The sequence below is a fragment of the Kitasatospora atroaurantiaca genome, assembly GCF_007828955.1.
Taxonomy (GTDB): domain Bacteria; phylum Actinomycetota; class Actinomycetes; order Streptomycetales; family Streptomycetaceae; genus Kitasatospora; species Kitasatospora atroaurantiaca.
This window is the reverse complement of sequence record NZ_VIVR01000001.1, coordinates 111,321-168,991: the sequence shown is the minus strand read 5'-3', so window position 1 is coordinate 168,991 and position 57,671 is coordinate 111,321. Positions and strand designations below refer to the sequence as shown.

Here is a 57,671-nt window from a genome sequence, read left to right as displayed (position 1 = left end):
GTCGGCGTGGAGACCACCCGGGGCCGGATCGGCGCCGGACAGGTTGCGCTCGCCGCCGCCGGGCACACCAGCACCCTGGCGGACCTGCTCGGCCTGCGACTGCCCCTGCAGAGCCACCCGCTCCAGGCCCTGGTCTCCGAGCTGCTCCAGCCCGTGCACCCCACCGTCGTCATGTCCAATCACGTGCACGTCTACGTCAGCCAGGCGCACAAGGGCGAACTGGTCATGGGCGCGGGCATCGACTCGTACAACGGCTACGGGCAGCGCGGCTCCTTCCACCAGATCGAGCACCAGATGGCAGCGGCCCTCGAACTGTTCCCGATCTTCGCCCGCGCTCACGTCCTCCGCACCTGGGGCGGGATCGTCGACGTCACCCCGGACGCCTCTCCGATCATCGGCACCACGCCGATCGACGGCCTCTACCTCAACTGCGGTTGGGGGACGGGCGGTTTCAAGGCCACCCCGGCCTCCGGCTGGGTGTACGCCCACACCATCGCCACCGGCACGCCGCACCCACTGAACGAGCCCTTCGCCCTGGAGCGGTTCACCACCGGAGCCCTCATCGACGAACACGGCGCCGCCGCCGTAGCGCACTGAAGCTGGAGGACGCATGCTGCTCATCGCCTGCCCGTGGTGCGGCGAGCGCGACGAGACCGAGTTCCACTACGGCGGTCAGGCCCATGTCGCCTACCCGGCCGACCCCGAGGCGCTGACCGACGCCGAGTGGGCCGAGTACGTCTTCGTCCGCGAGAACCCCAAGGGCCCGTTCGCCGAGCGCTGGTCGCACGCGGCCGGGTGCCGCCGCTGGTTCAACGTGATCCGCCACACCGTCACCCACGAGATCCTGGCCGTCTATCCGGCCGGCCGGCCCGAGCCGGTGATCGCATGACCCAGTCCCACCGCCTCGCCGCCGGCGGGCGCATCGACCGCACCGCCCCGCTCGGCTTCACCTTCGACGGCACCGCGTACACCGGCTACCGGGGCGACACCCTCGCCTCGGCGCTGCTCGCCAACGGCGTGATCGAGGTCGCGCCGAGCCTCTACCGCAAGCGCCCGCGCGGCATCGCCACCGCCGGTGTCGAGGAGCCGCACGCGCTGGTCCAGGTCGACGAGCCCATGCTGCTCGCCACCACCGTCGAGCTGTACGACGGCCTGTCGGCCACAGCCCTGCCCGGCCTCGGCCGGCTCGACGACACGCCCGACGAGGCCGTCCACGACAAGATGCACACCCACGCCGACGTGGTGGTCATCGGTGGCGGACCGGCCGGACTCGCGGCGGCACTCGCGTCCGGCCGCTCGGGAGCGCGTACCGTGCTGGTCGACGACCAGCCGGAGCTCGGCGGAGCCCTGCTCAGCGGCGGGGAGGAGATCGACGGCCGACCCGCGCTCGACTGGGTCGAAGCCGTCCGCACCGAGCTCGCCGCCGCGCCCGAGGTGCGGATCCTCAGCCGCTCCACGGCGATCGGCCACCACGACCAGAACTACCTGCTGGTCGCCGAACGTCGTACCGTCCACCTCGGCCCGTACCCCGTCCCGGGCATGTCCCGGCAGAGGCTCTGGCACATCCGCGCCCGCCAGGTCGTCCTGGCGACCGGCGCGCACGAGCACCCGATGGTATTCGCGGGCAACGACCGCCCGGGCGTGATGTCCGCCGCCGCCGTCCGCAGCTACCTCAACCGGTACGCCGTGCTCCCCGGCCGCCGCGCGGTCGTCCTCACCACCAACGACCACGCCTACGCGACCGCGCTCGACCTGGTCGCTGCCGGCGTCGAGGTGGCGGCAGTCGTCGACACCCGCCCGCAGCCGCCGGCCGCCCTGGCCGAGGCCGCGCTCCGGGCCGGGGTCGAGGTGCTGGCCGGCTCCGCCGTCGTCGCGACCTCGGGTGACACCCGGATCTCCTCGGTCCGCGTCGCCGGACTCACCGCCGACGACCAACTCCACGGCCCGGTACGCGAGGTGGCCTGCGACCTGCTCGCCGTCTCCGGCGGCTGGAGCCCCGCCGTGCACCTGTGGAGCCAGTCCCGGGGCAGTCTGCGCTACGACGAGGCCATCGCAGCCTTCGTCCCCGCGCAGGCCGCACAGCATGTCCGCGTCGCCGGTGCAGCGCGCGGCACCTACGACCTTGCCGGCTGCCTGAGCGAGGGCTGCGACGCCGGAGCGACAGCCGCCACGCTCGCCGGCTTCGCGGCCACCGCCCCGTCCGTACCGCCGAGCGTCGGGGACACACCGCCCGCCCCACCGCGACCGGTCCGGATCGTGCCCGCCGAGGACGGTGAACCGGCGACCTGGCACGACCACTTCGTGGACTCGCAGCGCGACGCCACCGTCGCGGACGTCCACCGGGCGATCCGCGCGGGGATGCGCTCCGTCGAGCACATCAAGCGGTACACCACCATCGGCACCGCCCACGACCAGGGCAAGGCCGCCGGACCCGCCGCCATCGGGGTCGTCTCCCGTCTGCTGGGCGCGAGTTCACCCGCCGAGGTCGGCACGACGACCTTCCGGGGCCCGTACACCCCGGTCTCCTTCGCCCTGCTGGCCGGACGCGAACGCGGCAAGCTCTTCGACCCCGTACGCACCACGCCGATCCACCCCTGGCACGCCGAGCACGGCGCGGCCTTCGAGAACGTCGGCCAGTGGAAGCGGCCCCGCTACTACCCGCGCGCCGGCGAGGACCTGGACGCCGCTGTGCTGCGCGAGTGCCGGGCGGCCCGCGAGGGCGTTGCCGTCATGGACGCATCCACGCTCGGCAAGATCGACGTCATCGGTCCCGACGCAGGCGTGTTCCTCGACCGCGTCTACACCAACGGCTTCGCCAAACTGGCCGTCGGCTCGGCGCGTTACGGCGTCATGTGCCGCCCTGACGGCATGGTCTTCGACGACGGTGTCACCGTACGCCTCGCCGACGACCACTACTACCTCACCACGACCACCGGCAACGCCGCCGGCGTGCTCGACTGGCTGGAGGAGTGGCTGCAGACCGAGTGGCCCGAACTCCGTGTCCACTGCACGTCGGTGACCGAGCAGTGGGCCACGGTCGCGGTGGTCGGCCCCAAGTCCCGGGCAGTCCTGGCACACCTCGCACCGGACCTGGACGTGTCCAAGGAGGCCTTCGCATTCATGACGGCACGTCAGACCGTACTCTCCAACGGCGTCCCGGCCCGGATCTGCCGCATCTCCTTCTCCGGCGAACTCGCCTACGAGATCAACGTGGCGAGCTGGTACGGCCTCGCACTCTGGGAGGCGGTGATCGCCGCCGGCGAGCCGCAGGGCATCACCCCCTACGGCACCGAGACGATGCACGTCCTACGAGCCGAGAAGGGCTACCCCATCGTCGGCCAGGACACCGACGGCACCGTCACCCCGCAGGACCTCGGCATGGACTGGATCGTCGCCAAGCACAAGCAGTTCATCGGCAAGCGCTCCTTCCGACGGGCGGACACCGCCCGAGCCGACCGCCGCCACCTCGTCGGACTGCTCCCGCTGGACCCTGCAGAGCTGCTTCCCGAGGGTGCACAACTCGTCGCGTCCGAAACTGCGTTGACGGATCCACCGGTCCCGATGCTCGGCCACGTCACCTCCAGTTACCGCAGCGCCGCACTGATGCGCACCTTCGCGCTGGCCCTCGTCGAGCGCGGCCGGGAGCGGATCGGGGAGAAGGTGTACGCGCCACTGCCCGACGGCCGGGTGGTCGCCGCCACCGTCACCGAACCCGTCCTCTACGACCCGAAGGGAGCCCGCCGTGACGGTTGACGGCCTCCGGCGCAGCCCGCTCGGCCACCTCGCCTCGCAGACACCCACCCGGGACGTCCGGCTGCGCGAGATCCCCTTCCTCACCCAGCTCAACCTCCGCCTCAGCCCTGGCAGCGAGGCCGCTGCCCGCGTCGCCGAGGCGCTCGGCGCGGCGCTGCCGACCGAGCCGAACACCGTCTCCGTCACGGAGTCAGGCGACCTGCGGCTGCTGTGGCTCAGCCCGGACGAGTGGCTCGTCGTCGGCCCGGACGGCTGTGCTCCGCAGACCGAAGGGCACATCCGTACCGCCCTGCAGGGCGAACACGCGTCCCTGGTGGACGTCTCCGCCAACCGGACCACGCTCGAACTGTCCGGGCCCGGCGCCCGCACCGTGCTCGAGACCGGCTGCGCCCTGGATCTGCATCCGCGGACGTTCGTGCCGGGCCGCTGCGCGCAGACCCTCGTCTCCAAGGTCAACGTGGTGCTCGACCAGGTGGATGCCGAGCCGCGCTACCGGCTGCTCGTACGCGGCTCGTTCGCGCAGTACCTGGCCGACTGGCTGCTCGACGCGATGTCGCGTACGAACCCGACGCATTGACCACCCTTCACGACCTTCACGACCTTCGCGAGAGAGAGGATCCTCCGTGGCCCAGCAGGTGCAAGGAGTGGTCGCCCGAGCTAAAGGCGCTCCGGTCCGGGTCGAGACGATCCTGGTGCCGGACCCGGGTCCGGGCGAGGCGGTGGTGAAGGTCCAGGCGTGCGGTGTCTGCCACACCGACCTGCACTACCGGGAGGGCGGGATCAACGACGACTTTCCGTTCCTGCTGGGCCACGAGGCGGCGGGTGTGGTGGAGGCGGTCGGCGACGGCGTGGACGAGGTGGCACCGGGCGACTTCGTCATCCTCAACTGGCGTGCCGTCTGCGGCCAGTGTCGCGCCTGTTCACGTGGACGCCCTTGGTACTGCTTCAACACCCACAACGCCGAGCAGAAGATGACGCTTCTCGACGGAACCGAACTCGCTCCCGCCCTCGGCATCGGAGCCTTCGCCGAGAAGACCCTGGTCGCTGCCGGGCAGTGCACCAAGGTCGACCCCAAGGCGTCGCCGGCCGCCGCAGGTCTGCTCGGCTGTGGAGTGATGGCCGGGCTGGGCGCCGCCGTCAACACCGGCGGTGTCGGGCGCGGCGACTCGGTCGCCGTGATCGGCTGCGGCGGCGTCGGCAACGCCGCCGTCGTCGGTGCCCGCCTCGCCGGAGCAGCACGCATCATCGCCGTCGACATCGACGACCGAAAGCTGTCCACCGCCGAACGCCTCGGCGCCACCCACACCGTCAACTCCCGTTCCACCGACCCGGTGGAGGCCATCCGAGCGCTGACCGGTGGTCACGGCGCCGACGTGGTCATCGACGCGGTCGGCCGCCCGGAGACGTACCGACAGGCGTTCTACGCCCGCGACCTGGCCGGAACGGTCGTCCTGGTGGGCGTCCCGACTCCGGAAATGAAGCTGGAACTGCCACTGCTGGACGTCTTCGGGCGCGGCGGATCGCTCAAGTCCTCCTGGTACGGCGACTGTCTGCCCTCTCGGGACTTCCCCACGCTCATCGACCTCTACCTCCAGGGCCGTCTGGACCTGGACGCCTTCGTCAGCGAGACCATCCCGCTCAGCGACGTCGAGGAGGCATTCGCCCGCATGCACAAGGGCGAGGTGCTGCGCTCGGTGGTGGTGTTCTGACGCTGCTCGACGATGTACCGCCGTTTCCCGGGACCGACGGTGTCCGGCGCCCCTTCGGTGTTACCGTCGCGCCATGTCCAAGATCGAGATTGACGCGCTGACCGCCGAGTTCTTCGGCGCCTTCGACAACCGGGGCGGCAAGGCAGCCGACGTGGCCCGGATCCGCCGGCTGGTTGTTCCGGGTGGCGTGATCGTCATGACCGGCCCGGAGTTCACGGTCTACACCGTGGACGAGTTCATCGAGCCTCGCCAGCGGCTGCTGAGCGACGGTCGGTTGGTCGAGTTCTCCGAGTGGGAGACCACCGAACGGACCGATATCGCGGGCGATATCGCGTCGCGGTTCGGTGAGTACCGCAAGTCCGGGATCCTGAACGGCGAGCCGTTCGAGGGAGGCGGGACCAAAACCATCCAGTTCGTCCGTACCTCGGATGGCTGGCGGATCGCAGCATTCGCCTGGTACGACCAGCCCTGACCGCAGAGGTGCGGAGCGTCCGCGACACCGGCGCCGTCGGCTAACGGCCGGGCGTCTGCTCGGCCCAGATGGTCTTGCCGGTCGCGGTGTGCCGGGTGCCCCAGCGGTCGGTGAGCTGAGCGACCAGGAGCAGACGCGGCCGCCCTCGTCGAAGATCCGGGCCCGGCGCAGGTGGGGCGAGGTGGAGTCGCCGTCGGACACCTCGCAGATGAGCGTGTGGTCATAGATCAGCCGGAGCTGGATGGGTGTGGATCCGTAGCGGATGGCGTTGGTGACCAGCTCGCTGACGACCAGTTCGGTGACGAAGACGGCCTCCTCCGTCAGCCCCCACGTGGCGAGCTGTTCGGCGGCCAGTCTCCTGGCGTCGGCGACGAGGGCCGGGTCCGGCGGCAGGTCCCAGACGCCCACCTGGCCGGAATGGAGTGCTTGGAGCTGATTCCCCCGAACTCGCGGCTCTTGTCCCCCTGGGCCGGAACCTCCCTCAGCTCGATGGCGTACTGCCACCGGCACCGCCTCCTAATCGTGGGGGATGGGCGAAGTGCCGGGCGTGCGCCACCACCCGGCTACGAAGTCAACTCTCCTACCCCATACGGCCGTAAGAGCCGCTAGCATGGGCCGCACGTGCTGCTGATCAAAGGGGATGGGCCACGGATGTCCGACAACTGGACCAGCATCCGTTCCCGATGGGAGAGCATCCGCCAGGCGGTGGACGGCACGCTCCCCTCTCCCGGCATGGGAGCCGCCCTGGGGGCAGGGCGCCTCGGCCTGTCGGTGAACCCGGTGGCCATCACCGGCGAGCCCGGCGCAGGGAAGTCCGTGCTCTATGATGCCCTGACCCAGGCGATCAGAACCGGCGACAGGGACAGCCGCCGCAGCCCGGACAGCGAGAAGCACCGTACGGCCTTCCGCTCCGGCTCCCGGCGCTCGCAGGCTTCGGTCGTGGTGATCCCCGGGCAGGCGTCGGAGGAGCGTGAACGCGCTCTGGCCGCCACCATGGGCGGAACGGCGTCACCGCACGGGATCATCCACGTCGTGTGCTGGGGCCACAACAGGACCTGGCAGCGCAGCGGACAGCGGGACATCGAGGAAGCGCTGCGCAGGGAGCACCCGGACGTCGACCGGGAGTCGGTGCGCGCCTGGCACCTCCGCAAGGAGGCCGACGACTTCCGGGACCTGTGCGAGCGGATCATCGAGAAGCGTGCCGCCAAGCGCCTGCGGTGGATGATCGTCGCGGTTTCCAAGTGCGACCTGTACTGGGACCGCATCGATCAGGCCCGTGACCACTACATTCCCGGTGAGACCGGCAACGAGTCGGAATTCTGCACCCAGCTGCGCGATCTGGCGGACGAGACCTCCATCGATATCGCCGTGCTCCCCATGAGTTCACGGTTGATCCGTCATCAGTTCCTGCCGGGGCTGCCGACGCAGCTCTTCCAGCTGGATGATGAGCAACTCGGGGTTCTCCGAACGTACTTCAGTGACTCCCTGCAGGGATTCCTGGCCGCCAGAGACAGGGGAGCGCCAAATGGCGGCCATTGACAGCGGTGACGCCTTCGAGCGTGTCCTCGCCGAGGCCGAGGCCCGGCTGTCCGTCGTCCGCCGGGCGCGCGCCCGCGTGCGTGCGGCGAGGCGCGCGCAGGTCGTGGGCGGTGCCGTGGCGCTTGTGGCCGTCGCCGCGGCGCTGCTCGGCGCCGGCGGGCCCAGGAGCGGGGAAGGCACATGGATCGTGGTCTCCCTGACGGTCGCCGCGCTCGGCCTGGCCACCGCTCTGCTGACCCAGTCCGCGCTCGTCCTCCCGCTCCGCCGGCAGGCCGCGATCGACGAGCGGATCATGCTGCGCCAGGTCAACCGGTTGCGCGAACTGTTCGCCCACATCGCCCGGCGCGAGGGGTGGGACGGCGAGCGGATCCGTGCGACGAGGCAGCGCCTCTCCCGGTTCCCCATCGAAGGCGGGACGTTCCGATGATTCAACGCCTGATCGTGTCCTCCGGCATCGCCGCACTCGCAGCCTGCGTCCTCACGCCCGTCGGTTACCTGCTCGCGGGCCGGCACCACGGCAGGTTCCAGGATGCGTTCCAGGGCCACTGGGAGATCATCGCCGCCGGCCTTGCACTGGTCGTGCTCGGCCTGCTGGAGGTAGGGCGCGGCCTCGTCCTCTGCTTCGGCGTGCTGGGCGCGTTCGAGGTGGACAACCTGGTCCGGGGTGCCGGGAGCGTGCTGGTCGGTGCCGGCATCACCGCGCTGGGCGTGGCACTCCTCTGGAACCTGCTGCTCGGCCCGGTGTAGGGCGCCTGCGCCCCGCGTGGCTGCGCGAAGGCGCCCGGGCGCCCGCTGCGCCCGTGCCGGTGACTGCTCGGCGCTGACCCCCGTACGCCTGCCGTCAGCGGGCGGCGCCCTGGGGCCGGGGCGCCGCCCGCTGACGGTCAGTCGGTCGTGGTTCCGTGGGTGTGCCAGGTAGCACGGACGAGTTCCCGTTCGGCGGCCGTGAGGTGGACGGCGGTCGCGAGCCAGCGCTCGGCGTACCGGTCACTGTCCGGGTCGCCGAGCCGTCCGAACACGTCACGCTGCCGCCGGTCGGCCTCCGTCGCGAGGGCGGTCGTGAGCTCGGCGGCGGTGTGGAAACCGGTGCGCCGAAGAGCTGCGCCATCGGTACGGGCGCCGCCGCTGCGCTCCGACTCGGCGACCGCGCGCCGGCCGCCGGCGACCGCGAGGTCCACCTGCCGGCGGACCCGCCACAGGGGGGAGTCGCTCAGCGGGTCGGGCCCCACCGCGACCACCGGCCCCACCCGTTCGCACTCTTCCGCAGAGGGGAAGTGCCCGCCCTGGAGCAGGTCGTAGCCGAGATCCGCGCGGCCGCGCCACTCCGGCGGCAGCCGGAGTGTGGCCTCCGCCCCCGGCACCGGCGCGACCGCCAGCGGGCGCAGGGTGGCGGCCCGGTCGGGGTCGATCCGGCCGAGCACCCGTACCCGCAGGCCCGGATGGCCGGCGAGCCGCGCAAGGTTGGCGGTGTGCGCCAGGTCCGGGTGGCGGTTGGCCGCAACCAGTCGGATCAGCGGGCCGTGCGCAGCCCCCGTCGCCGGGTCGAGCTCGCGAGTGAGCACGCTGTCGGCGGCGGCCCCGAGGACGACCAGCTCGCAGCCGACCGGTCGGCGCAGTCGCTCGGTCTGCTCCGGATCGGCGAGCGGGCCGTCGGCGAGCCGCTCGGCCGCGGCCTCGGCCAGCGGGCGGCAGAACAGCGCTCCCAGCGGGCCCGATCCCCAGTCCAGCCCCGCTGCCGCGGTGGCCCGCACACCACGGCCGGAACCCAGCCGGCCGTCCGCCGAGACGGTCGCGCCCGAGATCAGCAGACCGCCCCGGGACAGCTGCGCGTGGTCCAGAGCCGCCGCGCCTACCGAGACGGGGGCGGTGCCGGCGGCGCGGGCGCGTGCCGGCCCGCCGGGCTTGACGTCGGCGACCGACACCCACCGGCCGTCCTCGGTGACCAGATGGGTCACCACACCGCCGTACCCGGTGGCGGTCAGCACCGGCTCGCGGCACACCCCGTGCACCCGCAGCGCGCCGCCCGGCTTGTAGGCGCGGCGCGCGGTCCCGAGCAGCGCCTGGTCGGCCGGGCCGGAGCGCAGCAGGGCGGTGGTGAGCAGGAGTTCGCGCAGTGCTGCGGCCAGGTCGGCGGTGCGATGGCTGCTGTGGCGGGCGCGGGCGCTGCGCAGGCTGCGGACCACTCGCAGCGCGGCGGCCTCCGCCCGGTGGAGGTCGGCCAGCCGCGCGGTGTGGGCGGCGCGCAGCAGCTCGGCCTGCGGGACGGCCCCGGCTGCGGGCACGCCTGCAGCGAGGATTGCCGCAGCCGCCGCCCACAGGTCGGCGGCGGCCTTGGCCCGGGCGGGCGTCGGCTCGACGGCGGACGGCTCCGCAGCCGCGGACCCCGCATCGTCGGCCCCGGCGTCGGCCCCGGCCGCAGGCGCGACCTCGGCGACCTCGTCCGCGCCGCCCGGTGCCTCCGGCTCGGGGGCGGACGCCACGCCGGTGGCGGGCGGGTCGGCGATCGGGCAGCAGCCGAGCACCGCCGCCCGGTGCAGGCAGCGCGGCGCGAGCAGGCAGCTGCACTGCGCCTGCCACTCCGCGGTGACCGTGCCGGCGGGGCCGGGCACCAGGGTGACCAGGGCGTCCTCCCCGCAGCGGACGGCGGCACCCGGGCCCTCCGGTGCCGGGGTGACGGGCAGCGCGGCGTACTGCTCGATCGCCGAGTCGAGCTTCTTGCGCAGACGGGACGTCAGGGACTCCACCGCAGCCGCCAGCACCTCTGGTGCGACGGCGGGCAGTTGGAGCTGGTCGGCAGCGGTCATCGCCTGTTCTCCGGTCATGGGGTGTCTCCGCGGAGGCGGTCGCCGACCCAGCGGGCGAGGGCGAGGGGACTGAGGGCGGCCACCGGCATGCCGGCCGCGACGAGCTGCCGGGACACCGGCACCGAGTAGCGCGGGGTACCGGTGTCGTCCAGCGCCGCGCAGCCCATCAGGTGCACCCCGGACGAGGCCAGCGCTCGGACCTCGCCGAGAAGGCCGCCCAGCGGATAGCCCTCCTCGAAGTCGCTGACGACCACGACGAGGGTGCGGCTGGGCACCGTGACCAGCGAGCGGGCGTGGGCGAGCGCGGCGGCGATGTGGGTGCCACCGCCGACCCGGACCTCCAGCAGCAGCGACAGCGGGTCGGAGACCCGGTCGGTGAGGTCGGCGACCTGGGTGGAGAAGGCCAGGAAGTGGGTGGAGAGGGTCGGCACGCCGCCCAGCACCGCCGCGGTGAGGGCGGACCAGATGACCGAGGCCTCCATCGACCCGGAGACGTCGACCACCAGGATCAGCCGCCAGTCGGCCTCCCTCCGGGAGCGGGTGCTGAACACCGGCTGCTCCGGCACGACGACCGTGCGGCCGTCCGCCAGCCGTCGGGTGTGGGCCAGGTTGGCCCGCAGCGTGCGCGGCAGGTCGATCCGGCCGCCCGGGCGCCGGGTCGGCCGCGGGGTGGCCAGGCCGGTCAGGGCGGGGCGCAGCCTGGTGGCGAGCTCGCGGGAGAGTTCGTCGACCAGGCGGCGCACCAGCGGGCGCAGCCGGTTGAGCTGGTGCTCGGGCATGCCGCCGGCCAGGTTGAGCACCGAGGTCAGCAGCTCCATCGAGGGGCGGACGGAGCTCGGGTCGAGCTCGGCCAGCACATCGGTGCGGCCCGAGTCGGCGGCCGCGGCGAGTACCTCCTCGCGGACCTCTGTGCCGAAGAGTGCCTCGAGCTCCTGCGACCACTCGCGGGCGGTCGGGAAGGACGCCTCCCGGCCGCCGCCGTTGCCGGACGTGCCGCCGAGGTCGGCGGCACCCTCGCCGCGGCCCGTGCCGTAGAGCTCGTCCAGGGCGTGCGCGTAGCGGCGGGCGTTCTCGGGCAGGCGCTCCGGTTCGCGGCCGAGCAGGAGCCGCCAGCGGTCGGCGGGGGAGAACCGGTCCTCGGGCACGGCGGTGCCCGCGGCGGGCCCGTCCGCCGCAGGTGCGGCTCCGGGTTCGGCTGCCGGCGGCTCGGCCTCGGCCTTTGCGGGTGCGCCCGGCAGGCCGAGGGCGATGAGGGCCTCGGCCGCGGCGGTGTCCGCGGCCGTCCACAGAGCGATCAGCTCGGCCGGCGCTGCAAGCGTCAGGTCGGGGCGCTCGCCGAGCCGCTCGGTGACGGTGTCCAGCAGTCGGCCGCGCCCTGCGGGACTGAGCGCGTTGAAGCCGGCCCGCAGCGCGGGAAGCCGCTCCAGGAAGGCGCGGTCGGCCAGCACGTCGATCCGCCCCAGCAGCGGGCCGAGGGCGTCGGGCGCGTACTGCAGCAGTGGGCCGCCGGCCGTCAGCAGCCCGGTCAGCAGCCGGGCGAGCCGGCGCCGGCCCTCGGGGTCGGCGGCCGCGTCGACCCAGCCCGCGGCGCGGGCGCCGAGGTGGCCGGCGGCGTCCAGGTCGAGCAGGACGCGGGAGGCGAGGGCGGCGCCCTGGACGAGCGGTGAGCCCGTCCGCGCGAGCGTGTCGAGCGCGTCGTCCAGGCGAAGGCCGAGCCGGTGGTCGCCGGCCCGGGCGGCGAGGGCGACCAGGGCGGCGGCGTCCGCCGGGTCCTCACTGCCGGCCAGGCCGGGCAGGCCGCGGACGGCCGCGTCCAGCAGGGTGGCGGCCAGGTCGGCGGCCTGCGCCCGGCTCCGCTCGGTGGTGCCGGGCAGGTGGGAGAGCCGCAGCGCCTCCAACAGGTCCAGCGCGTCGAGGAGTTCGGGCAGGGTCGCGGAGGCCGGCAGCAGCTGGTCGGCCTCCGCCAGCCGCTCGGCCACCAAGGCAGGCAGGTCGCAGCGGGCGGCGGCGCGCAGCCCGTCCAGCAGCTGCCCGCAGGTCGGCCCGCCTTCCGCGGCCTGACGGCGCGCGGTCTCCCGCAGGGTGCCGGTGGCGGCGAGCTCGGCGGTGACGCCGCGCATGCCGGCCAGGTCGAGCCGGGCGGCGGAGGACGGTGTCCAATGCATCCGCCAGCGGGTGGTCAGCGCGGAGGCGTCACCGGTGCCGGACACCTCCAACGCCTTGCCGTAGCCGATGCCGCAGACGTCGAGCCGCTGCAGCAGCACCTCGCGGCGCCCGTCCAGTGCCGAGCGCAGTGGGTCGAGCCGCAGCTCGCGGGAGTCGGGGTCCTCCGGGCAGGGCAGGCGCAGGGCGGTGAGTTCCGCCTCCACGGACGGGCCGAGGCCGGAGCGCGGGGTGCCGGGGGCGAGCCGGCCGCGGTCGGTCCCGACCAGCACGGTCTCCAGGGCCTTGGCGAGCGCCCGGCCGCGGCCGAGCGGTTCGCCCTGGCCGAGCACGGCCGTCACCGCCTCCAGGAGTTCGCCGCGACCTGGGGCCGGCAGGCCGCGCAGCCGGGCGAGGTCGCAGGCAAGCCGCAGCGTCTCGGCGGCCTCGCCGGTGCCGGCCGGGTGCCCGGCCTTGCGCAGCTCGCGGCACACGTCGGTGATCGCGCGGGCGGCGGCCCCGTGGACCTGCTGCGGGTCGCCCTGCGCGGTGAGCACGGCCTGCTGCCACCGCGGGTCGCGAATGCCCGCCGGGTAGCCGGATCGGGCGTCGAGCAGGTCGAAGGTGTACGGGACGAGCGAGGTCACCGGCCCGCCGTCGGCGGGGGCCGGATCGGCGGACGGGGCGTCAACCGGCTCGTCGGCGGCGATGAGCGCGGGCCCGTGGAAGGCACCGACGACCGCGGCGACCCGGCGCCCGCCGACCGCCGCCCCGGTGATCACCCGGCGCATGTGCGCCTCCCGGGCGAGGTCGTCGGCCGGGACGCCGCCGCGCCCGGCAGCGTCCCGGCGCAGCGCCCAGCCGACGGCCAGCGCGGCGCGCCGCACGGCCTCAGGCTCGCTGCCGGGTGCCCGCACCTCGACGGAGCGGTCCCACAGGTCGTCGCCGTCACGGCCGGTGCCTGCGGCCTCCAGGGCGTCCGCGTACGCGGTGCCGGCGGAGCGCCCACCCGGAGCGGAGTCCGAGCCGGTCACCGCCCAGCCCTTGTCGGCCAGCGGCAGGTCGCAGCAGAGCACCTCGACGCCGTGCTCGCGGGCCCAGCGGATCGCGGCGAGCTCGGGCGAGAAGTCGGCGAACGGGTAGAAGCCGAGCCGCCCGCCCTCGTCCGCCCCGGCGAGGGCGACCGGGGCGACGGTGCCGGGGTCGGCGAGGTGGGGGAGCCAGGGTTGGAAGTCGGTCGGCAGCTCCACGCAGACCACCTGCGGGTCGGCCTTGTCCAGCAGCGCCGGCACCACCGCGGCCAGGGCCGGGCTGTGGTGCCGGACGCCGATCAGGTACGGCCGTGCACAGGTGGCGAGCGCCTCCACCGCCGCGCGAGGGTCGGCGGTGTCCGGGGAGGTACGGGGGTCGGTCACCGCAGGTTCTCCCGGAGGTCCCACAGACGGCGCCACACGGCGGAGCCGTCCTCTGCGCGGCGGCGCACCGGCCCGTCCCAGTAGCCGAGCAGGCGGCCGTGGTCGGCCGGGTCGTCCTTGCGGACGGCGCCCAGCAGATGACCGGGGACAAGGTCGAGGACGTCGTCACCGGGCAGGTAGGCGCGGGCCAGGCCGAGCGAGGCGGCGACGTGGACGGCCTCGGCGGTGGACATCACCGTGCCGGGGCGCTCGATGTCCCAGCCCTCGGCGGAGCGGCCGGTGCGCAGGTCGCGGAAGACGGTGACCAGGACGTCGAGCACGGCGTCGTCGACGCCGAAGGTGGCCCCGGCGCGCTGCACGGCGGCGATGGCCCGGGTGCGGACGAGCTCCGTCTCGGCGTCGGCGTCGGCGATCGGGTGGACCGTCTCGAAGTTGAAGCGCCGCTTGAGGGCGGCGGACATCTCCGAGACGCCGCGGTCGCGCAGGTTCGCGGTGGCGATCACGGTGAAGCCGGGCACGGCGGAGACCGTGGCCTCCGGGGTGCCGGCGAGCTCGGGCACGCTCACCCGCCGGTCGGAGAGGATCGACACCAGCGCGTCCTGCACCTCTGGCAGGCAGCGGGTGACCTCCTCGATCCGGGCGACCCTGCCGGTGCGCATCGCGGTCATCACCGGCGAGGCGACCAGTGCCTGCGGCGTGGGGCCCTGGGCCAGCAGCAGCGCGTAGTTCCAGCCGTAGCGGAAGGCGTCCTCGGTGGTGCCGGCGGTGCCCTGGACGGTGAGCGCGCTGGTGCCGCTCACCGCGGCCGAGAGCAGCTCGGAGAGCATCGACTTGGCGGTGCCCGGCTCGCCGACCAGCAGCAGGCCGCGTTCGCCGGCCAGGGTGACCACGCAGCGCTCCACCAGGGCGCGTTCGCCGACGAACTTCGGCGCGACGACCAGCTTGGCGGGCAGCGCACCGTCCTTGCGGCGCTTGGGCGGCAGGGTGAGCGCCTGGCCGTCGCTGCCGCACACGAAGGTCACCACCGCGCTCGGAGTCAGGGCCCAGCCGGGGGGACGCGGGCCCTCGTCGTGCGCGGCAAGGAAGGCGAGTTCAAGGGCGTGGTGCTCCTCGGCCGGCAGGATCTGCCGGGCCTGCGGGGCCGCCTGATCGGTCGTCGGGGTCATGGTGTCGGTCCTTCGGTCCATCGGTAGCGGGTGGATGGGGGCGGGGGTGCGGCGGCGCCGCACCCCCGCCGGATGCTGCGTCAGCGGCGTCGGCCCCGGCGGGCCTTGGGCGCCTTCAGCTCCTCGAAGCGCGGCAGGTCGCCGTCGAGCAGGCGCTGCCAGGCCCGCCGGTACAGCTCGGCCGCGGGTTCGGCGGGCAGCAGCACGCCCAGCGCGGTGCTGCCGCCGCCGAGCAGCGGGAGCTTCCAGGTCTCCAGCGGCAGGTGCGGGCTGCGCTGCTCCGTCCAGCCGCCGGGCAGGAACAGCGTCCGTCCGGCGCGGGTGCGTGAGGCCTGCACGACCAGGTCGGTCGCCGCCAGCTCGGCCCGGGCGGCCTTGAGCCGGGCCGGCCGCCACCCCGTCCAGCGGGCGGTGTTGCGGTCGGTCGGGTCGGGCATGGCCAGCAGCATCAGGTACAGCGCGGCGGCATCCGCTCCGAGCCCGTGCCTCCCCCAGCCTTCGGCCGGGGGTACCCCCATCGAGACGGCCGCGACCAGGTCGGGCACCGAACGGGACGGGTCCTGCGGCCACCAGGTGCCGTCCGGTCCCCGCTCACCGGCGACCGGCTCGCCCGGGTCGCCGAGCAGCGCCTCGAAGCCGGGAGACCGGACCGCCCTGAGGGCTGCCTCGGCAGGGAAGGGCTCCGTGGCGTTCTCCCGCAGCGCGGGCAGGTACGGGTCCTCGCCGGCCGCGTCCAGCAGGGCCGTGCGGATGCCGGGGGCGGGCTGGTTGTCGTGGGTGGCCATGACGACCGCGCCGTACCGCTCGTAGCCCTCGCCGACCTCGGTCGGCGCGCCGGCGACCTTGCGGAAGTGCGGCAGACTGACGTAGCGGCCCAGGTCGAGCATCAGGCCGGGATTGGCGAGCCGGGCGCGGACGGCGGCCAGCGCGGCGGGCAGCGAGGCCCGCAGCGGGTCCCCGGCGGGCAGCCGGTGGGCCAGCCATCCGCTCATCGCCACCGCGCCGACCAGGGTGGCCGCGGTGAAGCCGGTGCGCTCCTCGACCGGCACCACCCGGTCGCCGCGGACCGTCCAGGACAGGTCCTCCGTCAGCTCCCCGGCCGCGGCCGGGTCCAGCACCGCGGACAGCGCCCGGCGCGCGGGCCAGTCGGTGCGCACTGCACGGACGGCCTCGCCCAGCAGTGCCTCCGGGACGGCGATCCGGCGGCCCACCCGCTCGTTCCACACCCGCGCGGCCGCGGCCACGTCCGGGCCCTCGCTCCACAACAGCGCCGGGTCGGCCGGCACCAGGGCGGCGAGCAGCTCCCGGCAGGTGTCGGCGCCGATGGCGCGCAGTTCGTCCCGGGCCACGGCTGCGTCCGCGACCTTGAGCCCGAGCAGCGCCCGGGTCTCGGACGGCAGGAAGTTGCGCTGCCACTCGCCGACGCGCGGCATGCCGGCCACCACCAGGGCGGCCATGGTGCCGGTGACACCGGTGAGTTCGGCGAAGCGCGCGGCCGCCTCCGGGAACCACGGCGCCGGCTCGCGCTCGGCCGCGTACGCCAGCAGGGCGGCCGCCCGGTCGTCGGGCGCGGCGCCGGCGAGCGGCGCGCAGGACAGCAGCGTGTACGGCGCCGGCACCGCGAACTCCCCGGCCGGGTCGTGGAAGAGCACGGTGGACTCGGTGTCGCCGTTGCTCGCCACCTCCCCGTCGACGAAGAGCAGGAACGCGCCGCCGCCGAGCGGCAGCAGCATGTCGTGGGCGCCGTGCCGGATGAAGCCGTCGCGGTCGGCGAGACGGTGGCCCTCCACGTGCAGCCGGACGCTGCGCCAATGTGCCGTGCCCGCCGTGGTGGTGAGCCCGAGCCCGGCGAGCACCTCGAACAGGCCGCGCAGGGCGGACCGGTCCTCGGGCACGGCGGTGGCCGACACGGCGCGCAGCGCCACCGCGTCGGGCAGCGCGGGCAGCAGCTGCCACGAGATGCGCTCGTACGGGAGCGCGGTGCCGTCCAGGTGCACCGTGCCCGGCAGCGCGGCTCCGGCGTCGGGGCCGGCCGCGCGGGCGAGGAAGCGCAGCTGATCGGCGGCGAAGCGGCTCTGCTGCGCGTTGTACCAGGAGGAGACGAAGCCGAGGCCGCTGAGCGCCGGGTTGAGCTCGAGGTCGCCGGGGCCGGGGGACTCCTCGACCGGGGCCGCGCCGCCGGAGAGCTCCAGCTCCAGCAGGTCGGAGATGGCGGTCAGGCGCTGCTGCGGGCCCAGCGCGAAGCGCACCACGCCGGCGACGCCGGCCACCAGGGCGTCGGCGGTGACCTCCGGCAGCAGCGCCCGGATCACCGCGGTCAGCTCCTCGGGGCGCTGCGGGTCGGCCTCGGCGGCGGCCTTGAGCAGCGCCGTGGCCGTCAGGTCGTCCAGGCGCCGCAGAGCAGCCGAGCCCTGCGGGTCGCGCGGCTGCAGATGGTGCCAGTAGCGCAGCGGCGGCAGGATCAAGGTGCCCTCGGCGAACGCGCCGGGGGCGTCGTCCGTACGGGCGGTGGTGGTGGTCACGCCGTCGGCGTCGACCAGCCGGATGCCGTAGGTACCGTCCTCGACGACGGCCACCGGCCGGTCTGCGCCGGGGAAGTCCACGATCCGCAGCGGGCTGTTCTGGTGGGCGGGCACGGTGACGCTGCGTCCGGCGAGGTCCTCGCCGCGCTTCGACCCGTCCGGGAGGATGACGGTGCGCCAGCCGAGCAGGCCGTCGGCCGGCCCGCCGGCGGGGGAGGGCTGCGCGGTCGGAGCCGGCATCACCCAGCCGTCGCCGAGCACGCTGCCGGCCGGGGCGTCGCGCAGGGCGTCGGCGAGGAAGGCGGGCACGGACGGGCGGCCGACCGTGCCGGTCGCCGGGTCGTACTCCATCCAGGTGTACGGGTCGTCCCCGCCCGGGTCGGCCCACACCCAGAAGGACCGGCCGTCACCGAGGACGGTGCGCTCGGCGGGCAGGGCGGTGTCCCCGGCGTGCACGACGCCGTGGCCGCCCGTGCAGCCGCCGCCGGGCAGCGGCAGGCTGTGGGTGGTCATGGTGCCGAGCCAGGTGGTGCGGGTGCTACGGCGGGCGGTGCCCTCCGGCATGGTGAACACCTGGTCGGCGGCGGTGTGCCAGTAGCCGAGGAACCGGTGGTTGTTCGCCCGCGACTTCCACTGGACCAGCAGCGCGCCGTCCACGTGGTGGAAGCCGACCTCGATCGCGTCGTCGGCGGGTATCCGCAGGTCGTGGGTGAGTACGGTGCCGTCGGCGCCGAGCACGCGGGCCTGCGAGGGGCCGGCCGCGATCAGGTGCGGCCAGGCGTCCGCGACGACGATCTCGTCGACGTCCTTGCGGGGGACGAGGTCGGCGGCCGCCTCCTCCCAGGCCGGCCAGGACAGCTCGTCGAGCAGGCCGGCCCGCAGGGTGCGCGCCATCAGCTGCGCCACGTCGGTGGCGGCCGCGGCACGGACCTCCTCCTCGGCGAGCACCAGGACCTCGCCGGGCAGCCAGCTCAGCGTGTGGAACGAGCCCATGCACTCGGGCAGGCCGGCGGCCAGGGGCCGGCGGGCGACCTCGGCCATCCACTCGGCGAGCATCGGCCGGCCACCGGGCGAGCGGGCCAGCACCCCGAGGGCGTGCCGCCCCGCGAGGTCGTTGGAGAGCCGGTGCGCGCCCTGCCTGAACGCGGGACGGAACCGCGGATCGGCCTCCAGCGCGACCAGGTCGCGCCGCTCCTCCTCCTGTGCCCACTGCTCCAGCCGCAGGGCGGAGTTCGGGTCCGGGTCGGCGACCGGCACGTCGAGGGCGAGCAGCTGGTCCAGCAGGTCGACGTCGGCCTCGGTGAACCGCACCGCGGTGCCCGCCGCCTCGTGCTCGACGCGCAGCTGCTCCGCCATCCGCTCGACGAGCGGAGGGAGCGCGGGGATGCGGGCACGGGCGCCCCAGCGGTTGCCGCGCCAGGCAAGGAAGCGGTCGAACCAGCCGGCGGTGCCGTCGGCGGGGCGCTCCTCCTGCGGCAGCGAGTCGTCCCGCAGGCCCGCGGCAGCCCCGGACTCCTCCAGCACCTCCACCCAGAAGGCCGGCAGGTCGGCGTCGTACGAGGAGGGCATCAGGTCGAGGAGGCGCCCGCGCGCGGCCGGGTCGCGCCGGGCCAGCGCCACCAGGGCCTCGCGGTGGCGCTGCCACCAGCCGGCAGCGGCGCGCAGGGTGGCGGGTAGCGTGAGGAGTTCGGCGAGGTACTCGCCCTCGGCCGCCTCCGGGTCGGCGCCGGCGGCGCGCGCCAGTCGGCGCAGGTCGGTGGCCATCACGGCGGACGGCTCCAGGCCGCCCGCGGTGCGGCGCACGCACAGCCGCCGGAAGCGGTCGAAGGCCTCGGCGGCCGGCACCCGGGCGCTCAGTTCCTTGGCGTACCCGGACAGCACCTTGACGGGCAGTGCGCCGGCCAGCGCGAACTCCAGGAAGACCGCGTCCAGGCGCTGTTCGTCCAGGACGAGGCCGTGCTGGGCCTCGGCCTTGCGGGCCCTGGTGAACATCTGCGCGGCGAACTGGGCGTTCTCGACGCCGAGGAACACCCGGCCGGCCTGCTCGTAGAAGGTCGGCAGGAAGTGCGGCACGGCGGCGGCCAGCCGCTCGGCGATCGCCTGGTAGGACTCCAGCGCGGCCTTCGGCTTCGAGGCGGCCTGCCGGGCGACCCGCTCCAGCTCGGGCACGATGCCCAGCGCGTGGTGGCCGTCCTCCGGGTGGTGCGCCAGCACCCACTCCGGGAAGCCCAGGGCCTGGCGCAGGCCGAGGCCGACCGGGACCGGCTCGGCGTTCGGCACCAGGCCGAGGAAGCCGGCCGCCTGGTCCTCCGCGGCACCCAGTTCGGCGGGCACCAGGCGCACCACGACCCGCCCGTCCAGGCCGGGGTGGCGGTAGCTGCGCGCGGTCAGCGGGACGGCCCGCTCGCCCGCACCCCGCGTGCCCGGCGGCAGCACGGCACCTGCCTGCAGCAGCTCCGTGGCCCGGTCCTCGGTCATCGCCGTCCTCGCCCCCGTGTCCTTGCGCTCGCTCATGCGTTCTTCCCCTCCTCGACCGTGCGGCCGGCGTACAGCGCGGCGGCCATGCGCATCCCCTCCGACCAGGCGACCGGGCCGACCCCGCCCAGGGTCAGCACCCGGCCGTCGGTGTCCCGCCAGCACAGCGAGCCGGTCTCCGAGTCGCCGCCCCAGTACGGCTCGCCGATCCACACCGCGGGCTCGACCGTCCGCTCGCCGTCCAGCACCCGGGCCGTCGCATAGCCGCCGGAGACCCGGTAGCCGAGCGAGGCGGCGCGGGCGGCCAGACCGAACCGCGAGGGGAACCGTCCGCCGGCGAAGTCCTTGATCTCGGTGGCCTTCTCCGGCAGGTCGGCCGGCTTGTGCCAGGTCGGCCGGTGGATCTGGTCCACGCCCTGGACGACGCCGAGCTCGGCGGCGAACTCCCGCAGGTCGTCCAGGTCCTCAAGCAGCACGGGGTGCGGCAGGGTCACCGTGGCGGGGGAGATGCGGATCGTCTCGCCGTCCAGGTTCACGAGCCGCAGCTCGCCGTCGGCGGTCGCGTCACGCAGGAAACCCACCTCGTCCTCGTCCTCGCCGACGACCACCACGTCGCGCAGCGCCGCCTGCCACGCCTCGTCCGGCCACACCCGGGCCAGCAGGCCCGTCGGCACCGGCAGCGAGGACACCATCCAGGCGTCCACCTGCTCCCGGCAGGACGCGGCATGGCGCTCCAGCCAGGTGGCGAACCGGCGCAGCCGGTCCGTCTCGGGGTGCTCCCGCACCGCCTTCGGCAGCGACTTCAACTGCCTGCCGGCGGAGCGCCCGGCCGTCGAACGCGCCGTCACCCTGCCCTCGACCAGGGCGACCTCGTACCCGTCACCCGCCGCCAGCCAACCCATAACGGCCCCACCTCGTGCTCTACAAGTCGTCAGAAACACCGCAGCTGACCGGGGGTCCGGACACCCCGCCCGCGGTGATGTCGGAAACCTAGCGCCACCCGCGGACAACGCGTCCCGTTGAGCACGAGGGGGGACGTCGGGAGGGCCGTCCGCAGCGGTGTGGCGCGTGCCCTGAGGCCGTGGCCGGACGGCGTTGCAGAGGGGGCCGTCGCCCGGGGCCGTACGCCTCGTCGCTGCACGCACCAGCTCCGGAGCGAGGCCTGCCGCGGGGCCGGACACCAGCCTGACGGCGTGTCGTAGATCACATCATCGGGCTGATGTGATCGCGGGTCGCCGAGCCGGGGTGAACCGCTCGCACGGCTGGGCGCGGTCGGCGCGCTCGCTCGGCCCGGGTGCTGTCCGGGCTGCCCCAGCGGGCCTTGCCCGTGCGCTCAACTCGGCTGTCTGGCAGCACACTTCGACGATGAGCGCCCGGATCGCCCAGTGGCCGAGGTGGAGCTCATTCGGGTCGTGCGTTCACGCAGATCAGCGTCTGCTGGCCGGTGGCAACGAGCGACCGCTCTCCGCCCCGGACGCCGAAGACCTCCAGTCGGCAGACGGTCAGCGTGCGGCCGGACTTCAGGACCGTTCCCACGGCCTCGATGTGGTCGCCCACGGCCGGCGCCAGGAGATTGATCTTGTACTCCACGGTGAGCACCGAGGTGTCCTCGGGGAACAGCGTGAACGCCGCGTAGCCGCCCGCGCTGTCGGCGATGGCACTGGTGGCGCCGGCGTGGAAGTAGCCGTTCTGCTGGGTCACTTCGGGCCGGCCGGGCAGCACGATGTGCACGCGCCCCGGTGCGATGTGCGCGATGCGCGCACCGAGATGACCCATCAGCCCCTGGCGTTCGAAGCTGGTCCGGATGCGCGCCTGAACCTCGGCGCTCGCCTGGTCCTGCCGCTTCTGGTCTTCCACATGCTCTCCTTGATTGGACGTCTCGGCCGGTCGCGCGGCCTTGTCCTCCGGGGGATCGAACGCGGCGGAACCGTCATCCGGCCAGGCGTTCCACGAGGAGGAACCCGCCGATGGCGATCATCATGGCACCGCTGACTCGGGTGACCGCACGCGCAGCCGACGGCCGAGCCCTGAGCACGGTGCGCGCCAGCACGCCGACGGCGAGGTAGACGACGGCGCAGCTTGCCATGTGGAGCGTGCCCAGCAGGCCGGTCTGGGCGGCGACGGGCCAGCCCGCAGCCGGGTCGATGAACTGGGGGAACAGGGAGAAGTACAGCAGCAGCGCCTTGGGGTTCAGGCCGCTGATCCCGGCGCCTTTCAGCATGGTCTGCCAGGGTGAGGCGGCCACGGCGTCCGTGGAGGCGTGGAGGCCGACCGGTCGTGCCAGGACGTTCCGGCCGAGCCACATCAGGTAGGCGGCCCCGAGGACGGTCAGTGCGGTGAGCAGGCTTGGCGAGCCGGCGACGATCACGACCAGGCCGGCCACGGCGAGCAGGGTGTATCCGGCGTATCCGGCCACCAGCCCGGCGACTGCGGGGAGGACCGACCGGTTCCGCAGTCCTGCCGCGATCGCGTAGGCCCAGTCCGCGCCGGGCGTGAACACCAGCAGGAGGTCCACTGCGAGGAAGGCCGCCACTGTGCCCGCGTCCATGAATCGATCCCTCTCGTTCATCGTTACGAGAGGGAAGATTAGGCGCGTTCTGCCCGAAAGTGTTCCTGTGTTTACCTCGGGATCGCGGAATATGAGGGAGAATCTTCTCCATGGATGCCATGGATCGGAAGATTCTTACCGAGCTGCAGCAGGACGGCCGGCTGACGGTGACCGAGCTGGCCGCCCGGGTACAGCTGAGCGTCTCGCCGTGCCACCGGCGCGTGCGCGACCTCGAACGCACGGGAGCGATCCGCGGTTACCGCGCTGTCGTGGACCCGGCTGCCATCGGCCTGAACTTCGAGGCGCTGGTGTTCGCCACCCTGCGCTGGGAGGACCGCGACACCGTCGCCGACTTCGAGCAGGCCGTGGCCGCCATCTCGCACGTGATCCAGGCCCAGCGCCTGTTCGGCGAACCCGACTACCTCCTGCGCGTCGCCACCGCCGACCTGGCCGCCTTCCAGCAGCTCTACGACCAGCAGCTGGCCACCCTGCCAGGCGTCCAGCGCCTGACCTCCACCCTCGTCATGAAGCACGTCGTCAACGACCGCCCGCTACCCGAGTAGCCAGGGCCTCCCGGGAGGCCGGCTCTGGCTACTCAGAACATGGTGTTGTCGTTCTTGGACGCCTGCGGGATGACCTGAAGGACGTCCCAGTGCTCGACGATCTTGCCGTTGGTGTCGAAGCGGAAGATGTCGATGCCCGCGTACTCCTCGTCGGGCCAGGTCTGGTGGCAGTGCAGGATGACGTGGTCGCCCTCGGCGAAGGCGCGCTTGAACTCGACGTGCTTGCCGGGGTACTCGGCTGCCATGCGTTCGAAGTAGTCGATGAAGGCCTGCTTGCCGTCGGCGACGTGCGGGTTGTGCTGGATGTAGGTGTCGCCGGCGTACCGGTCGATGGCCTCGGCGGGGCGGCACTGGTTGAACATCAGGTCGTAGAACGCCTTGGCGGTGGCCTTGGTCTTCTCCGGGTCGCTCATGGTGTCACCGTAGGGTCGGGCGCCGGGTGCGGCGCGGTGAGTGAGCCCGGTTCCCCCTGTATGTTGCCACCTTTCCTCGCATACCTATGCAAACCGTGGCAAACTGGACAGACGTGATAACGCTTCTACAGAGGAACATCACCCATGACCCATGGAGCCCACCCCCACGCTCCTGCCGTTCGCGCAGACATAGACCTGGCCCGCGGCTGCGAGGAATGCCGCAGCTGGGGAACCCTGATCACAAGCGAGGGCCGGCACGAGCTGTGCCCGGCCTGTCAGTACCCCGGTCCGCCGGAGCGTCCGGCTGTACCGAAGCCCGGTGGTCCCGCAGGCACCACATACTGAGCGCGCCCGGTGACATGCGTAGGGCCGTCCGCCGCTGACCGGTGGCGGACGGCCCGAGCCGTCAGTAGCCGACCGAGAAGGTCGCGTCGGACTTGTCGGTCGCGGTGGATATCGGGTCGATGCGCAGGACGTAGTTGGAATGCCTGATGTAGCGCGTCGGGTAGTTGTACGAGCGGAACGACGTCCAGGTCGAGTCGGCCAGCCCCGCGGTCCTGTAGAAGGTGGCGTCCTGGGCGAACGTCGTGGTGCCGTCGTTGACGTCCAGTTCCAGTTGGAAGTTGGCGTGCCGCAGGTAGCGGGTCGGGAAGCTGACCGACTGGAAGGAGACGCCGGCCGAGTCGGCCAGGCCCGGTACCAGCTTCCACTCCGAGTCGGTGTACGGGTCGAACGGGTACGGGTCGATGCGGCCGACGAAGTCGGCGTGCCGGACGTAGCGGTCCGGGAAGTTGTACGACTTCAGCCGGTTCCAGCCGGGCTTTCCGTAGTGCGCGACCAGGTTGTCGTACTCCGTGCCGGTGATCGGCTGGATGGTGCCGTGCTTGGAGTTGAGCGGCTGGGTGTACTGGCGCTGGTCGACCGGGGTCCAGGTGCCGGCGGACAGGTCGGTGGTCTGCCAGGCGTAGAAGACGCCGTTGGGCGTGTAGGTGTCACCCCACAGGTACCAGGTGTTCGACGTCTGGGACTTCACGACGATCGGGGCCTCGGTGCCGCCGTGGGAGATCCCCGAGGTGAAGGTGGTGAAGCTGCCGGGGTTCAGGGAGGTGGACTTCGCGCCGAGCAGCTTCCCCTGTGAATTGTTCTTGAAGTACAGGTAGTTCACGCCGTTGACGCCCACGGCCAGGTCGCCGTCGATCGTGTCGTAGCCGGGGTCGAAGAAGACCTGCGGCCCGGACGCCGTCTGGAAGTCGGTGGTGTAGTCCACCATGATCACGTTGTGGCCGCTGCTGTTGACGGACGAGTAGATGATCCCGTACTGGCCGCGGGAGGCGTCCCAGTACGCCTCGGGTGCCCAGCTGTGGGTGGCCATGGAGTGCAGCTTCAGCAGGTGGTAGTTGGTGAAGGTGCGAAGGTCGGTCGACTCCCAGACGTGGATGGACTGGCTCTGCCGGCTCCAGTCGGTGCCCTTCAGGTCGGTCGCCATCACGATGAAGGTGCCGTCCTGCTTGCGCAGGATGAAGGGGTCGCGGAGGCCGCCGGTGCCCAGGGTGGGGGTGACGACGGGGTTGTTCTGGTTGAGCGGGGTCCACTGGAGCCCGTCGGTGCTGACGGCCAGATGCAGGCCGTAGTCCGAGCCCAGCCCGTTCGGGGACTCGGTGAAGTAGCCCATCACGTAGGCGGGTCCGGTCGCGGCGTGGGCGGGCTTGGTGGCGGCCGTGAGGGTGCCGGCCAGCGCCAGGAACAGCGCCATCGCCAGAATCAGGAGGGGATGGAGTCTATGACGGCTCATGGGTCGGGTCTTTCGGTGCGGCTCGGGGCTCATCGGATTCCTCCGGGGCTGGGCTACTGAAGGGTCCACTTCTGGTTGCTGCCGCCGTTGCAGGCCCACAGGTCCAGTGCTGTGCCGTTGGCCGTGGCCGCGCCCGAGGCGTCGAGGCAGAGGCCGGCGTTGACATTCGTGACGGTGCCGTCGGCGTTCACGTTCCAGGTCTGGTTGATGCCGCCGTTGCAGTCCCAGATGACGACCTTGGTGCCGTTGGTCCTGCCTGCCTGGTAGGCGTCCAGGCATTTGTTGCCGTAGACCACCAGCTCCTTGCGCGCGGTGTACGTCCAGGACTGGTTGCCGCCGGCGTTGCAGTCCCACAGGGCGGCCTGGGTGCCGTTGGTGATGGTGCCGTTGAAGATGTCCGCGCAGCGGCCGGACTGCTGCCCGATGATCTCGGCGCCGTTCGTGCCGGGGAGGTCGCTCACCTTGACGGCGTCGAGGTCGGGCGCCCAGGCGGAGGCGTTGGAGAAGGTCAGCGTGTTGGCGGAGCCCTTGGCCAGCGACACCTCGACCGAAACGGTGCCGGAGGCGCTCCAGGAGCCGGTCGGCGGGAAGGAGACCGTGGTGGCGGTCTGCCCGTTGACCTGGAGCACGGCCGTACGGGGCTTGCCGTCGCCGTTGACGTAGGCGATGTCGACGACCTTGACGCCGGTGCTGCCGGCGGCGACGCCGTTGAAGCGCAGGGTGTTGGCGGCCCCGTTGCCGACGCTGCCCACCTTGGCGGCGCCGGAGCAGTTCGCGCAGGACGCGTTGACGGCCGAACCGGCCTTGGTGTTGGCGGTGGACTCCGCCTCGTAGGTGGTGCCTGCCGCCTCGGTGCCGCCGATGGTGAGCAGCACCGAGTCCTTGGCGGGGACGCTGGTGGTGTAGCCGGTGCCGAAGCCGCCCAGGTCCGTCTGCGACCAGACGTTGCGGACGGTGGCGGACGCGGACGCCAGGCCCAGGTCGGACCAGCGGACGGTGACGTTCTGGGCGCTGGAGGTGCGGTTGAGCAGGACGACGGCGCGCTTGCCGCTGCCGGAGAGCACCTTGCCGTACACCTGCAGGCCCGTACTGTCCTCGGCGACCTTGACGCCCTGCAGGCCGCGCGGGTCCTGGTCGACGGCGATGAGCTCGGGATTCTTCAGGATTCCGGCGGTCTCGGCGGTCATCGTGGTCAGGTCGTTGCCGGCCAGCAGCGGCGCGCCGGAGATCGCCCACAGGCTCAGGTGGGCGCGGTTCTGGGCGGCGGTGAAACCGGGCATCCCGACCATCAGCATGTCCGGGTCGTTGTAGTAGCCGGTGTGCTGCGCCGCGGGGTGCAGGGTCTGGTCGAAGTTGGACAGCATGTTGGACCAGGAGGGCGCGTTGCCGAAGAAGACGATGTCGTTGCTGGTCCGCCACATGGGGGCCATGCCGGCACCCCAGTTCCAGGGGTTCTGCTTGCCCCAGTTGCAGACGGACAGCGTCAGGGGCCGGCCGGTGGCGGCCGCCGCCTGCGCGACGGCGTCGCTGATGGCCTGGTAGCTGCTCCTGGCGTCGAGCCCCTCGACGTCGCCGCCGCACCAGTCGACCTTGACGAAGTCGAAGCCCCAGGTGGAGAACTTCAGCATGTCCTGGGCGTAGTGGCCCTCGCTGCCCGTGTTCGGCGCCGCCGGACGGCCGGTCGGGAAGTAGTAGCCGCAGCCGTTCTTGCCCGCGTCGGTGTAGATGCCCGCCTTGAGGCCCTTGCTGTGGATGTAGTCGGCGATGGCGCTCATTCCGCCGGGCCACTCGGAGGTGTCGACCGTGATGTTGCCCGCGCTGTCGCGGGTGCCCTGCCACCAGCCTTCGTCGATGTTGATGTACTGGTACCCGGCCGCCGGCAGGCCGGCCGCCACGAAGGCGTCCACCTGCGCCTTGATCACGTTGTAGTCGATCTTGGCGGCGAAACTGTTCCACGACGCCCAGCCCATCGGAGCCGATGGTACGGACACCTGGTTCGACGTCACCGCGGTCGGTTCCGTGCGGGCGAGATCGGTGTCCGCCCCGTGGGGAACACCGACGAGCGCGCCGACCGCGGCCGTCGCGAGCACCACGACCCGGACAAGGGCGTTCCGGCAGAGGCGCCGAGGTCGCATCCGAACGATCAAGGTGAACACCTTCCGTTCCGGTGGACGCGGAGGGTGGGCACCGCGTCGACGAGCCGGCTCAGAAACCGGCTGCGAGGGATGAATGTTAACGCTCACAAATCAGCCGATGACGCGCTCATGCATCTGCGGGGGTGAAGTGCGTATGGTGAGCGGCTCGGTGGCCATCACTATGGGTCAGCCGCAGGGACGCGTCAAGGTTTCCGGCAGGTAAATGTTAGCGTTCACATACCTACTGACTCATGCGCCCGAACCGGTCACCGAGAGCTGACGGGGCGACAAGTGACGTCCGGGGGCGGCGCACCGGAGGCTCTCGGCCGACCGCTCCACCGGCGGACTCGGCCGTTCGGTCCCAACCGTGCGCGATTACGTCCGATTCTGTTGACATGTGTGCGGAAGTCGTTCTAAGACTGCGTCAGAACGGATCGATCCCGACGAGGCCATCAGCTTGTGGCCCGGCGAGCGGCACTTCAGGTATCGGCAGCAGTGGTTCGCCGGCGAGCGACGCCGGCGGACGCCATCCCACCCCAGGGGGCGGTCGGACGAGCGCCCCGATTTCCCGAGACCCCCCAAGGAGTCCACGTGACCTGGACATCACGGCACCACCTCAGCGTACCGACCGTCCTGGTCCTCTTACTCGGCGCTCTGTTCGGCCTGGCCGACGCCCACCCCGCGGTGGCCGCGACATCGACCTCGATCACGGTGGACGGCGCAAGCCCGGGGCGCACCTTCGACGGCATCGGGGCGATCAGTGGCGGCGGTGGCAACACCCGCCTGCTGCGCGACTACCCGGCCGCCCAGCAGAGCCAGATCCTGGACTACCTGTTCAAGCCGGGCTACGGGGCGGACCTGCAGATCCTCAAGGTCGAGGTCGGGGGCGACACCAACTCCACCGACGGCGCCGAGGCCAGCATCGAGCACACCAGGGGCACCATCGACTGCAACGCCGGCTACGAGTGGTGGCTGATGGAGCAGGCCCAGGCCCGTAATCCCGCCATCAAGTTCGCCGGCCTGTCCTGGGGCGCACCCGGCTGGATCGGAAACGGCAGCTTCTACTCCCAGGACATGATCGACTACCTGGTCTCCTGGCTCGGGTGTGCCAAGCAGCACGGTCTGAGCATCAGTTACCTCGGTGGCTGGAACGAGCGCGACTACAACGCCACCTGGTACGAGAACCTGAAGTCCGCGCTGACCGGCAACGGCTACACCTCCACCAAGCTGGTGGCCGGCGACAACTTCGGCTGGTCCGTCGCCACCGCCATGCGCAGCGACAGCAAGCTCAACGCCGCCGTCGACGTCGTCGGCTCGCACTACCCGTGCGGGTACCTCTCGGCGATGACCACCTGCTCCTCCAGCGCCGACGCCATCGCCACCGGCAAGACGCTCTGGGCCAGCGAGAACGGCTCCGAGGACGCCGAGACCGGCGCCCCCGCGGTCGCCCGCGCCATCAACCGCGGCTACATCGACGGAAGGATGACCGCGTACGTCAACTGGCCCGTCGTCGCGTCTCTCTACCAGAACCTCGAGTTCAGCTCCGACGGGCTGATCACCGCCAACCAGCCGTGGTCCGGCGCCTACACGGTCGGCCGCACCACCTGGTCCATCGCCCAGACCACCCAGTTCACCTCACCCGGCTGGAAGTACCTCGACACCGCCACTGGCTACCTCGGCGGCAGCCGCGGCAACGGCAGCTACGTCAGCTACGCGGCCCCCGACCGCGGCAGCTGGAGCACCGTCCTCGAGACCATGGACGCCACCGCGTCGCAGACCGTCTCCCTCTCCGTGGCCGGCGGACTGCCCGGCGGCACCCTGCACGTGTGGTCCACCGACCTGTCCAGCCCGGGCACGGCCACCCCGCGCATGGTGCGAGGCGCGGACCTGACCGCCACCAACGGCACGTACCAGCTCACCCTGGCGCCCGGGCGCGTCTACACGGTGACCACCACCACGGGCCAGGGCGCGGGCAGCGCCACCAGTCCGCAACGCAGCAGGCTCGCGCTCCCGTACGCCGACAGCTTCGCCGGATACGGCGCGGGCCAGGAGGCCACGTACTTCTCCACGATGAACGGCGCCTTCGAGGCGGCCTCCTGCGGCGGCGGCCGCAGCGGCAGTTGTCTGCGCCAGATGGCGCAGACCACGCCGATCCGCTGGACCGGCGAGTCGTCCACCCAGCCCTACACCCTCATGGGCGACCTGAGCTGGAGCGACTACACGGTCAGCTCCGACGTGCTGCTGGAGAACAGCGGCAGCGCGGCCGAGATCCTGGGCAGGGTCACCACCCAGACCAAGAACAACGGCGGCCTGAACGCCTACCACCTGCGGCTGAGCGACACCGGCGCCTGGTCGCTGCTGAAGTCCGACGGGTCGTGGACCTGGACCACCCTGGCCGGCGGCACGGTGAGCGCCCCGGGCAAGGGCACCTGGCACAACCTCGCCCTGACCTTCCAGGGCACCTCCATCACCGCCAGGATCGACGGCACCACGGTGGGCACCGTCACCGACGGCAGCTACGGCGGCGGCCAGATCGGCCTGGGCACCGCCGGGTACTACCCCGTCCAGTACTCCAACCTGTCCATCACCCCCGGGACCGCCGTCGATCTGTCCGGCACCTACAAGCTGGTCAACGCAAGGAGCGGCATGCTCCTGGACGCCTTCGGAGGCGCCACCGCCGATGGCACGCCCATCATCCAGTGGTCCGCCAACGGCGGCGCCAACCAGCAGTGGACCCTGGCCCGGAACAGTGCCGGCTACTACACCATCACCGGCCTGGCCAGCGGCAAGGTCCTGGACGTCCCCAACGCCACCACGTCACCCGGGACCCAGCTGAAGCTGTGGACCGCCAACGGCGACGCCAACCAGCAGTGGCTGGTGGCGCCGGCCGCCAACGGCACCTACACGATCGAGGCCCGCTCCAACGGCTACAAGGCCGAGGTCGTCGGAGCGTCCACCAGCCAGGGGGCGGCCGTCGACCAGTGGCCCACCAACGGCGGCGGCAACCAGCAGTGGCAACTGGTCAAGGTCGGCTGATCGGCTCCGCCGTACGACCAACCCGAGCCCGCCTGGCATGCCCGCGCATCGCCAGGCGGGCTCGGCCCACACCCACGTACGCCCTCCCGGGGCAAGGGGGCAAGGGGGCAAGGGGGCGAGGGGGCAAGGGGGTGAGCGGTGATCAGGCCGGTCGGGGGTGTGCGGCTGGTCCGGGTGAGCGATCTCCCGCGCGTGCCTGCGGGCTGCCCGGGAGGCCGTCGGGTAGACCGGGACGCGCCCGCACCCTCTGGAGGAACGCGATGGATCACCCGGGGAACCCGATCTCCCGCCGCCGTACGCTGCTCGCCGGGGCCGGTCTGGCCACCGCAGCCGGACTCGGGCTCACCGCCCCCGCCGCGGCCGCCACCCGGGGCGGCGCGTCCCCCCGTCCGGTGGAGGACCCTGACGGTGCGTCGAAGCCCTGCCTGACGCCGCAGCAGATGGCCGGCCAGCGGGTGATCTTCTCCTACCCCGGTACGACCGTGCCGCAGAGCCTGCTCGACCTGATCGCCGCCGGACTGGCGGGCGGGGTGATCCTGTTCGGCGAGAACGTGTCGAGCCTCAGCCAGATCACCGCCGCCGTCCAGCAGATGCACGAGGCCAACCGCAGCAGTCCGGCAGGCGCCCCGCTGCTGGTGATGGCCGATCAGGAGGGCGGCAAGGTCCGGCGGCTGCCCGGCGGCCCGGTGCTGTCGGCCAAGGCCATGGGCGAGTCGGCGGACCCGGCCGAGGCCGCCGCGAGCGCGGGCCGCGAGGCGGGCCTGCTGCTCCGCGGAGCCGGGGTGAACGTCAACCTGGCCCCGGTGCTCGGCGTCTACCGGGCAGCCGGGGACTTCCTGGACCAGTACCAGCGCTCGTTCAGCATGGACCCGCAGGTGGTGTCGGTCTGCGGCCGCTCCTTCATCACCGCGCAGCAGGAGACCCGCGTCGCGGCCACCGCCAAGCACTTCCCCGGGCTCGGTTCCGCCACCGCTTCCGAGAACACCGACCTGGCCCCGGTGACCCTGACCACCTCGCGGTCCGAACTGCGCCGCGTCGACGAGTTCCCGTACGAGGCGGCGATCGGCGCGGGCGTCCAGCTGGTCATGCTCTCCTGGGCCATCTACACCGGCCTGGACCCGGACCGCCCGGCCGGGCTGTCCCGGACGGTGATCCAGCGGGAGCTGCGCGGGCGCCACGACTTCCGCGGGGTGACCATCACCGATGCGATCAACGCGGGCGGCCTGGCGGCCTTCGGCACTCCCGCGCAGAACGGTGTTCTCGCGGCGGAGGCCGGCATGGACCTGATCCTCGAGGCGACCCGGGACATCTCGCACGGGCAGGCGGTGGCCGAGGCGCTGGCCGACGCACTGACCGGCGGGACGCTGGACCCGCGGCAGTTCGACGCGTCCCTGCACCGGATCGTCCGCCTGCGGCACAGCCTCGCCTGAGCTGCCAAGCCTGGCGATCGTTGTCACCTCGCCCGGCAATGCAACTTTTGGTTGCGCAACTACCGGGAGTCGACTACGGTTATGTGCAACCGATAGTTGCGAAAGATGGGGACGGGCCATGGAGTACGGGAGCATCGAGCGCGAACTGCACATCGACGCCTCGCCCGAGGTGGTGTTCGAGGTGCTCAGCAGCCCCGAGTACATCCGGGAGTGGTGGAGCGCCGAGACCGAGTTCGAGCCGGTCGCCGGCGCGACGGGCAGCCTCACATGGACGGACCAGAGCAGTGGCCGGCACAATTCCGCGCCGTTCACGGTCGTCGAGGCCGACCCGCCGCGGACGTTCTCGTTCCGCTGGACGTACGACGAGACAGAGGTGGCGGGCCCGGGCAATTCGCTGCTGGTGACCTTCGAGCTCGTCCCGACGGGGGAGGGGACCACGGTCCGCTTCCGCGAGACCGGCTACCGCGAGCGGGGCTGGGAGGCCGCCGTGCTCGAGGCGCACTACAACGACCACCGGCAGGGCTGGGACTTCTACCTGCCGCGCCTGGCCGCGGCGGCCGACCGACTGGCGGCCGCGCGATGAGCACCGCGGTCGACGACGACCTCTGGTCGGCGATCGGGGACCCGACCCGGCGTCGCATGATCGACCTTCTGCTGGCCGAGGGGCAGGGGACCGCGACGACCCTCAGCGCGCACCTGCCGGTGACCAGGCAGGCGGTGGCCAAACACCTGGTCGTGCTCGACCGGGTCGGGCTCGTCCGGTCCGAACCGTCGGGCCGGGAGAAGCGCTACCACGTGGACGAGGCACAGCTGGCCCGTGCCGTCGCCCAACTGAACTCCGTCGGCGCGATGTGGGACGCCCGCCTGCGCCGCATCAAGAGCCTCTCCGAGGCGATCCAACGAGCCAAGAACACGAAGAAGTAGGGAGAGAACGATGGTGGACATCCTGCACCGAGTGGGAATCACGGCGACCCCCGAGAAGGTCTACGAGGCGCTCACCACGGTCGATGGCCTGGCCGCGTGGTGGACGACCGACACGAGCGGGGACGGCGACGGGGTTCTGAAGTTCCGCTTCGGCAACGTCGGCGGCTTCGACATGAAGGTCCTCGACCTGCAACCGAACGCGCGGGTGCTGTGGGAGGTCGTCGACGGTCCGGCCGAGTGGGTCGGGACGACGGTGAGCTTCGACCTGGCCCAGGACGGCGAGTGGACGATCGTCATGTTCGCGCACGCGGGCTGGCGCGAGCCGGTCGAGTTCATGAACCACTGCAGCACCAAGTGGGCGACCTTCCTGATGAGCCTGAAGTCCCTGGTGGAGACGGGCACCGGCGCGCCGCATCCGCACGACGTGCAGATCAGCAACTGGCACTGACGCCGCCTGCGAGGCACGCCCCGATGCCGGCGGAACCCGTCCGACCCGACCACCACCAGCACGGCGGCGTGTCCCCGTGGTTCACCCGCCGACCGGCCTACGGCCGGGCCTCGCAGGCGGACTCTTGTGCCGCGGTGGCCAGTCGGGCGCCCGCCTGCCGGAGCCAGTGGGCGGCCTCGGTACGGGCGGCGTGGGACGAGCCGGCGAGCGCGGTCAGGGTGAGCGCGGAGCCGTCGGAGGAATCGCCCGCCACGACCTTCGACGGGACACCCGCCCGGCCGGCTCGGGCGAGAACCTCGCCGACGGCCTTGCCACGGAGGCTGGTTGCGTCGAACCGTCCTTCGCCGGTGATCACCAGGTCGGCCGACGCGACCGCCTCGTCGAGGCGGAGCAGGTCCGCGACGGCGGCCGCCCCGGCGGTGATGACGGCGCCCCAGACGGCCGCCAGGCCGTAGGCGGTGCCGCCGGCCGCGCCGGCGCCCGGCTGGTCCGGCGCGCCGCCGACCAGCTCGCTCAGCCGGGTGAGCCCCGCTTCGAGTCGGGCGATCTCCTCGGGACCGGCGCCCTTCTGCGGTCCGTACACGGCGGCTGCGCCGTCGGGCCCGAGCAGCGGGTTCGTGACGTCGGTGAGCAGCTGCACGCCGCCGGGCGGGGCGGGCCGGAGGTGGCTGCGGTCGATCCGGCGGGCGCGGGTGAGCGCTCCGCCGCCGTCCGGCAGGGGTAGGCCGTCGGTGTCGAGGAGGCGCAGGCCGAGGGCTTGGAGCAGGCCTGTTCCGCCGTCGGTGGAGGCGGAGCCGCCGAGGCCGATCAGCAGGCGGGTCGCGCCGCGATCGAGGGCGGCGGCGATGAGTTCGCCGGTGCCGCGGGTGGTGGCGGTGAGCGGGGCGGGGTGTGTCATGAGCGGGAGGCCGCTGGCGGTGGCGAGTTCGACCACGGCTGTGCCGTCCGGCAGGAGGGCGTACTCGCCGTCGACGGCGCGGCCGTCGGGGCCGGTGCAGCCGCCCACCCGGTGGAGGGAGGTCCCCGGATGGGCGGCCGCGACGGCGGCGAGGGTGCCCTCGCCGCCGTCAGCCATCGGACGGATCGTCAGGTGATCGTCCGGTCTGATGGAGAGCCAGCCTTCGGCCAGCGCCCGGGCCGCGTCCGCGGCGGTGACGGTCCCTTTGAAGGAGTCCGGCGCGATGACGACTCTCATGGCGCTTCCACGTACGAGTGGTGGCGCTCGATCATGGTCGCCAGGGTCTGTCGGCCGGGGGTGTCCCAGGTCGTCTCGTTGAAGATCTCGACCTCGATCCAACCGGTGTAGCCGGCGTCGGTGACCATCCGGGTCAGGGCGGCGAAGTCGATGTGGCCGTCGCCGACGTGGCCGCGTCCGAGCAGGGCGTCGACCGGCAGCGGCAGCGTCCAGTCGCAGACCTGGTAGGAGGCGATCCGGCCGCCCGCGCCGGCTCGCGCGATCTGAGCGGCCAACTCCGGGTCCCACCAGACGTGGTAGCTGTCCACGACGACACCGACCTGGTCGACCGGGAACCGCTCGGCGAGGTCGAGGGCCTGGCCGAGGGTGGAGACCACGGCGCGGTCGGCGCAGAACATCGGGTGCAGCGGCTCGATCGCCAGGCGGACACCGAAATCACCGGCGTGGGGCGCGAGTTCGCCGAGCAGCTCGGCCACCCGCTCCCGCGCGCCGGCCAGGTCCCGGCTGCCCTCTGGCAGGCCGCCGACCACCATGACCAGGGTGTCGGTGCCGAGTTCGGCCGCCTCCTCGAGGGCGCGGAGGTTCTCGGCGAGGGCGGCCCGGCGGCCCTCGGCGCCGGTGGCGGTGAGGAAGCCGCCCCGGCACAGGGTGCTGACTGCAAGGCCCGCGTCGCGGACCAGCTTCGCCGCCTCGGCGACACCGGTGTCGGCGACCTTGTCCCGCCACAGGCCGATCGCCGGGATTCCGGCATCCACGCAGCCCTGAACGGCTTCGGGCAGGCTCCAGCCCTTGGTGGTGATCTGGTTCAGCGACAGTCGGCTCGTGCTCATGGCTCGCTCTCCCTCAGCCTTCGGCCGGGGGTGCCCCCACCGCTCGCTCACTCGGCCTCCACCCCCGCCACGGCGAGGAACCGGCGCATCCGGTCGACGGCGAGGTCCGGGTCGGGCAGGACGCCGGCCGCGTCGGCGAGCCGGAAGAGTTCCACCAGATGGGGGACGGAGCGACCGCTCTGGGCGCCGGCCACCATGGTGAAGTGGCTCTGGTGGCCGGCCAGCCAGGCCAGGAAGACGATGCCGGTCTTGTAGTGGTAGGTCGGCGCGGCGAACAGGTGCCGGGCCAGCGGCAGGGTGGGCGCCAGCAGCGCGTCGTAGCGGTCCAGGTCGCCCGCGTCCAGGGCGTGCAGAGCGGCGGCGGCCTTGGTGGCGATCGGGTCGAAGATGCCCAGCAGGGCGTGGCTGTGGCCGAGTTCGTCGCCGCGGATGAGCTCAGGGTAGTTGAAGTCGTCGCCGGTGTAGAGGCGGACGCCCTCGGGCAGGGCGCGACGCAGGGCGATCTCGCGGTCGGCGTCGAGCAGGGAGACCTTGATGCCGTCGATCCGGCCCGCGTGCTCCTTGATGAGCTCCAGCACGGTCTCGGTGGCCCGGTCGAGGTCGGCGGAGCCCCAGTAGCCCTTGAGCGCGGGGTCGAACATCTCGCCGAGCCAGTGCAGGATGACGGGCTGCCGCGACTGGCCGATCAGGCGGCCGTAAAGGCGCAGGTAGTCGTCCGGGCCGTCCGCTGCGGCGGCGAGTGCCCGGCTGGCCATCAGGATCGGCTGCGCGCCGGCCTGCTCGACCACCTCCAACTGCTGTTCGTAGGCGGCCAGGATGTCCGCCAACAAGGCGTCCGACGAGGGTAGTTGGTCGGTGCCCACGCCGCAGGCCAGGCGGCCGCCCACGGTGCGGGCCTCGGCGCCGGAGCGGGTGATGAGTTCACGGGTGGCGGCCCAGTCGAGGCCCATGCCGCGCTGGGCGGTGTCCATGGCGTCGGCGATGCCGAGGCCGAGCGACCACAGGTGGTGGCGGAAGGCGAGGGTGGCGTCCCAGTCGACGGCGGCGGGCGCGCCGGGGGCGTTATCGCCGAGCGGGTCGGCGACCACGTGGGCGGCGGCGAAGGCGATACGCGAGGTGGGAGCGGTGCTCGGCAGGTCGAGGGGCTCGGGTTCGCGCAACCGGTACGCGCCGATGCCGGGCAGGCACAGCTCGGTCATCAGATCTCCAGCTCGGGCACGTCGAGGCGGCGGCCCTCACGGGCGGAGCGCAGGCCCAGTTCGGCGAGCTGGACGCCCTTGGCACCCTCCATCAGGTCCCACTGGTACTCGGAGCCGGTGACCACGTGGCGCAGGAACAGCTCCCACTGGATCTTGAAGCCGTTGTCGAACTCGGCGTTGTCCGGCACCTGCTGCCACTGCGTACGGAACGAATCGGTCACCGGCAGGTCGGGGTTCCAGACCGGCTTGGGGGTCGAAGCCCGGTGCTGGAACCGGCAGTTGCGCAGACCGGCGACGGCGCTGCCCTCGGTGCCGTCGACCTGGAACTCCACCAGCTCGTCGCGGTCAACCCGCACGGCCCACGAGGAGTTGATCTGGGCGGTGATGCCGCCCTCGAGCTCGAAGATGCCGTAGGCGGCGTCGTCGGCGGTCGCCTTGTAGGTCTGGCCCTGCTCGTCCACGCGCTGCGGGATGTGGGTGGCGGTGTGCGCGTACACCGAGCGGACGGGGGCGATGATGCCGTCCAGCACGTACCGCCAGTGCGGGAACATGTCCAGGATCATGCCGCCGCCGTCCTCGGCACGGTAGTTCCAGGACGGGCGCTGGGCGTCCTGCCAGTCGCCCTCGAACACCCAGTAGCCGAACTCGCCGCGCACGGACAGGATCCGACCGAAGAAGCCGCCGTCCACCAGGCGCTTGAGCTTGAGCAGGCCGGGCAGGAAGAGCTTGTCCTGCACCGCACCGTTGCAGACCCCGGCCTCGCGGGCCAGGCGGGCCAACACCAGGGCGGCGTCCGGGGATTCGGCGGTGGGCTTCTCCGTGTAGATGTGCTTGCCGGCGGCGATCGCCTTGCGGATGGCCTGCTCGCGGACCTGCGTCAGCTGGGCGTCGAAATAGATCTCGGCGAGCGGGTGGGCGAGCGCCTCGTCCAGCGAGGTGGTCCAGTGCGCCAGGTCGTGCCGCTCGGCGAGCTCCTTGAGCTTGCGCTCGCTGCGGCCGACCAGGATCGGTTCGGGCCACAGGACCTCGCCGTTGCCGAGATCGAGGCCGCCCTGCGCCCGGATGGCCAGGAGGGAGCGGACGAGGTGCTGACGGTAGCCCATCCGGCCGGTGACACCGTTCATCACGATGCCGATCACTCTGCGGGCCATGGGTGGTTCTCCTTCAAGGTGGAACGGAAGCGCATATGGAAAGCGCTTACCAAAGATACGCGCCGAACCGGCGGCCGGTCAGGCGGTGCGGTGGATGTCCTGCGCCAGCACCGGGTGCGCGAAGGGCAGTCCGGCGACGTAGCAGGCCAGCTCGTCGGCTGCGGCGGCGGCCAGCCGGTGCAGTTCGCCGCCGAGGGAGCCGGCGGCATGCGGGGTGAGCAGGACGTTGGTCAGCTCGTAGAGCGGCGAGTCGGCCGGCAGCACCTCGGGCGAGGTGACGTCGAGCACGGCGTCGAGGCGCCCGGTGACCAGTTCGGCGATCAGCGCGTCCTGCTCGATCAGTGAGCCGCGCGAGGTGTTGACCACCGTGGCACCGTCGGGCATTAGGGCGAGCCGGCGACGGTCGATCATGTGCCGGGTGGACGGCAGCTGGGGTGCGTGGACGCTCACCACGTCGCTGAGCGCGCACAGTTCGTCGAGCTCCACCAGGCAGGCGCCGAGCGCGGCGGCCTCCTCCGGGTCCACGTACGGGTCGTGCAGCAACAGGTGCAGGTCGAACGGCCGGAGCAGTTCGAGTACCCGGCGGCCGATCTGGGAGGCGCCGACGATGCCCACGGTGCGGCGGTAGTTGCCGACGTTGCTGTAGGCGGCCTGCCAGTCGTACGGGGCGCGGCGCTCGCGGTAGTCGGCGGCCATCCGCAGAACCTGCTTGTTGGCGAACAGGATGGCGGCGAGGGTGTACTCGGCAACCGGCAGGGCGTTGGCCCAGGCGGCTGAGGTGACCTGGATACCGCGTTCCCAACAGGCCTCGGTGACATGGTGCTTGACCGATCCTGCGGCGTGGAGGACGGCGCGCAGCCGGGGTGCGGCCGCCAGCACCGCCTCGTCGATCGGCGGGCAGCCCCAACTGGTGACGAGGACCTCCGTGTCGGCCAGTGCGGCGAGGGCCTCGGGGGTGGTGAAGTCGTCGAGGATCACCGCGGGGTCGATCTCGGCGAGGCTGGTGAGCCGGGCCAGGGTGCGCGGGTCGATCAACTGCGGCGCGAGCTGCGGGTGCATGGCCAGCACGGCTCGCGGGCGGCGCCGGTCGGGGTCCGTCGGCTCGGGTGACCCGACGGCTGCGGTGGACTGCGGGGGCACTCGGTACTCCGATGAGTGTGCGAAGCTCGCGGTGGGGGCGGTCACTTGACGCTGCCTGCGGTCAGGCCGGCCTTCCAGTGCCGCTGAAGGGCGACGAAGGCGACGACCAGGGGCAGGACCGCGAGCAGTGAGCCGGTGACCACCAGCGGGTAGAACTCGGGGAAGCTGCGGGTCTGCGCGTTCCACGAGTACAGGCCGAGGCTGACCGGGAAGAGCTTGCTGTTGGAGAGCATCACCAGCGGCAGGAAGAAGTTGTTCCAGATCGCCGTGAACTGGAACAGGAACACCGTGACGAAGCCGGGCGTCACCATCCGCAGTCCGATCGACCAGAAGGTGCGCAACTCCCCGGCGCCGTCCATTCGGGCGGCCTCCAGGACTTCGGCGGGCACGTAGCCGGAGACGAAGATCCGGGAGAGGTACACGCCGAAGGGGAAGACCAGGCTGGGGATGAAGACGGCCCAGAAGGTGTTGACGATGCCGATCCTGGAGGCGAGCAGGTACATCGGCAGCGCGAGCGCCGTGGTGGGAATCAGCACGCCGACCAGCACCAGGCCGAACAGCTTCTCCTGGCCCCGGAACGTGTAGACCTCGAAGGCGTAGCCGGCGCAGACGCAGATGAACGCGCAGAGCAGTGCGCCACCCCCGGCATAGAGCAGGGAGTTGAGGTACCAGCGGAAGTAGATGCCGCCGTCGGCGGTGGCCAGGGCGTGCAGATTGTCGGTGAGGTGGAAGTTGCTCAGCGAGAGGGTGTTGCCGCCGAGCAGGTCCGGGGTGTTCTTGGCGGCTGCGGTGAGCAGCCAGCCGAGCGGCAGCAGGGTGTGGAGGGTGACCAGCACCAGGGCCCCGTTGACGGCGCCCCGGGACAGGGACCAGGGCCGCGATTTCTTGGCGTGTGCACTCATCGTGCGGCCTCCTTCCGGCGCACGGACCGGGCGCGGGTGGCCCGGGTGACGATGAACGAGAGCAGGGCCGCGGCGAGTGCGAGCAGCACGGAGGCGGCTGCCGCGAGGCCGTAGTCGTTGCGCTCGAAGGCGGCGGTGTAGGCGTACATGTTGGGCGTCCAGGTGGTGGTGACACCCGGGGCCGCGCCGCGCAGGATCATCGGCTCGGTGAAGAGCTGGAGCGAGCCGATGAGGGTGAACAGGCCGACCATCGTGATCGAGGTCCTGATCAGCGGGATCTTGATGCTGAAGGCGGTGCGCAGCGCGCCCGCGCCGTCCACCAGGGCGGCTTCCAGGACCTCGCGCGGGACGGCCTGCAGCGCCGCGAAGAAGATGATCATGTTGTAGCCGGTCCACTCCCAGACCGCCATGTTGACCACGGCGGGCAGCGGGTGGCCGAGGACGTCGAGCTGTGCTCCGGCCGAGCCGAGTGCGTCGAGCACCGGACTGATGCCGGGGGTGTAGAGGTACGTCCAGACCAGGGCCGCGATGATGCCGGGTACGGCGTGCGGGAGGAACAGCGCCAGCTGGAAGAAGCGCTTGGCGCGGGCGAGCGCCGAATCCAGTAGCAGGGCCACGGTCAGCGACAGGCCGACCATCACCGGGATGTAGAGCAGGCAGTACTGGGCGATCGTCAGGAAACCGCCCCTGAACGCCGCGTCCCCGAGCGCGCGGGTGTAGTTGCCGAGTCCGGTGAAGATGGTCTCGGCCTCCCCGAAGCCGAGACCGGAGTGGCGCTCGGTGAACAGGCTCAGGTAGACGGCGTAGCCGATCGGGATGAGCATCGCCGCGGTGAAGAGGATGAGGAACGGGGCGATCAGTACGGCGGGGGCCCCGTACCTCCCGCGCCGCTTGACGGTGGCGGCGCGAGAGGAGACGGTGATGCCCCGCGGCGGAGCCGCTGGAGGGGACTGCAGCATCACTGGGCGACCTTGAGTCCGCGGTTCTTGAGTTCGGCGACGGTTCCCTGCTGGGCGGCCTCGACCGCGGCCTGGATGGTGCCGCCCTGGTTGAGCTTGCCGAAGATGTCCTTCATCGAGTTGTTGGTGATGCCCATGGCCGGGCCCCACTGCCAGTCCTGCTTGATCGACTTGGACGCGTCGGTGAAGACGGCGTAGATGTCCTGGCCGCCGTAGAAGTCGGTCTTGAAGGCGGCCTTGGCGGTCGGGATCAGGTCGGGGTCGGCCGGGAACATCGAGGAGGTGCCGGAGGCGATGCGCGCCTGGATGCCCTCGGGGGTGGTGGTGGCCCAGGTGGCGAACTCGACGGCGGCCTTGGCCTTCTTGCTGTTCTTGGAGACGGCGAAGGTGGAGCCGCCGAGCATTCCGCTGGCCGGCCGGCCGTCCCAGGTCGGGATCGGGGCGACAGCCCACTTCCCGAACGAGTCGGGGCTGCCGGCCAGGGTGGACTTGAGCACGCCGCCGCCCCAGGCCGCGCCGAGGTAGCCGGCGGTCTCGCCCTTCTGCAGCGAGGCGGTCCACTGCTGGCTGAACGAGGGCTGGAGGCGGACCAGGTCGTCGGAGACCAGCTTCTGCCAGTAGTCGGTGACCCGCTTGGTCTGGGTGCTGTTGATGTCGACGTTCCAGGTGTCGTCGAGCCCGGTGAACCAGTGTGCCCCGGCCTGCCAGGAGAGCGCCGCGAAGGTGCTCGGGTCGTCGGGGAGGAAGGTGCCGATCCGGGTGTTCGGGTCGGCCGCCTTGAGCTTCAGGGCGTCGTCGCGGTACTCGTCCCAGGTCTTCGGCGGGGTGGTGATGCCGGCCTTTTCGAACAGGTCCTTGCGGTAGAAGAAGGCCTGTGGGGCGGCGTCGAGGGGGATCGCCCAGGTGGACTTGGCGAGGGTGGTGAGCTGAACGGCCTGCGGCAGGTACTTCGCCTTGAGGTCCGCGGAGACCACCTTGGTGATGTCCTGGACGGCGCCCTGGCTGACGAAGTCCGGAAGGGCCGCGTACTCGACATTGAAGAGGTCGGGTGCGTTACCGGCCTTGGAGGCGTCCGAGATCTTGGCGTAACCGCCGGCGACACCGGAGGGGATCTGCTCGAACTTGACCTGGACGTCCTTGTGCGAGGCGTTGAAGGCGTCCACGACCTCCTTGGTGCCCTTGGCCCAGGCCCAGAAGGTGATGGTGACGGGCCGGCCGTCGCTCGCAGGGGCGGCGTCGGAGCTGCCGCTGCTGCCGCAGGCCGCGAGGAGCGATGCGGAGAGCGCGGAGGCGGTGAGCGCGGCGGTGAGGCGGACGGCTCTGCGGCCGGAGGTGCGAGGAGTAGACATGGCACGGCTCCTGAGAGGGGGGTCGGTATGCCCGGCGGGATGCCGATCACTGAGGCAGCAAGGGTGGTCAGCGAGCGATGCCGCCATCTTGCGACCGGATGGGATCAGAGTCAAGAGGTTGGGATCAAGTGATCCCAACCGATACGCCATCTCTGGGCCACTTTCCGGTAACAATCCTGGCACTAGGGGCTGATGCGACAGGATTGAGCCGCCATCATCGGATCATTCGCTCAGAAGTGCAGACGGATTGATCTGCATGCTCATATGTTCAGTCCGTCGTTCGATCAAGGAATCCAGCCATGCCCTCGATCCAGCTTCCACCGGAGGACCGGCGTCTCAGCCCGCACACGGGCTGGACCAGGCCCCACTGGGAGGCCGTCGCGGACGGCCTCCTGGCGGCCGTACAGAAGTTCGCCGGGCCGGGACACGCGCTCATCAACCTTCCGGGGCCCCGCCCGAGCATCTCCGGCACCCGCTCCGACGGGCTGGAGGGCTTCGCCAGGACCTTCCTGCTGGCCGCCTTCCGGGTCGCCGGCGCAGGCGGTGACGACCCGCACGGGCTGCTGCCGTGGTACGCCGAAGGACTGGCCGCGGGCACCCGGACCCCGACCGCCGAGCGCGACCTGACCGGACGGGACCCCGTCTCCTGGCTCGCCATCGGCGACCGCAACCAGGCCATGGTCGAGGCCGCGTCGATCGCCCTCGCGCTCCGCCTCACCCGGCCCTGGCTGTGGGACCGGCTCGACGAGCAGGTGCGCGAGCGGACCCGGGCCTGGCTGGCCGACGCCCTGCACCACACACCGGTCGACAACAACTGGTGGCTCTTCCCGTTCACGGTCGGAGCCTTCCTCGCCGAGACAGGCAGCCTGGCCGAGGTCGGCCTCGACCACGACGGCCCGGCGCGGGCCGCCGTCGAGCGCGGGCTGGCGAAGATCGAGCAGTGGTACCTAGGCGACGGCTGGTACACCGACGGCCGCCCCCGCGCATTCGACCACTACAACGGCTGGGCCTTCCACCTCTACCCCGTCCTGCACGCCCACCTGGCCGGCGACCGCGAGCTGCTCGACACGTACGGGGGCCGCCTCGCCGCCCACCTCGACGGCTACGCCCGCACCTTCGGTGCCGACGGCGCCCCCATGCACCAGGGCCGCTCGCTCACCTACCGCTTCGCCGCCGCGACCCCGCTGTGGGCGGGCGCGCTGACCGGGCACACCCCGCTGGCGCCGGGCGCCACCCGACGCCTGGCCTCCGGCACGCTTCGCTACTTCCTCGACCGCGGCTCCCTCCAGCCGGACGGCCTGCTCTCGCTCGGCTGGTTCGGCCCGCACCCGCCGGTGATCCAGTCGTACTCCGGGCCGGCGTCGCCGTACTGGGCGAGCAAGGGCTTCCTCGGGCTGCTGCTGCCGCCCGACCATCCGGTGTGGACGGAGCCCGAGGAGGCGGCGCCGGTCGAACGCGGCGACGCCGTCCTCCCGCTGACCCGGCCCGGCTGGCTGATCCAGTCCACCGCTGCCGACGGCCTGGTCCGGCTGCACAACCACGGCAGTGACGACCAGCCGGCCGACGAGGTGCTGCCCGACGACCCGCTGTACGCCAGGCTCGGCTACTCCACCGTCACCGGGCCCCGGCACGACGGCCCGCCGGACAACCACTTCGGCCTGGTGGTCGGCGGCGAACTCAGCGAGCGCGGCCGGATCCGCCCGCTCGGCGCCGGCGACGGCTGGGCCGCCTCCGCCCACCACCCGCGGATCGGCGGCACCGAGCTGCCCGGGGTCACCGTCACCTCGCTGGTCCTCGCCTCGGGCGCCGACGAGATCCACGCGCACCTGGTCACCGGCGCCGCGCCGGGCACCGAGGTACGGCACAGCGGCTGGGCGGTGGCCGGCGACGCGGTCGAGACGTGGACGGACGGCCCGCGCGCCGGCGCAGCCGCCGACCCGGAGGGCGCGCGGCTCACCTCGGTCCTCCAACGCGTCGAGGGGTACACGGCCGCCGAGGCGAGCCGCCTGCTGGCCGGCACGGCGTTCGGCCCTGCCGGCGCGCTGCCCGCGCTGACCGGCCGCACCGGCAGCGGCCCCTCGCTGTTCGTCTCCGTCGCCCGACTCTCGCGGTCGGCCACCCGCTCCTTCGACGGCCTCCAGGTGCGCACCGACGGAGCCCTGATCCGCGTGGTCTGGCCGGACGGCAGCGAGCACGAGGCACTGCTCGACCCCGACGCTCCCACCATCCGTCGAAAGGACTGACGCGGTGCGACTCGCCTTCTCCACCCTGGGCCTGCCGGGACTGCCGCTCGATCAGGTGATCCGACTCGCCACCGACCACGGCTGGGCCGGCCTCGAACTGCGCTGTGCGCCCGGCGAACCCGTGCACCCGGCGATGCCGACCGACGCCCGGCGCCGCGCCCGGCGTGCCCTCGAAGCGGCCGGCCTCACCCCGCTCGCGGTGGCCGGCTACGTCGGGGTCGCCGCCCCGGGTGAGGACGGCCCGCTGATCTCCGCGCTGCTCGACCAGCTCCGGCTGGCCGCCGACCTGGGCGCCGCGTTCGTGCGGGTGTTCCCGCAGGGCGGCGAGGGATGGGTCGGCGAGGCCGACCAGCGCGCCGCCCGACGCCTCGCCGCGGTGGCCGACGCGGCCCACACCCTGGGCGTACGCGTCCTGCTGGAGACGCACGACTCGCACCGCGCCGGGCGGGACGTGGCCCGGGTGCTCGACCTCGTAGGCCGCCCGGCGGTCGGCGCGCTGTGGGACCTGCTCCACACCCGGCTGGCCGGCGAGACCCCGTCGGCGACCTGGGGCGCGCTTCGGCCCCACCTCGGCTACGTCCAGGTCAAGGACGTCGTCGGACGGTCCGACCTCACTCCGCTGCCGCTCGGCGCGGGCGTGCTGCCCATCGGCGAGTGCGTCCGGCTGCTGCCGCCGGACTGCTGGGTGTCCTGGGAGTACGAGGCGCCCTGGTACCCGGACGCCGCGCCGCTGGCGCCGCTGCTCGGCCCCGGCGCGGCCCACCTCACCCGGCTGGGCGGCTGACGCCCGGCGTCCGCACCTCGTGCGGTCAGCGGTCAGCGGCCCGCGGTCACCGGTCCGCGTCGCCGCCGACGCCGCCGCACGAGGTGCGGATCTTCAGTTCGGGCAGCAGCGCCACATGATGGACCGGCAGCTCCGGCCCGCTGTCCAGCCAGCGCAGCAGCAGCCTCATCGCCGCCGCACCCAGTGCCCGCTTCGGCGGCGCGACGGCCGTCAACGGCGGGGCGGCGAGTGCCGCGAACACGTCGTCGTAGGAGATCAGGGCCACGTCGTCCGGCACCCGCAGGCCCCGGGCACGCAGCAGGGAAACCAGCTGAATGGCGTCCTGGTCGTTGTGGACCAGCGCGGCCCGCACCCCGCCGGCGACGGCCTCGGCGATCCGGGCGGCGACGACCTCCATGTCGCCGCCCGGCTGGTGGATGTCGACGACGGGCTGCGGTTCGAGCCCCAGCAGCCGGGTGCCCTCCTCGTACCCGGCCCGGACGTGATACGCGGTCCAGGTGTCGTCGCGGGCTGCCAGCAGCACGGAGCCGTGGCCGAGCGAGGCGAGGTGCCGCAGGGCCACCAGCACGCCGTGGTGGTGGTCGGAGCCGACCGAGTTCAGTTCGGCGTGGCGGCTGTCGGCGGCCGCCCGGCGCTCGACCAGGACGACGGGCACGCGCAGCTCCCCGATCCAGGCGCTGTTCTCGGGACGGCCGCCGGGCTTCCAGTTCGGGGTGAGCAGCAGGCCGTCGACGCCGGAGTCGAGCAGCTGCTCCACCTGGGCACGATCGTCGGAGGACTCGTAGGCGGAGATGCCGAGCACCAGGCGGGCACCGGCCGCGGCGGCGGCCGAGCGGGCACCGTCGATGATCTCGTCGAAGTACGAGCCGACCGTGGGCACGAGCATGCCGACCACCCGCTCCTGCCCGGTCGCCCGCGCGTCGGCGGGCCGGGCGGCCGGGAGCGACACCGCGCCGTGCGAGCGGTGCAGCAGCCCGGCGTCGGCGAGGCCCGCCACGTCCCGGCGCACGGTGACGGCCGCGAGGCCGATGCGCTCGGCGAGATCCACGACGCGGACCGTCCCGAGCTCGCGGACGACGTCCAGGATGCGAGCCCGGCGCTGCTCGGCCGTGATGGTCATGGCGTTACTCTCCGCGGGTAGGCGACCGTCGGTGGTTGGCAGATCAATTTGTATCATTCGATCCGCGCCATGCCCAGAGTGTTTGTGACGGTACCGTTCGACGGCGGACGGCCTGGAGGCCGTCCACCCTCACGGTCAGCCGGAGATGACCTCCAGCCTCGGCGGGTTCGTGCTGTTCAGCCGGGTGTTGAGGACGGCCGCCAGGCCGGCCGCGCCCAGGGGTTCGAAGACCGCGAGGGAGGCGGTGCCGGTGCCGCCCGCCGAGGTCTGGGCCGCAGCGACGGCGCTGGTGACGTCGAGGCCGACCCAGTCGTTGGTGGAGACCATCCCGGTGCCGAGTGCGGTGGCCAGGGCGGGAGCGCTGTTCCAGGTGACACCGGTCTCGGTCCAGCTGTCCGAGGCGGTCGCGAACGCCTGGAGGGCCGACTGCGTGCCGGCGGAGTCCTGCACGTTGCCGTACACCCACAGCACGGCGCGGGAGACCCGGCCGCTGAGACCGGCGACGTCGAACCTGAGCAGCGACCTGCGGTTGTAGCCGTTGTTCGCGACGTTGGAGTTCTTCGCCACCATCGTGGTGGCGTTGCCGAAGTTGGTGTTGCCGTACGAGCCGTCCCGGACGTACGTGCTGGCGGTGGCGCTCAACTGCGCGGCGGACGCGGGCGCCGGTGCCGTGCCGGAGGTGCTGAGGGTGACGGTCCGGCCGACGCCCTGCGTGCCGCCCGTCTCGGCCAGCAGCACGACCTGTCCGGAGGTGGAGAGCACGGTGACGCCGGACGCGGCCGTGACGGACTTGTAGGTGGTGCGGGCGATGGTGACCCGGACGGTGGTGGCGGCCCGGGTGGGGTCGGAGACCACGACGGTCATGCTGCCGCCCTGCTCCTTCACCAGCACCGAGCACGGGCCGTCGGCGGTGATCGGCCCGGCGCTGCACGCCGCGAACAAGTTGGCCATGGTGAGGCCGAGCGAAGGCACGCTGATCGCCTGCACCGCGGAGGTGTTGGCAAGGACGGTGACGTTCGGACCGGCCGCGCGGGCGGCGGCGGTGGCCGCGGTGGCGCCGGGCATCAGCTGGTAGCTGTAGCTCGCGCCGGCGGGGTCGGTGCCGTGGTCGAACCACATCGAGATGTAGTTGCGGGTGATCGGGGTCGTGGAGGACGTGCTGTTGATGTCGGACCACGCGCCGGTGCGGGCCACCCGCTTGGCCTTGACGGTCGCGCCGGGGAAGACCCAGGCGCCCATGCCGTTGATCGCCATGTATCCGGCGTTGGTGAAGGTCTGGCTCCAGCCGAGGGTGGTGGGCTGGACGGCGCCGTCGACGGTGAACACCTGGCTGTTGTTCGGGCCGAGGTTGCGGTTGTCGACGGTGGTCTGGACACCGACGCCGTCGGTGCAGGTGATGCCGGCGCCCAGGCAGTAGATCGAGTCGTCCAGAAAGAACCAGGACTTCTTGCCGGTCAGCGTGGACTGCAGCCCGCGGACGTCCTGGCCGACGGCGGCGTAGGTGCCGTCGGTGGTGCCGCCGGCCCAGGTCGCGGTGGGGTGCGAGGCGCCCCAGGCGCCGCCGGCCGCGTCGGCGAGGGGGAGGGTGGAGACGGTCGTCCCGGGGAGCAGGTACGGGTCGACGGTGGGCCAGAAGGCGTCCGAGTACTGGCCGTTGCCGTAGGTGTCGCCCCACCAGGAGAGCATCCCGCTGTTGGTGTGCCAGCCCCGAAGGTTCTCGCCGTTGCCGGTCTCGTAGAAGGTGGTGCGGGCCGAGCTGATGCTGAGTTGGGCGGCCCAGCCGCTGCGGCGGTGCACGGCCCGGTCCATCCCGAACACCCGGCTGTTGACGGGTTCGGCCGATGCCGTGACGGTGGAGTCGTTCAGCAGGGCCTGCGCACGGGCGAGTTCGGGGATGTCCACGCCCTTGCTGCTCAGCAGCGGCTCGTAGTAGTCCCGCTGCAGCCAGCCCTTGACCATCGACTTCCAGGCCGCGGACTGTGCGGGGGAGGCGAGCCCGGAGGTGGCGAGCCGCAGGATGTCGGAGACGACGCCTTGGCCGCGGGTGTGGTCGTCCTGCTGGATCTGCGACGGGTCGCTGTTCAGGACGCCGCGGCTGACGGCCCGGCCGCACACGCCGTCCATGACGAGGCCGTTGTGGACGAAGGGCGCCCAGGCGCTGGTCACCGCGGTGTAGATGTTCTGCACGTTGGGGTCGGTGACGGCCCAGGTGGTTCCGGCGAGCAGGGTGAACATCTTGCTCAGGCCGTTGACCATCACGTCGCCGTAGGTGCCGGCGTAGGGGACGTACGTGTGCTGGAGGTAGCTCCCGTCCGCGTAGATGCCGTCGCCGGACAGCACGTACGGGAAGACCGGGGAGAGCGCCTGCTGGGCGGTGGTGATGGGGGAGGAGCTCTTGCCGACGACCCCGCGCAGGGCGAGCACCCGGCACAGGTCGACGCGGTTGGCGCCGGTGCTGGTGCCGCTGTACGCGGCGACGACGGAGGCGGGGACGAAATGGTCGACCGCCGCACAGTAGTTGGCGATCTGCGCCACGGTGAGCTGCGGGTACATCAGCGCGCAGGCGTCCAGCATTCGCTGCGGCGCGCCGATCTGCCAGTCCCACCAGTTGTTGTAGGTGGTCGTGGCGGGCGTGTACGCGTTGGCGTACATCCAGTCCAGGCCGGTGGAGACGGCCGAGGAGAGCGAGGCATTGCCGGTCAGCCCGGTGTTCGGCTGAACGTAGGCCAGTGCCATGGTCCTCAGCCGCGCGAAGCAGCTGGTGACGTTCGCCGAGACGGTGCCGATCGGGAGGTCCGGCCAGAGCGAGCCGCTGCTCGGGGCCATCGTGGTCCGGAACGAGTCCGCCTGCGAGCCGAGGGAGGAGAGTGCAGCGGCGAACGGCGCGGCCGCCGGGTCGAAGCCCGCCCCGGTGAGCAGCTGCACCCAGGTGGTCCGCATCGCGTCGTACGTGTCGGCGGCCCAGGCGAGGGAGGGACGCAGCAGCTGGGAGCCGGCGGCCAGGGCGGCGGCCGCACCCCCGAGCTGGAGCAGGCGGCGTCTGCTCAGCGCGGTGGAGGTGCTCTCGAGACCCGGGGCGGGGTGAACTACGTCCATAGGGCGTCCTCCTTGACGTACCCCCCGAGCAGAATAGGCAGGAGGGTAAGCGCTTTCCTGGACGCCCGTCAATGTCCCGGACTGCCGGTCACTGCACGGTGGCGGGCAGGTCGAGGACCGGAACACGCCCGCCGTTACGAGTGCCGGCAGCGACGACGGCGGGCCGGCATGGGCCCGGTGCGCGGACAGCCCCGCCCACGTCCGCCCCGAAGCGGGCGGGCCCCGTCCGACGCGGTGTCAGGACGTCAGCACCGAGCCGTCCCGCGCGGGTTGGCAGAGCATTCAGGCCGCGGCCGGAACCTGGTGAGCGCCTTCGCGGCCCACTGCCGGATCCTGCCGACTGCCGCGGGCACCCGGGTCACCGCCGAGCTTGTGCTTCCCGACCCGCTCGAACCGTACTGCCCGATCAGCCGCTGAACAGGCCAGCCAGTCGGCCGAAAGCATCGATCGAGCAATATGACAGTGCATATCTGATCACAGATGGATCGAATGATATAGATTGATCGATCATGTCTCCGTCTTGCCAGCCAGGGGAGGGCCCGATGGCCATGCCGTCCTCGGAGCGGCGAGCTCAGATCCTCAGGGTCGTCGACGACCTTCGGGCGGTCCGAGTCGTCGACCTTGCCGACCACCTCGGAATACCAGCGGTGACCGTCCGCCGGGACGTCGCCGCGCTCGCGGCAGCCGGCCGACTGGACCGGTCGCACGGTGTCGTCTCCGCCCCGGCCGCGGAGGCCGGCGAAGCCGGTGACCTGCCGGTGGTGGGCATGCTCGTGCCCACGATCGGCTCGTACTTCGACGAGGTCATCGCGGGAGCCCGGGCCGCCGCCGAAGGAGCCCGGCTCGTCCTCGGTGTCGCCTCCTACGACACCCGGGACGACCGCGCTCAGGTCGACCACCTGCTCGGGTCGTCCGTGGACGGGTTGCTGCTCAGCCCGAACCGGCTGCCCGGGGCTTGCGACGGTGACGACTGGCTCAGCGATCTGCCGGTCCCGGCCGTGCTGATCGAGCGCAGGGGGGCACCCGGCGGGCCGGGCTCCGGCTTCGACTCGGTCTGCTCCGACCACCGCCACGGCGTCCTTCTCGCCCTGCGCCACCTCGCCTCGCTCGGCCACGACTCGGTGCTGCTCGCCGCCCGCGACGACAGCTGGACCGCCCTCGAGGTCCGGGCCGGCTACGAGGTGGCCGTCCGGCGTCTCGGTCTCGACCGCCGGCCGATCGTCGACGTCCGCGATCCCGTCGCCACGGGTGGCCGTACGGCCGGCGTCGAGTGGCTGGCCGAGCAGATCGCAGGGGCGGTCGAAGCGGGTGTCAGGGCCGTGCTCGTGCACAACGATCGCGAGGCGGTCCAGCTGCCGATGCTGCTGCGGGCCCGTGGCCTTCTGGTGCCCGAGGACATGGCGCTGATCTCCTACGACGACGTGTTCGCCGCACTCGCGGCCCCGCCCCTGACGGCGGTGGCACCGCCCAGACGGTTCGTCGGCGCGGCGGCCATGGAGCTTCTGCTGCGCCGGCTGGGCCGTGAGCGGGCGCTACCTCGCGGACGACGTCGAACGTGGAATCCGTGACCGGGACACACCGGCCGGCGCCGCCGACCTCGAGACCGCACGCGGCCTGCTGCTCCAGGAGGCCGAACCCGGCGCCGCGGCCGGGCACTTCGCCTCTGCCGCGCGGATGTGGCGGGAGATCGGGCGGCCGTACGAGACGGCCCGCGCCATGGAGCGACAGGGCTGCGCGCTCCTCAGCACGGACCCCGCGTCCGCGGTCGGACCGCTCACGGACGCGGCGGCGGCGTTCGCGGAGCTGGGGGCCACCGCCGACGTCGCCCGCTGCGAGCACGTGCTGCGCGAGCTCGGCCAGGCGAGGCCGGCGCCCGGCCGCCGCGGGTACGGGGACGATCTCTCCCCGCGTGAGCGTCAGGTCGCCGAGCTGCTCGCCGGGGGCGCCACCAACCAGCAGATCGCCGAGACCCTGTTCCTCTCGCCGCGGACCGTCGAGCATCACGTCGCCAAGGTGCTCAAGAAGCTCGGCACCACCCGCAAGCGGGTCGCGAGCGTGTATGCGGGGGAGTCCGAGAACCCGTGAGACGCGATCGGACACGGGGGGCGAGCCGATCTGCACCGTGACCCTGCCTGACCGGCCCGCGATTCACTTCTTCGCGGTGGTACCCCGGTCATCCCGAGCAGTACCCGCGGTCCGCTGTCCGGCAGACCCCGCTGCCGAACCCGGGCCGTACGCGTGTCGGGACCCGCGAGGTCAGCGGACCTCGTCGTCGCTCCGGCCGCCGCACGAGGCGCGGACCTTCAGCTCCGGGAGCAGCCGTACGTGGTGGACGGGCAGGTCGGGTTCGTCGCCGAGGCGGCGGAGCATCAGCTCCAGCGCGGCGGTGCCCACCGCGCGCTTGGGCGGAGCGACGGCTGTCAGTGGTGGCGCGGCCAGGGCGGCGAACACGTCGTCGTACGAGATCAGCGCCAGGTCGTCGGGCACGCGCAGCCCGCGTGCACGCAGCAGCGGTACCAGCTGGATCGCCTCCTGGTCGTTGTGCACCAGAACTGCGCGCACGCCGTCGGCGACCGCCTCGGAGATCCGCGCGGCCACGGCGTCCGATTCGAGCCCGGGCCGGTGGATGTCGATCACCGGCTGCGGCTCGATCCCCAGAAGTTGGACGCCTTCGGCGTAGCCGGCCCGCACCTGGTGTGCCGTCCAGCTGTCCTCGCGGGCGGCCAGCAGCACCGACTCGTGGCCGAGCGAGACCAGGTGGCGCAGGGCGAGCAGGACGCCGTGGCGGTGGTCGGAGCCCACGGAGTCCAGCTCGGCGGCGGTACTCTCGGGCGTCGCGATGCGCTCCACCAGGACGGCGGGCACCGGCAGATCGCGGATCCACGCCGAGTCACCGATGTCGCTGCCCGGGCGCCAGTTGGGAGTCATCAGAAGGCCGTCGAGTCCGGCGTCCAGCAGCTGCTCGACCTGGGCAAAGTCGTCTGCGGACTCGTACGAGGCGATTCCGAGCACCAGCCTGGCCCCTGCGGCCGTGGCCGCCGCGCGAACTCCGTCGATCACCTCGTCGAAGTAGGAACCGACGGTGGGGACGAGCATGCCGATCACCCGGTCGCGACCGGGGGCAGCGGCCGACGTGCTGTCGCCGAGGGGCAGCGAGACGGCGCCGTGCGACCGGCGCAGCAGACCATCGTCGGCGAGTGCCGCCACATCCCGGCGCACGGTGACCGGAGCCGTGCCGACCCGCTCCGCCAGATCCATCACCCGTACCGTTCCGAGTTCACGGACAACTTCGAGGATCCGAGCGCGCCGCTGCTCCGCAGTGATGGTCATGGCTCCTCTTCTCCCCGCCCCTGGACACCGAGGCGGACGGTGCACTGTCCTGCGCAATTAGTATCACTCGATCTCACTCTGATCGAAGTCACCTTCCTGGGTGAAGCATCGCCGAGGCGCGCATAGCGCGATCATGAAAGCTCATGCGCACATGAGCTCAAATAGACAGATCTTGACCAAATATGAGCGATCTTGCGCTACGTTCGCGCCATGACATCCACAGGATCGGCCCGTCGGCGGGCCATGACCCGTCTCCTCACCCGTACCACCTCATCCGCCGCAGTCGCCCTGGCGCTGCTCACCGTGCCCTACGGCGCGACGGTTCCCCCGGCTGCCGCGGTCTCCGCCGCCGTCGCGACGCCGCGGACGGGCCCCCAGCTCGCCGCTTCCTGGACCGGTCCGCTCAGCACGCGCGGGCGGTACGTCGTGGACGCGGGCGGGAACCGCTTCAAGCTGAAGGCCGGTAACTGGGCGGGCGCCCAAGGCACCTGGGAGGGCAGCGGGGACGTCAACGATCCCGCGAACAACCAGGCGGGACAGGTGTCGCACAACATGCCGCTGGGGCTCGACCGGGCGTCCTTGTGTGCGACATCCCGCGAGTTCTCCTGAGGCCTGCTGAGTGCCCGAGGCCGTGGCCAGGGGCTTCTTCCTCCTTCGAGTGCTCCGCCGGCCTGTGACGTAACCTCAGGATTCCTGAAGCGTTCTCAACTCATCCGACCGATCTGCGGTCCGGTCGAAGGCGAGGAGGCGCGAGTTGGCGGCGCTGGCGGTGGTGCGGGACCTGCGCGAGTACCGGGATCCGGTCTCGGCGGAGGAGCTTGAGCAGTTCGAGACCGACGTGCTGGCCGGGTTCGTCTTGGCCCGGGCCTCGGCCGGGCTGACGGACGGCACGATTCGCGGCGACGTCGGGCACCTGGAGCAGATGCGGACGTGGTTCGGCCGTCCGCTGTGGGACATGGAGCCGACCGACGCGGACGCGTACTTCGGGCGGGTCCTGCGGGGCTCGCCCAGTGGTACCCGGCTGGCCCGCTCCCAGGCGCTGACCACGTACTTCATGTTCCTGGAGCTTCGGCACAAGGTCGAGATCCATCAGATGACCGGGCGCGTGGTCGAGTGCCCGATCGACGAGATGAACCGTCCGCGCGGCTCCAAGGACGCTCAACTGCGGATCCCGCCCACCGAGCCGGAGGTCGGTCAGCTATTCACGGGCTGGGGCGGTGAGCTCGCGACCTGCCGCAAGTTTGCTCCGACAGCCCGCAACTACACCGCCGCGAAGCTGATGTCGCAGGTCGGGTTGCGGGTGAACGAGGCGTGCAAGCTCGACCTGGACGACATCAAGTGGAACCTGGGCCGGTTCGGCAAGCTCCATGTCCGCCACGGCAAGGGCGCTCGTGGCTCGGGGCCACGTGAGCGAATGGTGCCGCTGATCAACGGCGCGGACCGGACGCTGCGGTGGTTCATCGAGGATGTGTGGGGCCAGTTCGACGACGACCACACCCGCCCCGGCGCCCCGCTGTTCCCGAGCGAGCGCAAGAACACCGACGGCTCCGCGCGCCGGGTCGGCGATGACGCCCTGCGTGATGGTCTGGCAGCGGCCGTCGAGGCCCATCTGCCGCTCTGGACAGAGAAGTTGACTCCCCACGTCCTGCGGCACTTCTGCGCGTCGGAGCTCTATCAGGGCGGCCTGGACCTCATCGCAATTCAGGAGGTTTTGGGACATTCATGGATCGCCACGACGATGCGATACATCCACGTCCAGCAGACCCGGGTCGAAGACGCCTGGATCACCGGGCAACAGCGGGCCGCGAAGCGACTGGAAGGACTCCTGGGATGAAGTGGAACCTACGGCTGACCGCCGCGAACAAGGGCGTCTGGAAGGCATCTGAGCTCCAGCGGAGCCTGGCAGAGCACGGCCTGGTGATCTCGGCCGGGAAGATGTCCGGGCTGTGGTCCGGGCAGCCGGTCTCCCTGAAGCTGGAGGACCTCGATGTCATCTGCGTCGTTCTCGACTGCGAAATCGGGGACCTGCTGATCCCCGAACCAGCGAAGGTCCAATCCCCCGGGCAGCAGGAGACGGCTCGAGCGGCGGTCGGAGCCAGCACCACCGCCCCGACAGTGGTGCCCAAGCGCCGCGACGGCCGTTCCCTCCCGCCGGTCTGACGCCGGCATCGCCGCGGTGGGCAAGATCAGCGATGACAAGCCGGCAGCCTCCTGCGCGGGCTGCTTCGCTTGGGGACAACTGCCCGGCCGGTACTGCCGAGGTTGCTACACCTACGGCCAACAGCATGCCGTCGGACGGTGCTCGGGTTGCCGACGCGAGGTTCCCGTTGACGACAAGCACGGCTACTGCCGCCTCTGCCGGGCTCAGGCGACCTGGGCGATCAAGGCCAGCGGCAAGGCATCGGTGTTGGAGCCGTACCTACGTCAGGTGACCTGCCAGCAGCTGTTCTTCGCGAACCTGCAGCGGCCCCGAAGCGGCGGCCCGCCAGTCGGCAAGCAAGGGCGTCGCGTTCCGAAGCGGTCACCAGCACCTGCCTGGCCAGGCACGCTGGCGGACTGGATCCAACCGCCGTTGTTCGCCGCCGCACGGGACTACCGCAAGTTCGACCGGAAACAGCACGCTGACCTGGCCAATCCATGGCTGGTTCGAGGTCGGCGGGCAGCTCGCGCGCTGAGCGAGGCGCGCGGGTGGAGCCGCTGGATCACCAGTGACGTCGACCGGGCTCTGGTCATCGTGCTGTCCGGTCATACAGAGGCCGAGCCGATCCGGTACTCCGAGCTCTTCCCGGCCCTGCGAATCCGGGGGCTCCCGGTAGGTCGGACCGCCGAAGTCCTTGACCAGCTGGGCCTGTTCACCGACGATCGCGCTCCCGCAGTCGACCGGTGGCTGGAACGCAAGCTCGACGCAGTCGCCCAGGGCATCCGCAGCGAGGTCGAAGCCTGGGCCCGCACCCTGCTCGACGGCGGGCAACGGTCCGAGCCTCGCGCGCGACAGACAGCATGGGCCTACCTCAACGAGGTCCAGCCGGTGCTGCTGGAGTGGTCCAGCCGCTACGACCATCTGCGGGAGGTCACGCGCGAGGACGTCATCGCGGCCCGGGACGCCGTCAGCGGCAAGCAGCGGGAGAGCCGGCTCGTCGCACTGCGGTCACTGTTCCGTCACGCGAAGAAGAACGGCCAGGTCTTCCGCAACCCCACCCTGCGGATCCGCGTCCCACGGCAGGCCGGCGGCGTCATCCAATCCCTCGGGCAGCCGGACATCGACGAGGCGATCGCCGCCGCCACCAGCCCGGACATCCGGCTCATCATGGCCCTGGCCGCCGTCCACGCGGCACGACCGAGGACGATCCGCACGATGCAACTGGATGACGTCGACCTCGGCAACCGGCGCATCACCGTGGGCGGGCACGTCCGCCCACTCGACGACCTCACCCACCGCGCTGTCCTGGACTGGCTCGACCACCGCCGCAACCGCTGGCCGAACACTGCCAACCCCCACCTGCTGATCACCCAGAAGACAGCCGTCGAACTCGGGCCGGCGGGCAAGCTCTGGACCACCCGGGCCACCCGCAACCTCACCGCCACCCTGGAACGGCTCCGCGTCGACCGCCAGCTCGAAGAGGCCCTCACTCACGGACCCGACCCGCTCCACCTCTCCCTCGTCTTCGGCATCGACGAGAAGACCGCCATCCGCTACGCGGACTCGGCCCGGCGCCTCCTGGAAACAGTGCCGAGTCGTGGAACTCCGTGACAGCATCGCTGGATGATCAACGCTGAGGACCTGGTCGGCAGACGCCTGCTTGACCAGCACCTGGGGCCCGTCGAAGAGCATCTCCCGAGGTGGGCGCGTGAATCCATCGCCCTGGGTTCACAGCGAGCCCACCTGGAGAAAACCCCTGTTCATGTCCCACACCGTGCGAGATGCTGCCGGACATGATCGAGCGTGAGTTCGCGATCCGGGCGGCCCAAGAAGATCTGGATCGAAGGTTCTCGGGGCGACTGGTGGTGACCAAGGCTGAGGAGCACGAACTCGTCTGGATCGTCTACTACCAGACCGCGGAGTACCTACGCACGGGCGACCCGAGTCAGCTCTTGGGCGGCAATGGCCCCTACCTGGTTGATCGCCTCGATGGGAGTCTCCACCAGATCGGACCGGTCACCGCTGTTACCGGCGAGTGGGAGCTGGACTACCGGACCCGCATTCGGAAGATGCCCACACGCACCGCAGTGGATGACCTGCACGAGGAGATCCGCCGGGCAGCGGCGGCCCACGGACGAATCATCGCCATGCACGTGCTGCGGCAACGGGTCCACACGCTCACGCACGCGCAAGTCATCGAGTACGTCACCGCTCTGCAGGCTGGCGCCGCACCACCGCACCTGGTGGACATCGCCACCAGGGCGCTCGTCCCTCCCCTCGATCCCGTCCTCAGCGTCCACACCATCCGCGGCGCGGACCTGACCCAGGCTCTGGAGGCGACCGACAAGGGTGGACCCGTGTCTTGATACGAACTCGCGGGTCCCCTCGCGAGAATCAGGGTGGTGGACCCGCGGGTTCACCATGAAGGACCTTCGGTTTCCATGAACCCACGGGGCTCGCGGCCGTGTTCTCGTATAGCTGCCGCTACCCGCCAAGTAGCTCTCTGTAGCTGATCTGGGCGTGGTTGTCCCAAGTTCGGCGGTTTTCGTCCATGACGTGATGTGCCCGCGTCACCTTGGTCGCGTTCGATGTGACCGAGAGGGGCTGGGCGTGCGGCAGGACTGGGAACCGGAAGACCTGATCGAGGTCTGGACGCTGCTTGAAGACGACACGAAGCGGTTGCGGAACAAATCCGGGGCGAACCGGCTCGGCTTCGCGATGCTGCTGAAGTTCTTCGAGGTGGAGGCCCGGTTCCCCGAATCGGCGGAGGAGGTCCCGGACGCCGCTGTGGCTTACCTGGCCCAGCAGGTGAAGGTGCCGGCCGAGGAGTGGGCCGAGTACGACTGGCAGGGTCGTGCCGCCACCCGGCACCGGGCGGAGATCCGCACGGCCTTCGGCTTCCGGGAGTCCACGGAGGACGATCAGGAGAAGCTGGCCGAGTGGCTGA

43 protein-coding genes and 3 pseudogenes (2 of these 46 cut by a window edge) are annotated in these 57,671 nt (G+C 72.0%); 24 read left to right on the top strand and 22 right to left on the bottom strand.

All coding sequences use genetic code 11. The annotated features are described in order from the left end of the window. From FB465_RS00785 to FB465_RS00760, 5 genes and pseudogenes are all read left to right on the top strand, one after another. Window positions 1–597, top strand: the 3' portion of a protein-coding gene (locus FB465_RS00785; protein ID WP_145786638.1) for a sarcosine oxidase subunit beta family protein. The gene continues 621 nt to the left of window position 1, outside the view; 597 of the gene's 1,218 nt are visible here — the last part of the coding sequence; its start codon lies beyond the left edge, outside the window; the stop codon is at window positions 595–597. 13 nt (window positions 598–610) lie between these two features. Then, window positions 611–3,753: pseudogene (locus FB465_RS00775) on the top strand (sarcosine oxidase subunit alpha family protein). Next, entirely contained in the window at window positions 3,743–4,330 is a 588-nt protein-coding gene (locus FB465_RS00770; protein ID WP_145786635.1) for a sarcosine oxidase subunit gamma, read from the top strand. The pseudogene FB465_RS00775 and the gene FB465_RS00770 overlap by 11 nt, the downstream one beginning before the upstream one ends. 46 nt (window positions 4,331–4,376) lie before the next feature. Continuing rightward, window positions 4,377–5,462: an S-(hydroxymethyl)mycothiol dehydrogenase gene (locus tag FB465_RS00765; protein WP_145786634.1), complete on the top strand. Its 1,086-nt coding sequence runs from the start codon at window positions 4,377–4,379 to the stop codon at window positions 5,460–5,462. Window positions 5,463–5,535: 73 nt separating this feature from the next. After that, window positions 5,536–5,934 carry a nuclear transport factor 2 family protein gene (locus FB465_RS00760; protein WP_145786633.1) on the top strand — a complete coding sequence of 133 codons (399 nt, stop codon included), beginning with the start codon at window positions 5,536–5,538 and terminating at the stop codon, window positions 5,932–5,934. 40 nt (window positions 5,935–5,974) lie between these two features. On the opposite strand, the pseudogene FB465_RS00755 reads toward FB465_RS00760, so the two are convergent. Next, window positions 5,975–6,360 (bottom strand): annotated as a pseudogene (locus FB465_RS00755) (ATP-binding protein); the annotation flags it as partial. A 279-nt stretch (window positions 6,361–6,639) separates the two neighbouring features. Between FB465_RS00755 and FB465_RS00750 the strand changes: the two are divergent. Genes FB465_RS00750 through FB465_RS00740 form a run of 3 tightly spaced genes read left to right on the top strand, consistent with a single transcriptional unit; the run spans window position 6,640 to window position 8,220 of the window. Further along, window positions 6,640–7,473, top strand: coding sequence for a hypothetical protein (locus FB465_RS00750; RefSeq protein ID WP_246192430.1), 834 nt, complete (start codon window positions 6,640–6,642; stop codon window positions 7,471–7,473). Next, entirely contained in the window at window positions 7,460–7,900 is a 441-nt protein-coding gene (locus FB465_RS00745; protein WP_145786632.1) for a hypothetical protein, read from the top strand. Before FB465_RS00750 ends, FB465_RS00745 begins: the two co-directional genes overlap by 14 nt. Continuing rightward, window positions 7,897–8,220 (top strand): hypothetical protein, encoded by a 324-nt coding sequence (locus FB465_RS00740; RefSeq protein WP_145786631.1) that lies wholly within the window; start codon window positions 7,897–7,899, stop codon window positions 8,218–8,220. The genes FB465_RS00745 and FB465_RS00740 overlap by 4 nt, the downstream gene beginning before the upstream one ends. A gap of 137 nt (window positions 8,221–8,357) precedes the next feature. On the opposite strand, the gene FB465_RS00735 is transcribed toward FB465_RS00740, so the two are convergent. From FB465_RS00735 to FB465_RS00705, 7 genes are all read right to left on the bottom strand, one after another. Then, on the bottom strand, window positions 8,358–10,295 hold the full coding sequence (locus FB465_RS00735; RefSeq protein WP_246192429.1) for a hypothetical protein: 1,938 nt from the start codon (window positions 10,293–10,295) through the stop codon (window positions 8,358–8,360). Next, on the bottom strand, window positions 10,292–13,834 hold the full coding sequence (locus FB465_RS00730) for a vWA domain-containing protein (RefSeq protein WP_145786630.1): 3,543 nt from the start codon (window positions 13,832–13,834) through the stop codon (window positions 10,292–10,294). The genes FB465_RS00735 and FB465_RS00730 overlap by 4 nt, the downstream gene beginning before the upstream one ends. Next, a complete protein-coding gene (locus FB465_RS00725; RefSeq protein WP_145786629.1) occupies window positions 13,831–15,000 on the bottom strand; it encodes an ATP-binding protein in 1,170 nt (389 codons plus the stop codon). The genes FB465_RS00730 and FB465_RS00725 overlap by 4 nt, the downstream gene beginning before the upstream one ends. Before the next feature lie 80 nt (window positions 15,001–15,080). After that, window positions 15,081–20,036, bottom strand: coding sequence for a DNA-binding protein (locus FB465_RS00720; protein ID WP_246192428.1), 4,956 nt, complete (start codon window positions 20,034–20,036; stop codon window positions 15,081–15,083). Beyond that, complete coding sequence (locus FB465_RS00715; RefSeq protein WP_145786628.1) at window positions 20,033–20,899, bottom strand: DUF4132 domain-containing protein; 867 nt, start codon at window positions 20,897–20,899, stop codon at window positions 20,033–20,035. The genes FB465_RS00720 and FB465_RS00715 overlap by 4 nt, the downstream gene beginning before the upstream one ends. A gap of 499 nt (window positions 20,900–21,398) precedes the next feature. Beyond that, on the bottom strand, window positions 21,399–21,854 hold the full coding sequence (locus FB465_RS00710) for a PaaI family thioesterase (RefSeq protein ID WP_145786627.1): 456 nt from the start codon (window positions 21,852–21,854) through the stop codon (window positions 21,399–21,401). 73 nt (window positions 21,855–21,927) lie between these two features. Beyond that, window positions 21,928–22,545 carry a LysE family translocator gene (locus FB465_RS00705; protein ID WP_145786626.1) on the bottom strand — a complete coding sequence of 206 codons (618 nt, stop codon included), beginning with the start codon at window positions 22,543–22,545 and terminating at the stop codon, window positions 21,928–21,930. A gap of 110 nt (window positions 22,546–22,655) precedes the next feature. On the opposite strand from FB465_RS00705, the gene FB465_RS00700 reads away from it, so the two are divergent. Continuing rightward, entirely contained in the window at window positions 22,656–23,108 is a 453-nt protein-coding gene (locus FB465_RS00700; protein ID WP_145786625.1) for an Lrp/AsnC family transcriptional regulator, read from the top strand. 32 nt (window positions 23,109–23,140) lie between these two features. Here the strand turns inward: FB465_RS00700 and FB465_RS00695 are convergent, their stop codons facing one another. The 3 genes from FB465_RS00695 to FB465_RS00680 all read right to left on the bottom strand — a co-directional run bounded on the left by FB465_RS00695 (window position 23,141) and on the right by FB465_RS00680 (window position 27,448). Then, window positions 23,141–23,521, bottom strand: a complete 381-nt coding sequence (locus FB465_RS00695) for a nuclear transport factor 2 family protein (RefSeq protein WP_145786624.1) — start codon at window positions 23,519–23,521, stop codon at window positions 23,141–23,143. Between the two features lie 406 nt (window positions 23,522–23,927). Next, a complete protein-coding gene (locus FB465_RS00685) occupies window positions 23,928–25,313 on the bottom strand; it encodes a glycoside hydrolase family 43 protein (RefSeq protein WP_211785689.1) in 1,386 nt (461 codons plus the stop codon). Between the two features lie 53 nt (window positions 25,314–25,366). Beyond that, window positions 25,367–27,448: a ricin-type beta-trefoil lectin domain protein gene (locus tag FB465_RS00680; protein WP_145786622.1), complete on the bottom strand. Its 2,082-nt coding sequence runs from the start codon at window positions 27,446–27,448 to the stop codon at window positions 25,367–25,369. Window positions 27,449–28,039: 591 nt separating this feature from the next. Between FB465_RS00680 and FB465_RS00675 the strand changes: the two genes are divergently transcribed. The 5 genes from FB465_RS00675 (at window position 28,040) to FB465_RS00655 (ending at window position 33,286) form a co-directional block, all read left to right on the top strand. Continuing rightward, window positions 28,040–30,484 carry an RICIN domain-containing protein gene (locus tag FB465_RS00675; protein ID WP_246192427.1) on the top strand — a complete coding sequence of 815 codons (2,445 nt, stop codon included), beginning with the start codon at window positions 28,040–28,042 and terminating at the stop codon, window positions 30,482–30,484. Between the two features lie 260 nt (window positions 30,485–30,744). After that, window positions 30,745–31,914, top strand: a complete 1,170-nt coding sequence (locus FB465_RS00670) for a glycoside hydrolase family 3 N-terminal domain-containing protein (protein WP_145786621.1) — start codon at window positions 30,745–30,747, stop codon at window positions 31,912–31,914. Window positions 31,915–32,032: 118 nt separating this feature from the next. Further along, on the top strand, window positions 32,033–32,497 hold the full coding sequence (locus FB465_RS00665; RefSeq protein WP_145786620.1) for an SRPBCC domain-containing protein: 465 nt from the start codon (window positions 32,033–32,035) through the stop codon (window positions 32,495–32,497). Further along, complete coding sequence (locus FB465_RS00660) at window positions 32,494–32,838, top strand: ArsR/SmtB family transcription factor (protein ID WP_145786619.1); 345 nt, start codon at window positions 32,494–32,496, stop codon at window positions 32,836–32,838. The genes FB465_RS00665 and FB465_RS00660 overlap by 4 nt, the downstream gene beginning before the upstream one ends. Window positions 32,839–32,869: 31 nt before the next feature. Then, window positions 32,870–33,286 carry an SRPBCC family protein gene (locus FB465_RS00655; RefSeq protein ID WP_246192426.1) on the top strand — a complete coding sequence of 139 codons (417 nt, stop codon included), beginning with the start codon at window positions 32,870–32,872 and terminating at the stop codon, window positions 33,284–33,286. 97 nt (window positions 33,287–33,383) lie between these two features. Here the strand turns inward: FB465_RS00655 and FB465_RS00650 are convergent, their stop codons facing one another. The 8 genes from FB465_RS00650 to FB465_RS00615 all read right to left on the bottom strand — a co-directional run bounded on the left by FB465_RS00650 (window position 33,384) and on the right by FB465_RS00615 (window position 42,011). After that, complete coding sequence (locus FB465_RS00650) at window positions 33,384–34,481, bottom strand: glycerate kinase (RefSeq protein WP_145786617.1); 1,098 nt, start codon at window positions 34,479–34,481, stop codon at window positions 33,384–33,386. Then, on the bottom strand, window positions 34,478–35,311 hold the full coding sequence (locus FB465_RS00645; RefSeq protein ID WP_145786616.1) for a sugar phosphate isomerase/epimerase family protein: 834 nt from the start codon (window positions 35,309–35,311) through the stop codon (window positions 34,478–34,480). Before FB465_RS00645 ends, FB465_RS00650 begins: the two co-directional genes overlap by 4 nt. A gap of 47 nt (window positions 35,312–35,358) precedes the next feature. Then, the gene (locus FB465_RS00640; RefSeq protein WP_145786615.1) at window positions 35,359–36,510 is read right to left on the bottom strand and encodes a dihydrodipicolinate synthase family protein; all 1,152 of its coding nucleotides are present in this window, start codon (window positions 36,508–36,510) and stop codon (window positions 35,359–35,361) included. After that, the gene (locus FB465_RS00635) at window positions 36,510–37,661 is read right to left on the bottom strand and encodes a Gfo/Idh/MocA family protein (RefSeq protein ID WP_145786614.1); all 1,152 of its coding nucleotides are present in this window, start codon (window positions 37,659–37,661) and stop codon (window positions 36,510–36,512) included. The genes FB465_RS00640 and FB465_RS00635 overlap by 1 nt, the downstream gene beginning before the upstream one ends. Before the next feature lie 78 nt (window positions 37,662–37,739). Beyond that, window positions 37,740–38,720: a hydroxyacid dehydrogenase gene (locus tag FB465_RS00630; protein WP_145797049.1), complete on the bottom strand. Its 981-nt coding sequence runs from the start codon at window positions 38,718–38,720 to the stop codon at window positions 37,740–37,742. A 122-nt stretch (window positions 38,721–38,842) separates the two neighbouring features. Beyond that, the gene (locus tag FB465_RS00625) at window positions 38,843–39,703 is read right to left on the bottom strand and encodes a carbohydrate ABC transporter permease (protein ID WP_145786613.1); all 861 of its coding nucleotides are present in this window, start codon (window positions 39,701–39,703) and stop codon (window positions 38,843–38,845) included. Then, window positions 39,700–40,662 (bottom strand): carbohydrate ABC transporter permease, encoded by a 963-nt coding sequence (locus FB465_RS00620; RefSeq protein ID WP_145786612.1) that lies wholly within the window; start codon window positions 40,660–40,662, stop codon window positions 39,700–39,702. Before FB465_RS00620 ends, FB465_RS00625 begins: the two co-directional genes overlap by 4 nt. Continuing rightward, a complete protein-coding gene (locus tag FB465_RS00615; protein WP_145786611.1) occupies window positions 40,662–42,011 on the bottom strand; it encodes an ABC transporter substrate-binding protein in 1,350 nt (449 codons plus the stop codon). The genes FB465_RS00620 and FB465_RS00615 overlap by 1 nt, the downstream gene beginning before the upstream one ends. Before the next feature lie 299 nt (window positions 42,012–42,310). Here FB465_RS00615 and FB465_RS00610 point away from each other — a divergent pair, with 299 nt between their 5' ends. Beyond that, window positions 42,311–44,254 (top strand): DUF2264 domain-containing protein, encoded by a 1,944-nt coding sequence (locus tag FB465_RS00610; protein ID WP_145786610.1) that lies wholly within the window; start codon window positions 42,311–42,313, stop codon window positions 44,252–44,254. A 4-nt stretch (window positions 44,255–44,258) separates the two neighbouring features. Beyond that, on the top strand, window positions 44,259–45,038 hold the full coding sequence (locus FB465_RS00605; protein WP_145786609.1) for a sugar phosphate isomerase/epimerase family protein: 780 nt from the start codon (window positions 44,259–44,261) through the stop codon (window positions 45,036–45,038). A gap of 46 nt (window positions 45,039–45,084) precedes the next feature. On the opposite strand, the gene FB465_RS00600 is transcribed toward FB465_RS00605, so the two are convergent. Then, window positions 45,085–46,158 carry a LacI family DNA-binding transcriptional regulator gene (locus FB465_RS00600; RefSeq protein ID WP_145786608.1) on the bottom strand — a complete coding sequence of 358 codons (1,074 nt, stop codon included), beginning with the start codon at window positions 46,156–46,158 and terminating at the stop codon, window positions 45,085–45,087. Between the two features lie 135 nt (window positions 46,159–46,293). Continuing rightward, complete coding sequence (locus tag FB465_RS00595; protein ID WP_145786607.1) at window positions 46,294–49,254, bottom strand: polysaccharide lyase family 8 super-sandwich domain-containing protein; 2,961 nt, start codon at window positions 49,252–49,254, stop codon at window positions 46,294–46,296. A 542-nt stretch (window positions 49,255–49,796) separates the two neighbouring features. On the opposite strand from FB465_RS00595, the gene FB465_RS00590 reads away from it, so the two are divergent. Both FB465_RS00590 and FB465_RS00585 read left to right on the top strand, forming a co-directional pair. After that, window positions 49,797–50,822 carry a LacI family DNA-binding transcriptional regulator gene (locus FB465_RS00590; protein WP_145786606.1) on the top strand — a complete coding sequence of 342 codons (1,026 nt, stop codon included), beginning with the start codon at window positions 49,797–49,799 and terminating at the stop codon, window positions 50,820–50,822. Beyond that, the gene (locus tag FB465_RS00585) at window positions 50,776–51,339 is read left to right on the top strand and encodes a helix-turn-helix transcriptional regulator (protein ID WP_145786605.1); all 564 of its coding nucleotides are present in this window, start codon (window positions 50,776–50,778) and stop codon (window positions 51,337–51,339) included. The genes FB465_RS00590 and FB465_RS00585 overlap by 47 nt, the downstream gene beginning before the upstream one ends. Window positions 51,340–51,510: 171 nt before the next feature. Here FB465_RS00585 and FB465_RS00580 read toward each other — a convergent pair whose 3' ends face one another. After that, complete coding sequence (locus FB465_RS00580) at window positions 51,511–52,584, bottom strand: LacI family DNA-binding transcriptional regulator (protein WP_145786604.1); 1,074 nt, start codon at window positions 52,582–52,584, stop codon at window positions 51,511–51,513. 210 nt (window positions 52,585–52,794) lie between these two features. On the opposite strand from FB465_RS00580, the gene FB465_RS00575 reads away from it, so the two are divergent. The 6 genes and pseudogenes from FB465_RS00575 to FB465_RS00550 all read left to right on the top strand — a co-directional run. Then, window positions 52,795–53,193 (top strand): hypothetical protein, encoded by a 399-nt coding sequence (locus FB465_RS00575; protein WP_425461109.1) that lies wholly within the window; start codon window positions 52,795–52,797, stop codon window positions 53,191–53,193. 145 nt (window positions 53,194–53,338) lie between these two features. Continuing rightward, a complete protein-coding gene (locus tag FB465_RS00570; RefSeq protein ID WP_145786596.1) occupies window positions 53,339–54,418 on the top strand; it encodes a tyrosine-type recombinase/integrase in 1,080 nt (359 codons plus the stop codon). Beyond that, window positions 54,415–54,744 (top strand): helix-turn-helix domain-containing protein, encoded by a 330-nt coding sequence (locus tag FB465_RS00565; protein ID WP_145786597.1) that lies wholly within the window; start codon window positions 54,415–54,417, stop codon window positions 54,742–54,744. Before FB465_RS00570 ends, FB465_RS00565 begins: the two co-directional genes overlap by 4 nt. Window positions 54,745–55,156: 412 nt before the next feature. Continuing rightward, entirely contained in the window at window positions 55,157–56,335 is a 1,179-nt protein-coding gene (locus FB465_RS00560; RefSeq protein ID WP_145786598.1) for a site-specific integrase, read from the top strand. A 182-nt stretch (window positions 56,336–56,517) separates the two neighbouring features. Further along, entirely contained in the window at window positions 56,518–57,090 is a 573-nt protein-coding gene (locus tag FB465_RS00555) for a YrhB domain-containing protein (RefSeq protein ID WP_145786599.1), read from the top strand. 193 nt (window positions 57,091–57,283) lie between these two features. Next, window positions 57,284–57,671 (top strand): annotated as a pseudogene (locus tag FB465_RS00550) (Tn3 family transposase) (it continues 2,482 nt past the right edge of the window).

What these genes read in the sequence shown, in the direction of transcription:
- FB465_RS00735 (WP_246192429.1), bottom strand. Translation starts at nt 10,295, where the DNA reads ATGACCGGAGAACAGGCGATGACCGCTGCCGACCAGCTCCAACTGCCC.
- FB465_RS00760 (WP_145786633.1), top strand. Translation starts at nt 5,536, where the DNA reads ATGTCCAAGATCGAGATTGACGCGCTGACCGCCGAGTTCTTCGGCGCC.
- FB465_RS00660 (WP_145786619.1), top strand. Translation starts at nt 32,494, where the DNA reads ATGAGCACCGCGGTCGACGACGACCTCTGGTCGGCGATCGGGGACCCG.
- FB465_RS00625 (WP_145786613.1), bottom strand. Translation starts at nt 39,703, where the DNA reads ATGAGTGCACACGCCAAGAAATCGCGGCCCTGGTCCCTGTCCCGGGGC.
- FB465_RS00615 (WP_145786611.1), bottom strand. Translation starts at nt 42,011, where the DNA reads ATGTCTACTCCTCGCACCTCCGGCCGCAGAGCCGTCCGCCTCACCGCC.
- FB465_RS00700 (WP_145786625.1), top strand. Translation starts at nt 22,656, where the DNA reads ATGGATGCCATGGATCGGAAGATTCTTACCGAGCTGCAGCAGGACGGC.
- FB465_RS00590 (WP_145786606.1), top strand. Translation starts at nt 49,797, where the DNA reads ATGGCCATGCCGTCCTCGGAGCGGCGAGCTCAGATCCTCAGGGTCGTC.
- FB465_RS00630 (WP_145797049.1), bottom strand. Translation starts at nt 38,720, where the DNA reads ATGCACCCGCAGCTCGCGCCGCAGTTGATCGACCCGCGCACCCTGGCC.
- FB465_RS00555 (WP_145786599.1), top strand. Translation starts at nt 56,518, where the DNA reads ATGATCGAGCGTGAGTTCGCGATCCGGGCGGCCCAAGAAGATCTGGAT.
- FB465_RS00685 (WP_211785689.1), bottom strand. Translation starts at nt 25,313, where the DNA reads ATGAGCCGTCATAGACTCCATCCCCTCCTGATTCTGGCGATGGCGCTG.
- FB465_RS00565 (WP_145786597.1), top strand. Translation starts at nt 54,415, where the DNA reads ATGAAGTGGAACCTACGGCTGACCGCCGCGAACAAGGGCGTCTGGAAG.
- FB465_RS00695 (WP_145786624.1), bottom strand. Translation starts at nt 23,521, where the DNA reads ATGAGCGACCCGGAGAAGACCAAGGCCACCGCCAAGGCGTTCTACGAC.
- FB465_RS00715 (WP_145786628.1), bottom strand. Translation starts at nt 20,899, where the DNA reads ATGGGTTGGCTGGCGGCGGGTGACGGGTACGAGGTCGCCCTGGTCGAG.
- FB465_RS00610 (WP_145786610.1), top strand. Translation starts at nt 42,311, where the DNA reads ATGCCCTCGATCCAGCTTCCACCGGAGGACCGGCGTCTCAGCCCGCAC.
- FB465_RS00645 (WP_145786616.1), bottom strand. Translation starts at nt 35,311, where the DNA reads ATGAGCACGAGCCGACTGTCGCTGAACCAGATCACCACCAAGGGCTGG.
- FB465_RS00575 (WP_425461109.1), top strand. Translation starts at nt 52,795, where the DNA reads ATGACATCCACAGGATCGGCCCGTCGGCGGGCCATGACCCGTCTCCTC.
- FB465_RS00580 (WP_145786604.1), bottom strand. Translation starts at nt 52,584, where the DNA reads ATGACCATCACTGCGGAGCAGCGGCGCGCTCGGATCCTCGAAGTTGTC.
- FB465_RS00680 (WP_145786622.1), bottom strand. Translation starts at nt 27,448, where the DNA reads ATGCGACCTCGGCGCCTCTGCCGGAACGCCCTTGTCCGGGTCGTGGTG.
- FB465_RS00650 (WP_145786617.1), bottom strand. Translation starts at nt 34,481, where the DNA reads ATGAGAGTCGTCATCGCGCCGGACTCCTTCAAAGGGACCGTCACCGCC.
- FB465_RS00600 (WP_145786608.1), bottom strand. Translation starts at nt 46,158, where the DNA reads ATGACCATCACGGCCGAGCAGCGCCGGGCTCGCATCCTGGACGTCGTC.
- FB465_RS00670 (WP_145786621.1), top strand. Translation starts at nt 30,745, where the DNA reads ATGGATCACCCGGGGAACCCGATCTCCCGCCGCCGTACGCTGCTCGCC.
- FB465_RS00720 (WP_246192428.1), bottom strand. Translation starts at nt 20,036, where the DNA reads ATGAGCGAGCGCAAGGACACGGGGGCGAGGACGGCGATGACCGAGGAC.
- FB465_RS00725 (WP_145786629.1), bottom strand. Translation starts at nt 15,000, where the DNA reads ATGACCCCGACGACCGATCAGGCGGCCCCGCAGGCCCGGCAGATCCTG.
- FB465_RS00635 (WP_145786614.1), bottom strand. Translation starts at nt 37,661, where the DNA reads ATGGCCCGCAGAGTGATCGGCATCGTGATGAACGGTGTCACCGGCCGG.
- FB465_RS00620 (WP_145786612.1), bottom strand. Translation starts at nt 40,662, where the DNA reads ATGCTGCAGTCCCCTCCAGCGGCTCCGCCGCGGGGCATCACCGTCTCC.
- FB465_RS00740 (WP_145786631.1), top strand. Translation starts at nt 7,897, where the DNA reads ATGATTCAACGCCTGATCGTGTCCTCCGGCATCGCCGCACTCGCAGCC.
- FB465_RS00640 (WP_145786615.1), bottom strand. Translation starts at nt 36,510, where the DNA reads ATGACCGAGCTGTGCCTGCCCGGCATCGGCGCGTACCGGTTGCGCGAA.
- FB465_RS00595 (WP_145786607.1), bottom strand. Translation starts at nt 49,254, where the DNA reads ATGGACGTAGTTCACCCCGCCCCGGGTCTCGAGAGCACCTCCACCGCG.
- FB465_RS00705 (WP_145786626.1), bottom strand. Translation starts at nt 22,545, where the DNA reads ATGGACGCGGGCACAGTGGCGGCCTTCCTCGCAGTGGACCTCCTGCTG.
- FB465_RS00665 (WP_145786620.1), top strand. Translation starts at nt 32,033, where the DNA reads ATGGAGTACGGGAGCATCGAGCGCGAACTGCACATCGACGCCTCGCCC.
- FB465_RS00745 (WP_145786632.1), top strand. Translation starts at nt 7,460, where the DNA reads ATGGCGGCCATTGACAGCGGTGACGCCTTCGAGCGTGTCCTCGCCGAG.